Below are 56,159 nucleotides of genomic sequence, written 5' to 3'. Positions count from 1 at the left end.
ATGTCGTTGCCAATACAAAGAAACTGGTGGAAACCGACGGTGTCACGGCGCTGATCGGCTACACCAGCGGGGCCGGGGTCGAAGCCACACTCGGTTATATCGACGGCACCGGCGTGCCCATGCTGTCGCCCGCAACGGGCAACATGGGCATACGTGCCAGCTTCCACAAATCGCTGTTCCACACGCGCGCCGGCTATGACGACGAAATGAAGAAGATGGTGAGCCACCTGGCGCTCACCGGCGTCAAGCGCTTCGCCATCGCCTACCTCGACGATGTGGGGCCGGCCAACCCCCAAGCCATGCACGACGCGCTGACGGCCAACAAGCTCAAAGCCGTCGTCGCCGTTCCTTTGAACCGCAACGCCACCGACTTCAATGCCCAGGTCATCACGCTGCTCGAAGCCAAGCCAGAGGTGGTGCTGTTCATCAGCAACGGCACACCCGTTGTGAAAATCATCGAAGGCATGCGCGCCAATGGGTATGGCGGGCAGTTCGCCACCAGTTCGTTCTCAGGCCTGAAGGTGATTGATGACCTCAAAGCCCTGTCCACCGGCCTGATCATGAGCCAGGTGCTGCCTCCGACCAGCCGCACCCACCTCAAGCTGATCAAGGACTACCAGCAGCATCTGCAGGCCTTTGCGCCCGGTGCCAAACCCAACTCCACCAGCCTGGAAGGCTATATCGCGGCACGCGTGCTGGTGGAGGCGATGCAACGCAGCGGCAGCAGCTTGGGCGCCGGCCGCCTGATCGCCGCGCTTGAGAACATCCGCCAGCTTGACCTGGGTGGCTACGAGGTCAAGTTCTCGCCGACAAACCACGACGGATCCCGCCGCGTGGACACCGGCGTGGTGGGTCGGGACGGTTCACTGAGGTTCTGACAGCCATCGCTGGACCGGCGCCTGCGGGGGCCGGTGTCCACGCGCCGGAGCGTGTTCAACCCGAAGCGCTGCCCTTTGCAGGCCTCAGGGTTTGAGGCCAGATGTGCTCCTGTATTGATAGCTGCTGGCGCGCGCTGCGTGTGGGCGCGGTGCTTGTTGGGCTCAAGGTTTTCGCAGCCGCGCCGGCGACAGCATGGCTTCGGTCAGGCCGAAGCCGGCAATGCGTTCCGGCAGCGGCAGCCCGCGCGCCAGCGCGGCACACGCCTCGCCCATCGCGGCCGAGGTCTGGATGCCGTAACCGCCTTGCGCCGCGACCCAGAAGAAACCCGGCGCCCCGGTGTCGAAGCCACCCACCAGATCGCCGTCGGCCACAAAGGAGCGCAGCCCGGCCCAGGTGCGCGTCGGCCGGCGGATGGTGAGCGTGGTCATTTCCTCAATGCGGTGAATCGCCATGGCGATGTCGAGTTCTTCGGGCTGGATGTCCTGCGGCGCCACCGGGTCGGCATTGGCCGGGGAACCCAGCAACATGCCCGCATCTGGCTTGAAGTACCAGCCCTCGTCGATGCTGGCTGTCAAGGGCCAAGCGCTGCTGTTCATGCCCTCGGGCGGTGCGAAGATAAAAGCCGAGCGGCGGCGAGGCTCCAGCCCGACAGGCGACACGCCGGCCAGCGCCGCCACCACATCGGACCAAGCGCCGGCGGCGTTGATGACCACGGGCGCTTCATAGGTTTGCCCGCCCGCCTGAACCTGCCAGGCGTCGCCCTTGCGCGTCAGCGCCGTCACTTCGGCATGGCAGATCACCTGGCCGCCGGCCCGCCGCATCCCGCGCAGAAAGCCCTGGTGAATGGCATCGACATCCATGTCGGCGGCATCAGGCTCCAGCACCGCGCCCAGCACTTTCTCAGGTCGCAGCACCGGCACCAGCGCGCAGGCCTCGGCACCGGTCAGCAGCCGCGCATGCGGCGTGACGCTGCGGAAAACGTCCCACTGCGCGGCCAGCAGCGCATCCTCGCCATGCGTGGCGACCATCATCGCGCCGCGCGGCGAGATCAGTGGGTGGTCGCTGAAACCTTCGGGCGGGTGTTGAAAAAACGCCCGGCTCGCCATCGTCAATGCCCGCACCTGGGGCGTGCCGTAACTTTCCATGAACAGCGCGGCCGAGCGCCCGGTGGAGTGGTAACCCGGCTGCGACTCGCGCTCCAGCACCACCACCCGCCCATGGGGCGCCAGCCAGTAGCCGACCGACGCTGCGGCGATGCCGCCGCCAATGATGATGAAGTCGGCTTGTTCAGCCATGGCAGTCCTTCATGATGGGAGTGTGGCGGACTCGAACGCTCTTGTTTTGATAGCTGTTACCGCTTGCTGGACAGGGGCTGGAGGTCGATTTGATACATCAACCGCACCGGATGGCGACTCAGTCCTTGTAGCCGGCGTCGATCCTGTCCAGCTTGCGCAGCAGCGCTGGCCACATGAAAGTGCCGCCTATGCCGCCGGCGCGCACATAGGCGCCTGAGCTGTCGTCGGCGTTCCAGATCTCGGGGCCGAAGTGGATCAGTTCACCGCCCGCCTGCGCGCTGAGCTGGATCTGGCAGGTGCTTTCAAACCGGTACATGCTGGCAAAGGCGTCAGCAACTGTCTTGCCGACCACCAGCAGGCCATGGTTGCGCAACACCAGGTGCGTGGCAGTCCCCAGGTCTTTTTGCAGGCGCGGCTTCTCGTCATCGCGAAAGGCCACACCTTCGTAGTCGTGGTAGCCGAGTGAGGCCAGCACAAAAGCCGACTGCTGCGAGATCGGCAAAATGCCGCCCTTTTGCGCACTGACCGCCACACCGGCCCGCGTGTGTGTGTGCATCACACACACCATGTCGTGCCGCGCCTCATGCACCGCGCTGTGAATCACAAAGCCCGCCGGATTCACCGGGTAGGGCGAATCAATCACCTTGTTGCACTGCGCGTCAATCTTGACCAGCGAAGACGCCGTGATCTCGTCAAACATCAGGCCATAGGGATTGATCAGAAAGTGGTGCTCAGGCCCCGGCACCCGCGCACTGATGTGCGTGAACACCAGGTCACTCCAGCCATACAGCGCCACCAGCCGGTAACAGGCAGCCAGGTCCACACGCAGTTGCCATTCTTCCGCGCTGACAACTTCTTTGAGGGAAGCGATATTCATGGAATGCTTTCAGGAAGACGACAAAGCCTGACTTTAAACCGGAGCGGCGTGGCGGGGTCAAGGTGTGCCCGCTGAAACCTTCCGGCGGTGTCAGGGAAGAAAAGTCCGGCTTGCCGCTCTGATTTTGATAGCTGGTGGCGCCCACTTAGCGCGGGTTAGAGGCCGATTTGATGCATAAACCTGCCCCGCCCGGACTATTCTTCCTTGAGCCGGCGGCGCTCAACCGCGCGCCTTTTGCGCTGCCCGTCCAGAAACCAGGCCAGGAAAGGCAGCAAAACCATGGAGCCCGGAATCGCCCAGATAAACAGGTAAGGGCTGACCGAGGAGGCCGAACGCACCATCGCCTTGAGCTGGACTTTGTCCTCCGGCGTCCAGGTGTCGCCCTTGCGCTGCTTCATCAGCAGCGGCCACGCCCCCTTGATATGCGCCAGCTCTTCGCGGAAGCGGTGCTTCTCGCGGTGGTTGCTGGCCACAATAGAGACGAACCAGACCGGCGCCCGGCTCATCTTGGCCTGAAAGTGTGCGGTGCTGTTGGGGTCGAACACCTGCTGCGTCTCGACCACCGTGACCTCAACAACCGTCATCGTCGTCACTGTTGCCACCGTCGTGTCGGGCTCGTCCGGAAGAACGATGTCGGGGGTGGTGGCGGCAGTCGGCGGCATCTGGGTCATGACCCAATTATCGGACCAGGGCTTGGCGGGACTTGTGGGAGAAACGCTTGACGCGTCAGGGGGACGACTAGTCTCACGTCAGCCACAAACGCGGCCTGATCGCGCGTTCTTGTGATTTATTTACCCTAGGGTTTCACCTCGCAATCGTTGATTCGCCACCTCATTGGGCAGTAGCCCCGTAGCCCTTACGGCCAGAAGCAGCGATGATCGTTGTCACAAATTGTTAGCAGGTGGTGACTTCGGATGGCGGTACTTATTCCCTCGATGGGCAGTTGCGTCTCGCGCATGACCGGCGGCGAGCGCCGACTCGCGGAACGGCTGGAGCAAAAGCTCGATGACGACTACCTGCTTTGGTACGACGTGCCAGTAGGCCCCAAACAGTCTCACCCCGACTTTGTGCTGATACACCCACGGCACGGCCTGTTGATTCTTGAAACCAAAGACTGGCGGCTAGACACCATCAAGAGTGCTACCCGACAGGCGTGGGAGATCATTCCCGACGGGCAGCTCAAAGTGGTCATCAATCCGCTGGCGCAAGCGCGGCATTGCGCCATTCAGGTGGTGAACGCGCTGGAGCGTGACGCCCAGCTAGTGCAAGACAGCGGACCGCATCAGGGCAAGTTGGCCTTCCCGTGGAGCCACGGTGTCGTATTCACCCGCATCACACGCAAGCAGTTTGACGCGGCTGGTTTAGGCGAGGCTATTGCGCCTCACTATGTGATTTGCCAGGACGAAATGCTGGAGACTGCCGACCCCGAGGCTTTTCAGCAGCGGCTGTGGAATATGTTTCCCCACTCCTTCGGCGGCGTCATGTCGCTGCCGCAACTGGACCGGGTGCGCTGGATCATGTTCCCGGAAGTACGGGTGCAGACACAGGGCGCGCTGTTCGACGACAGCAATGAAGAGGCCGAGTTACCGAGCATCATGCGCGTGATGGACATCCAGCAGGAACAACTTGCGCGCAGCCTGGGCGACGGCCATCGCGTAATTCATGGGGTAGCGGGCTCCGGCAAGACAATGATCCTCGGATACCGCGCCGAGTATCTGGCGCAGGCCAGCACCGCCAGCAGCAAGCCCATCCTCATCCTGTGTTTTAACGAGCTGCTGGGCGTGAAGCTGCACAGCGTGATGACCGCCAAAGACTTGAGCGGCAAAGTGCATGTGCGGCATTTTCACAAATGGTGTCGCGACCAGCTGGTGGCCTTTGGGCAAACCTTGCCGGCGAACAGCATGCCCGTAGAAGCCAAAATGGAAGACATGGTTTTGCGCATCATTCATGGTGTTGACCGCAACCACATCCCCAGTGGTCAGTACCAGGCGGTGCTGATCGACGAAGGCCACGACTTTGCGCCCGAGTGGCTCAAGCTCGTCACGCAAATGGTAGACCCGACCACCAACAGCCTGCTGCTTCTCTATGACGATGCACAAAGCATTTACGAACGCAGCCGCAGCAAACAGTTCAGCTTCAAAAGCGTGGGCGTTCAGGCGCAGGGCCGCACGACCATCTTGAAAATCAACTACCGCAACACCAGGCAGATCCTGCAAACCGCCAACCTGATTGCAGCCGACCTACTGACCGCGGACGATAAAGACGACGATGGCATACCGCTGGTCAAGCCCATCAGCTGCGGGCGCGACGGGCAAGCGCCCATCATCATCAAACTGCCCAGCCTGCGCGAAGAAGCCTTTGCCATTGCCGACCAGTTGTGCAGCGCCCACAAAGAGGGCCACGCCTGGGGCGACATGGCCATCCTGTGCGCCGACTGGAAAACCATGGACCTGTGCGCCGACGCCCTGCATCAGCGCAAGCTGCCGTTCAAGGTGCGCAAACGATCCGGCGACTACAACCCTGCAGCGGACGCCATTCAAATCATGACCATGAAGGTCAGCAAGGGTTTGGAGTTTCCTGTGGTCGCGTTGCCGGGTGTGGGGCATATGCCTGCGGCGGGAGAGGATGAGCAGGAAGCGGCGCGGGTGTTTTATGTGGCGGCGACGCGGGCTACGCAGAGGTTGGTGATGGGGGTGGGTGGGGATGGGAGATTTGGGAGTACGTTAAGTGAGAGCTTGTCAGCAAAATGAAAATTGAACCGATAAGCAACCTGCTGGTTGCAAATAATCTTAAGTATCCAACTCTCGCGATACTTCAACCGACAATGACGCCTTACACAGCGCTACTTGTACAACCAGAAGCCACTATTCAGGTGCGTGACGATTTCATCCGCAATGCCGATCGTATGAACGCACAAAATTTGTTCACTGCAATTGCGCAAGAAGCTAGTGCACGTTCAGTTGAATTACTGGTCACGCCCGAGTACAGCTTCCCATGGATCGCAATAGAAGAGCTCCTTTCTAACGGTACTACCCCGAGAACGGGCCAGCTCTGGGTATTAGGTTGTGAAAGTTTGCCAATTGCGGAACTTGGTGGTCTTCAGGCTCGATTCTCAGAATGGGCGACAGTGATCCACGAGCCAATAATTCGACCACAAGGGGCGACCACCCGCTACCTCAACCCGATGGTTTACATTTTTCGAACTGAAAAGATTGATACGAATGAACCAAAAGTCGTCATGGTCGTCCAGTTCAAGACAGCGCCGTCTGGCGACCCTCAGAACATAGAAGCAACTCGCATGGCGTTAGGAAATGCCGTGTATCTTTTTGAACACGGAAATGAAGTTCGGCTAATCACGCTGATTTGTTCAGACGCCTTAGCATTCAGCAAAAAGGACATCGACGAGAACTACGAGCATCTCCTTCTGTTGCACATCCAGTTAAACGATAAGCCCAGGCATGAAACCTATATGCGCTATCGGCGACAACTCTATGAATTAGAAGGTGACAGGACTGAAGTGATTTGTTTGAACTGGGCAGAAAACATTACGTTTGACTTGCATGATGGAAGCGCACCAGTCAAAAAAGCAAACATCAGCGCATCCGCGTGGCACTCGAAATCCGCCAAACTCGCAACTGACGATGTCCGTGTGGAAAAGAACCACCTTAGCGGGTTGTATTACACGCATGATGACGAACAGCACAGTCATATGCTTCATTTCAGCTACAAGCCGGCAGCATTTCTTCTACAAGCTTCAAAGGTTCGTCATCACGCTGTCCCGGCCGCGTTGTCCCGACGTCTTGGTCCAGAAGTGACGAAGGTTCTTGAGTGGGAAGCAAAAACTGTAACGTGGACTGAGGCGATGCAACCGCTAGACGACGGCTTCAATGAGATGACCAAGGCCTATGGTGCTCCAGTTACTGATTTAAATAGTTGTCATTTAGTTAGTCCACTGGCCATCGAACGCGTTTCCTGTATCGCAAGCGGCGACTTTGGGCCAAGGCAGGATTGGTTCAAAGCTAGTAATTTGTCTACTACACGTCTTGAGCCTAGGACCGAGGTCGTTCGACGTGTTTCCGTTGCCCTAGACCCCGACGGCAAAACCTTCAGGGATGAGCGCGTACGAACCATTCGAGCCCTTGCAAGTATTCCGTACGCATCGCTACCGCTACCTGCGCGAATGTTGGATCTGCAGTCAGGTTACCGATTCAATTGGAGTGCAACCTCTCCGAATTGCAATGTACGGTCGATTGATGCTGACAAGCCTGCGACGCTTGTATACGTGGGCGAAGGTCCGCTGCGAGAAGATCTTTCAAAGTTTCTCGCAAAAATTAGGGCGACAACATCCCACACTCTGTTTGCTGACCGGTTTTGCCTTCTCTACCGGGATGGTCAAGACGTGAAGCGATTTGACCCACCACTGGACCGATCAATCACTAGTACTGACGTGCACCCAGGGAAAAACTTCATGGAGCCAGAAAAATGATTACTGCGGATATCCTTGGCAATCAGGTGGGAGCAAGACTTGCCAATGTGAAGCATGTCTCAAAGGGAGTTGTGCGAGGCGAGCGCACGGACTCGACGGGTCGCCCCTATGCCATCTACTATTTTTCGTTATCAACTGACTTGAAGGACTGGTTTGAGCACCTAGAACAACGACAAGACGAGCTAATGGGCTCTAGCTATTTCGAAACGTCGGGCGACTTGCGCTGGAACCACTATCTCTATCTGTTGGTTGACAATGCTGAAGTAGCCGGTGATTCATTTTCCGCGTACAAGCGGCAAATTGAAAGTGACAGAAGCTATGCTCGTAAGCTTGTCTTGAATCAAGAAGAACTGTCAACAGCGCTCAGTGAATTGGAGTTTTCGCAAGCTAGGCCGAATGATGCTCTCAAACCTGATGTTTCCGAAAGATGGACGAATCGACTTCTAAAAGCAAACCTTGGAATCGTGCTGGATCAGTTACCTCTTGCCGAGACCGTGCGTGCAATATCAAACGGGCTACCGGGTAAGCGCCTTCTAAATGCCGACCGTGATCGCCAACAAAAAAGCTTGCAGCCTCTTGCGACCAAATTCATTGACGCAATCGATCTGGTTCGATTTCGACATTGGCCTCAAATGCAATCGTTTGACTCGCTAGGTACTGTAAATCTGCTTGTCGGAAGCAACGGGGCAGGGAAGACTTCGATGTTGGAAGCCATTGAGTTCTTCTATTGTCAAGACAACGCTAGAACTACGGCCCCAGGTTCAGCTCACGTAAGAATAAGACTTCAAGACTCAGCGAAGTGGCTAGATACCAGGGTCCCGACCAATTCGGCAGAGGCCAAACAACGAAATTTGGATTGGTACGGGCAACGGGATTTGAAGGGGAGCACTCTCAAAAATAGTTTCGCACGCTTTAACTTTTTAGCTACTGACGAAGCTGCCATGCTCGGGCAGAAAGACGCAAAAATTAGTTTCGAGGAAATGCTGTCCAGGCTTGTAGCGGGCCCGCAAACGGCTGAGCTTTGGGATCACATATCACGCATCCAACAGCCGGTCGCCGCAGAGCTGGCGCGCATACAAACTGGCCTTCATGAGGCGACCAAAAGAAAAGAAAACATAGCGACACTAATCAAGACTGCAGAAGCGGCTCCGCGCGCCTCCGATTCCGATTTTTCTGCTTTAACAGAGGATCTTGCGCGACTTCGCTGGATAGAAGAACCGGCGAGAACTACTATTGCTTCGACTTTTGTGCCGGCGTTGACGAGGGCATCATCAATTATTCGGGAACTTTTGACCGAAGAACTTGGATTGCAACTGGTGTCGCCCGCAACCGTCTCCAATGCATTCCAGACGGTGGATTCAGCATTGGCGACTGCTGATGAGATGTTTAGAGAGATCGCTGAAGTTGATTTAAAAGCACGTACTGGACGTGCTTTAGAGGCCAAATTGAAGCGAGAGATAGAGACTTTCAAATCGATACAACAGGCGCAACAATTGGGAGCCTTTAACCTGACCCAAGATCTTGACCGCTTGAATCAGCAGCAAAACTCGTTAAAGGCAATCGTTGGTGTGGAAGCAATTCCCATCGAGCCTCCTACGTGGTTTGATACTGCGGCTGGCTCGCTTGACGAGGAATTTACTTCTGTCATATCGCAGAGCAACACACTTAAAAGTCAAATTTCGAGACTTAACGAAGAGCTATTAGCTGCGCGTGCAACACAAGAAGCAACCACGTCATTGGTCGCCGAGTTGCGTACGTTAGCTAATCACTTTTTGGAGAGCAGCCCAAGTCATAAGGATTGCCCAGTTTGTGCAACCTCCTTCGATCCAGGCCAGCTCCTCCAGCGACTAAAGGCGGTGTCGTTTGAGGCATCAGCGGAAAAGACAACACCCATCCTGAACGCTCTTGAGACGGCAAAACAAGCCTATGGACTTGCCGAATCCAGACGACTCACCCTCTGCTACTTACTAGCCTACGCGAAACGAACAGAGCTTTCGGTCGGGAGCACGACTACGCACGAGGTTCATTCGAACTACTTAATGCAGCGCCAGAGATTTGAGGAAACCCAACGAATACTTTCTGAAGTTGCCCAACGGCTATCCGACCTGACGAGTGCTGGAATAGCCCTAGGTGGAATTGCGCAACTTCTGCAGCTTGCCCAAGACACGGGGATAGACGCGTTCGCATCCAATAGCGCTGACCAAGAATTGCTGAATAAGGGTGAAGAACTCCGAACCGTCATCAATTTGCTTCATGAATATGCGGCCGATGAAGCGCGCTTGGTGTCGTCAATCCGCCTAACTCTATTCGCGGACGGCGAGACAACTCTCGGGCTTGATCACATTCTGAAAGAATCGCGTGATCGCCGCAAGCTACTGCAGAAGGCGAACGGATTGATTGAGGAATTAAGAGCATTCGTGATGTTGGAGGAATCAAGTGACGCCACATCGATTGCTGCGAGAATCGAAAGCGCAAAAATCGCAGCAGAGCGATTTGCCGCAGCGCTCGTCACCGAAAATTCCTCCAGAGCGGCCGAGACGACTGCGAGAGCGCAACTTAGAGAGATTGAAGGTGAGATAGCCGAATATGAGGAAACCGCAAAGCGGCTCAAACTCGCGTCGACTGAACTTGCGGCACTTAAAAGTGATGATTCCCTAACCGATGCGACCAACATTGAGCTAGTCGGTGTGCAGGCAACGACTGACGCGGTATTTCGGAGAATCCATTCCCCCCACGAATATGGTGTGCAACGAGATGCCCACGCGCCCCTATTCCGCCTTGACGATCCGAACAAATCGGTAACGCTTCGCGACATAAGCACAGGACAACGCGCCGCGTTTGTGCTGTCTGTCTTCATGGCAATGAATTCAAAACTTCAGACGGCACCACCAGTACTGCTGTTCGACGATCCCATTGCCCATGTCGACGACTTCAACTCACTTTCATTTCTGGATCACCTTAGAGATGTCGCGCTCATGGGAAACCGCCAAATTTTCTACGCAACTGCGGACGCGAGGCTTGCGGGGCTTTTTGAACATAAGTTCTCTTTTATGGGGAATAAATTTCGGCGGTTTGATTTAGTTAGGTAAGGCTTCATCGACACCGGATTGCTGCTCCATGAGCGGTCGCTTGGCCCCGCATGAGGGCCGATATGCTCAGGCAGATACCAGTCCAACAAAAAAGAAGAGGTCCCGTCGCCATGCATGAAATCATCTGTCCACACTGCAGCAAAGCCTTCAAGATCGACGAAGCGGGGTACGCCGACATCCTCAAGCAGGTGCGCGATGGCGATTTTGACAAACAGTTGCACGGGCGGCTGGAGCTGGCCGAGCAGGACAAGCGGAATGCTGTCGAGCTCGCCCAGGCCAAGGCGGCCAGCGAAATGCAGAAGTCTGCTGTAGCCAAGGATGCCGAAATCCAAGACCTGAAGGCCAAGCTCGACGCTGGTGAGGTCGCACGCAAGCTAGCCGTGACCGAGGCTTTAAGTGCTGTTCAAACGCAGCGTGACGCACTCGCGAACGAGCTTGAGCAGGCAAAACGCGACAAGCAGGCCGCTTTTGAGCTAGCCGAGGCGAAGCTCTTTCACGGGTTACAAAATGCCGCTGCGACTAAAGACGCGGAGATCCAAGGTCTGAAGGCCAAACTAGACGCCACTGAGGTCATCCAAAAACTTGCGATCACCGAGGCTGTTGGTGTGGTCGAGAGGGAAAGAGACGGGCTGAAGGGTGGCCTTGCCCGGGCGGAGCTAGAAAAGCAACTCGCAGAGCAGGCGCTCAAAGACAAGTACGAAACACAAATTAAGGATCGCGATGATGCGATTGAACGTCTTCGCGATTTGAAGGCTCGTTTATCAACCAAGATGGTTGGCGAGACCCTCGAACAACACTGCGAGACTGAGTTCAACCGCATTCGCGCGACAGCGTTTCCAAGAGCATATTTCGAGAAAGACAACGACGCGCGGACTGGAAGCAAGGGGGACTACATTTTTCGCGACCTGGACGAGTCAGGAACCGAGATCGTCTCCATCATGTTCGAAATGAAAAATGAAAACGACCGTACTTCTACAAAAAACAAGAACGAAGACTTTCTGAAGGAACTTGACAAGGATCGCCTTGAGAAGGGGTGCGAGTATGCCGTGCTGGTCTCACTGATTGAGCCTGATAGCGAGCTTTACAACACCGGGATCGTGGATGTGTTCCACCGATACCCCAAGATGTACGTTGTTCGCCCACAGTTCTTTCTGCCCATCATCACGCTGCTGCGCAATGCGGCGATGAACTCGCTGAAATACAAATCGGAGCTTGCGTTAGTGAAGGCTCAGAACATCGATATCACGAACTTCGAAACCAACCTCGAGACATTCAAGACCGCATTCGCGCGGAACTACGACCTCGCGTCCAATAGCTTCAAAAAGGCCATCGATGAGATCGATAAATCTATCGACCACCTGCAGAAAACCAAGGACGCGCTGCTTGGCACAGATCGAAACCTACGTCTTGCGAACGATAAGGCGCAAGACGTCACGATCAAGAAGCTGACGCGAGGCAACCCAACGATGGCAGCCAAGTTCGCCGAGCTCAAGAGTCCTGATCACTCCGACCCGGAATGATTCGGGTCATTGATGTGTTCAGGGGAAATTGATAACGTTGATTTGCGAACGCTGGGGCAGGCTTCGCAATCAAGCACACCCACGCATCCGGTGCCTAGAAAATTTTCCAAGCAGGTGAGAGTTGCTTTGTCAGACAACTATTTTGATCAACGTTTTCATCAACTGATTGCCAAACACTTGTCGCCCTTCTTGTCTCCATCACCCAGCGGTCACCTAAGTGCGTCGGTCTCAGCAAGACGCGTGGCAGCACGAAACCACCACACTGCGCAAAGCGGGCCAGCAACTGCAGCGCAAGGTGCCTGTCGTGCAACTGGCGCTGGCAAATGACCCCAAGTTGGCGTGGCAACTGGCGCTGGAAACTGGCGAGCCCGTCACCCATATCTGCGGCTGGATTGTGGACACCAGCATCGAGTGCGACCACCAGCGGTTTGGCGGCTTTCTGAAAGTCTCGTTGGAAGAGCTGCTGATTGCGCTGCGTGATGACCGGCATTTGCGGCATGACCCCAACGGGATGTTTACGCAGGTTATGCCTGCTGCCGCCGCAGAGCCCCAAAGCCTTTACCCGCATGGGTTCAGCGCTGGGCGTTTCATGGAAGTGGTGGAGACGCAGGCTGTGTGGGACGGTATTTGAAGTCCCGTGCGCTCCGGTTTTGATAGCTGCTTGCGCATATGCCATCTGGGCTATCGGTCAATTTGATCGCATGAAAATCCCACACTAGCTGGTATTACTTCTTGGTGACTCTGGGTGCCATACCCGCCTCGGGCGCCAGGTAGTTCTGCCCCGACACCACCGACTTGCCGGTTTGGCTCTCCAGTTGTTTGCGCGCCTGCTTGGCAATGCCGCCGCCAGCTTTGGCTGAGGTGGTGTTTTCGGGCAAGCCGCTGGCGTTCATCGTTTCAGCGATCTGGCGGGTAGACAGCTCGGCCAGTGCGGTAAAAATCAGTTCGGCCTCGGTCATGTGGTCGCGCAGGTTGTGGCTGCTCAGGCCTTTGACGGCCTTGTGGTCTTTGACGCTGACGCCGCTCCACTCGGTGTGGATGATGTTGGTGAGAATGGCAAACTCATGCCCGGCCTTGATGTCGTGTTCGCGCCAGTAGTCGGTGAGTTTGTTGCGGGTTTCCTGCCCGGTCATGCGCTGGGCAATCCACTTGTCGCTGCGGCCATGCTGCTGCCAGGTCTGGCGGGCGCGGTTGAGCGAGAGGGCGGGGTCGGCCATTTCCTGCATGCGCTCATAGCCCACCTTGGCAAGCCAGAGTTTGATGGGTTCGGCTTTGGGGCTGGGGATGGATTGGACGAGCCTGAGCAGGGTTTCGGCGGTGGCTACATCGGTGAGTCGTTGTTTGCCATCTGCGGCGGGCATTTTCAACTGGTGACAACTTGTCACCAGTTGACTTCCCTCTTTATCCAAGCGACGTTTGAGCTGGTTCCAGTACTTGCGAGCGGTCAGGTCATCTGGCTGTTGCGTCAGCACCTGCACCACGTCAATCACCGAGAACCACCAGGTCTCGGTGGCTTCGTCAAACACACGGCGAATGGACTGGCCGTCAAAGCTGGCAGGAAAAACTTTCATGGCGACCCCCTGAAGAGCAGCAACCGTGCTGCGCGCTGAGTACTGTATTTTTACACAGTGCATCGACGCCATCCACAAAAACCTGCATCACGTTGTTTTAAGGCGGCCCACCCCCACCGGGCGGCAGCGCCACGACTCAAGTACCATCCAGTTCTAATTTTTGCCCGCTTCAGGGCACCCCACGGAGACAACCCAATGTTCAGTCATGTCATGGTCGGCGTTAACGACCTCGAAGCCTCAAAGAAGTTTTACGACGCGCTGCTCGGCACGCTGGGCATTGCCCCCGGCACTGCCAACAACAACCGCTATTTCTACCGCAGCAAGACGGGCACCTTCGCGATCAGCACGGCCATCAATGGCGAGCCGGCTTGCCACGGCAACGGCAGCACCATCGGGTTCAAGGCAGAGTCGTCGGAGCAGGCGGACGCCTGGCATGCGGCAGGCATCGCCAGCGGCGGCACGACGTGTGAAGAGCCACCGGGCTTTCGTGACGGCGCTGTGGGCAAGCTCTACCTGGCCTACCTGCGCGATCCGGACGGCAACAAGCTTTGCGTGCTGCACCGGCCTGCGGCCTGATCCGTCAGCGTCATCAAACCCCGGCAACTGCCCGGTCCAGCCGCTCCTGAAAATTGCAGTTCGGGTACAAAACCGTCATGGCCTGAAAACCCTCTTTCAGGCGCCGGCGCCAACCGGGGCCCCGTGCCATCACGTCCTGCCACATCGCGGCAACTTCAGTGGCGTCGTGCACCAGCAAATAGTCCAGCAAGGCAGCAGCCTGCGCGACATCCTTGCGCGCCTTGGTTCTCTGGATTTGTGGCCGCTCACCGTACACCAGCAGCTTGTGCAGGGCATATCGCTGCGGCCGCGGAAGATTGACCACGATCGGGCCGGCGCGGGCAATCAATGTGCTTCGCACCGGATCTTGCAGCGACAGCTCCATGAAGCGCAAAGGCTGCATGGTCAGGTTCAGCCGTTCCACGTTGACCGGTGCATCGCCAGCCCGGCCGCGTGAAGTCAAGAAGTCGAGGTCGAAATCCGGTTCGTCCGCCTTTTTGAAGGACGTGTGTTTCTGGTTCGGTATAAATCCCATTTCCAGCGACTCTATGGTTGCTGTCGTGTCCAGCTTCAGGTTCTCAGGTAGCGCCAAAGAGACGTTGCGGCCGGCGTGGGCAAAGTCGAGGTCCAGCGTAGCGGTGCCAGCGCTCCAGCGCACACCAAAGATGTTTTGGTAGGCCAGAAAAGCATGTGTTCCAACAAGAATGGCACCGGCAGAAAACAAACCGCTGTCTGCAAGGCGTTCGATCACGCGCGCATGTTTGGCTGGAATGTCCGCACAGCCCAGCTCGATCGCGGCTCGGGTGATGCGCACCATCTGCTGTTTGGCAAGCTTTGCTGCCGGGTCGGCGTGGCGCTCGATCAAGCCGCGGGTGGCGTCGTCGTCCGGACCCACATAAGACTGGCGCAATTCGCCGTCCGGCATCTTGACCTGGTAATACCAGTAGGCGCGCCCAGACACATTTTTTTTGGCAAATCCGCCTGGCAAATCAGCAATGCTGCGCTTCAAGTCTGCCTGACGCGCGGCATCATCCACACCGGCAAAAGCGGTCTGGGCAGCAGCGGAAAGCTCTTGATAAAGTGGCATATACTACCTTTACTATTTTGGTAGTATAGTACACCGAGCCTGCAGCACTGGGCACAAGCATTCCCCGACCCGACCAACCCGCGCCCCAAGCTCCGCATGCCCCAAGCCCCTCCAGCCTTTCACGCGCTACCGCATGCGGTCAGCCGCCTGCGCGCCTCGCGCCTGGCGCGCAGCTCAAAACCATTTCTGGCGCGTGGCGGCCCGCGCGGGGAGCGCTGCACCGGTTGCCGGCTGCTGCCCAGCCACTGCCTGTGTGCGCTGCGCCCGCTGCTGCCTGTGCGTGCAGGTGTGTGCCTGCTCATGGCCGACATCGAGCCGCTCAAACCCAGCAACACGGGCTGGCTGGTGGCCGATGTGGTGGCCGACACCTTTGCCTTTGGCTGGGCGCGCACCGAAGTCGATCCGGCGCTTTTGAGCCTGCTGGCAGACCCGCAGTGGCAGCCTTACCTGGTGTTTCCTGGTGAGTTTGTCGACAGCGCGCGGGTGGTGACCGATGTGCAGCCCCGTGAGGGCAACACCGGCAGACGCCCGCTGTTTGTGTTGCTTGACGCGACCTGGCCCGAGGCGCGCAAGATGTTTCGCAAAAGCCCCTACCTCGACAAGCTGCCGGTGCTGAGCCTGCAGAGTGAGCAGCTCTCCAGCTACAAGCTGCGCCGCTCCCAGCGCGACGAACACTTCTGCACCTCGGAAGTGGCGGCGCTGTGTCTAGCGCTGGCCGGTGAGGCGCAGGCGGCGCAGGTCCTGGAGGCGTATCTCGACGTGTTCACCGACCACTACCTGAAGGCCAAGCAGCAGCAGCCAGTGGATGCGGACGACGCGGCGCACCAGCGGCTGCGCGGTTTGCGCCTGGGTTGAGGTGACGCGGCATGAATTGCGGGTCAGGCCCGCAATGACAAGCAAGGCCAAGTTGCTCCTATTTTGATAGCTGCTAGCGCCTGTCTGGCATGAGCTGGAGGCCGATTTTGCTTGTATTTTGGACATCAGGACAGCTCCCGCCCGCCGGTATGACGCGTGGCATGGATTGCGGGTCGAGCCCGCAATGACAAGCAGGCGGCCAAGGCGCGACAATGGAGGCCATCACGCCAAGCCCGTAACGGACCCGCGTCACCCCACTTCAAGAGCCCCACCATGACCGACGACATCAACCGCCAGAACGAACTCAAAAAGATGGCGCTGTGCGACGCGTGCGCCGGCATCCAGCGCAACTGGCGCAAGGCACCCGGCCACCCGGAGCTGGTTCAGGGCAACAACCGCCAGGAACGGCGCGGCGGCGCGCTGGTCACCGTGACCAAGTACCAGTGCGACCGCTGTGGCACCGCCTGGGAGTACGAGAACGACAAGGCCAACCTCAAGGCCGGCTGGTCGGTCGTCGGACGCGCGCGCAACTAGGGCGCTGTCCGCGGCAGCGCGAAGTGAAACACCGCGCCTTGGCCAACCCGCCCTTCAGCCCAGATCCGGCCGCCGTGCTGCGTGACGATGCGATGCACGATAGGCAAGCCCACGCCGGTGCCTTCAAACTCCTGGTCGGTGTGCAGACGCTGGAAAACCTCGAACAGCTTGTCATAGTCGGCCATGTCGAAACCGGCGCCGTTATCGCGCACGCTGTAGATCACTTCAGCGCCCTCGATGCGCCCGCTGATGTCGACCAGCGGGCTGCGGGCGCCGCGGCTGTACTTGACGGCATTGGAAAGCAGGTTGATCCAGACCTGGCGCAGCAGGCCGATGTCGGCGAGCGTGGGGGGCAGCGAGCCGAGCTGGAAGGTGGTTGCGGAGCTGCTGCCGGGCTGCAGCTCTTCCAGTACCGCGGCAACCAGCACCTGCACGTCCACCTCGGTTCTGCGGATGCTGCGGTGGCCCAGCCTGGCAAAAGCCAGCAGGTCGTTGATCAGCTGGGCCATGCTTTTGGCCCGCCCGGCAATCAGCGAGAGGTAGCCCCGGCCATTGTCATCGAGCAGCGCGCCATACTTCTTCTGCAGCAGACCGGCGTAACCAGCGATCACGCCCAGCGGTGAACGCAGGTCGTGCGTGGCGGCGGCGGTAAAAACTTCCAGGCTTTTATTGGTGGCCTCGAGGTCGAGGGCCTTAGCCTGTAAAACGGCGTTCAGCTCCTGGACCTCCTGTTGCAGGGCTTTTTGCTGTGTCACGTCTTCGGCGATGCCCAAGATGTGGGTGAGCTCACCCCGCGCATCACTCACCGCCACCTTGCGCGTGTGCAGCACGCGCTGCCCGCGCCGGGACGAAATCACCTGGTCCACCGCATCAAACGCCGGGTTGCTCATGCTGACCTGGCGGTCCTGCTCTTCCAGCACCCGGGCCTGGTCGCGGCTAAACAGCTCGCCGGCGTTTTTTCCAATGACATCTCCCCGGTCCATCCCCATCATGTCCTCGGCCGCGCGGTTGATGCGCACATAACGGAGGTCACGCACGTCCTTGATGTACACCGCCGACGGGATGTGTTCGATCATGGAGTCAAGGAAATGGTTGGCCGAGCGGAGTTCCGCCGAACGTTGGTCCAGCAGGCCCTGGCTCTCACGCAGCAGCCGGTTGCGCTGACTGGTGGCCAGCAGTGCCATCACCACCTGCGACAGCTGCGACAGCGCACGCTGCTGCGCGGCCGTCAGGCGCCGCGGCTGCACGTCCATCACGCACAACATGCCGAGGTTGGCGCCGCTGGCGGTGGTGAGCTGGCTGCCGCCGTAGAAACGGATCTTCACCTCGCCATTGAGGGTCGGGTTGTCGGCAAAACGCGCGTCGCGAGCGACGTCTGACACCTCAAAAAACTCGTCCTGGATGATCGCGTGGGCGCACAGGCTCTGCTCGCGGGGGATGTTGCATTGCCCCACACCCATGCCATGCTCGGCCTTGAACCACTGTCGCTCGCGATCAATCAGGGAAATGGCGCCGAAGGCGGTGCCGCACACCGTGGCAGCGAGTTCGGCCACACCGTCGAACAGGCTGTCGGCCGGGGTGTCCAGGATCTCGCTGGCATACAGGGCCTGCAGGCGCGCCTCTTCGTTGGCGGGAATGTGGGGTATTTGCATGCGGCTCCGGTGAATTTGCAGGTGAGACGCGGTCGGCCGGACGGCCGGGTGCGCATGCCAGAGGCTTGATGCGGCTGCGGATACGCCAGCGTACTCCACAAACAGGCGGCGTGGGCCACCACCCGCCATGCGGCATCCGTCGGACGCCGCGCCAGACCGGCGAGGGCCTTTAGTCGGCCGGCGTATAGTCGAAGCGCGGCGCAGCGCGCGTGAGCAGGCGCGCTTTTGACGCGGAGGCCGGCCAGGCGAGAGCCACCTCTTGCATCAGCGCGGCCAGCAAGGTGCGTATGTCTTCGTGGGCGGACTCATGCAGGGCTTCGGCCACGATCATCACGCTGTGGGTGCCGGCGCTGACGGCCGACAGGCTGCTTTGCCGGTTGGTCCAGCGCCGCGCATGGGCATTGCCGCCCTGGTCGGTGTAAATCACTTCCTGCGGTTCGGGGTGTTCGAGCTGGCCCGAAGAATTGTGATACGACTCGCTGCCGGTGGCGTGGCGCACTTGCATGTCACCGGTGACTTTGGACAAGTCGAACACCGCAATCGGGATCGCGAAGGCGGCCGAGATGGCGTTGCATAAATCGACCAGCGGATGCAGGCGCGGCAGGGCGTTTTCCTTGCGCAAGCGGCGCAGCAGCGCCTCGGACGCGCAGCGGTACTTGGTCGGCTGCAGCCCCATCTTCGCAAACACGCGGCGCCAGGCCTGGACCTCGGGCAGCGCACTTTCAATGCCGCCGTTCATGCGCGCCTCGGCTGTGGCGCTGAAACGCGCCAACTGGGCGCTGACCGAGGCCCGCGTGTTGATGCCGCGCGCAAACAAAACCCCGGCGACCAGTTCGGGGCACTGGGTCCAGATGTCGTCGGAATGACTGAAAACCATGGTCTGCCTCTTGTTGCTTGCCCATGATGCGCCACCGCGCGGCTGCGCACGCTCAGGATGGTTTGCCGCTGCGAATCTGTGTATCGCAAGCGGTGCGCAGTTGCTGCAGCCTGGCTTTGGCGGCCTGGAAGTCGGGCTCGCTCGCCGCGCGAACGGCCTTGCTTGCGGACAGGGCGGCCAGCTTCGAGGCCTGCTGCAAAGCCGCCTGGCAGATGCGCAGCGGCGCCCATGCATCGGTGTCGGCCGCCAGCGCAGGCCAGCGCCGGTACTGCGCGTCGAGCGCGGCCTGCGTCAGGCGCAAACGCTGGGCGTACTTCATGGCCTCTGGCTCCATGGCGCCAATGGCATATTCATTGAGGACTTTTTGTGAGGCGACAGCCAGACCTAGCGCTTCCTGCAGGCCTTTGGGTTCAGGCGTTTGCGCGCTGGCCAGCGTGGCGGTGGTGAGCAGCAGCAGGGAGAGAACAAATCGCATGCACCGACCTTACAGGAGTTGGGCGTTGCGGCGCAGCCATGGTCATGCAGCGCCAAAAAAAAGACAGGCCGAAGCCTGTCTTTCAAAAAAGGCGTCGCAGGACGCGCCTGCAACCCCCTTGGAGCAATTACTTGCTGCCGGCAGCTTTCACGTCGGCCTTGGCTGCGGCCTTGGCGCCTGCGGTTTCTGCGCTGGCGGTGGCCTTGTCGCCTGCGGCCTTGACGCGCACGGTGTCAACCTTGGTGTCGGCCTTGATCACGGCCTTGTCGGCTTTGAGGTCAGCCTTGGCATCGGTCTTGTCGGCTTTGGCCATGGCGGCAGCCTTGTCTTCAGGGGCGGCCTTGGCGGCTTTGGTGTCGGCCTTGGCTTTGGTGGTGGCGGACTTGGTCAGGGCCTCGGTTTTCTTTTCGGCGGCTTTGGCTTCAGCCTTGCCAACCTTGGCATCGGCCTTGGCGTCAACCTTGGCTTCGCTTTTCACGGCGGCAGCGACAGACTTCTCGGCCTTGGCCTCTGCCTTGACGACAGCAGGCGTGGCAGGAACCGCGGGCGCTGCGGGTGCGGCGGCTTGCGCGAAGGCGGCGCCGGCGATCAGGGTGGTCATCAGTGCGGCGAGCAATTTGTTCATGGAAAGTCCTTTGAATGCGGTTGTGTCATCAGGTTGCGGTCACTTGACCACATATTCAACGGCGCAGTCTTTCAGCCTGTTGACCGGGTTGACATTTTTTTTCACTTGCATGCGCCAGCTTTACAAACAAGCCGGCCCGGCTTGATGTGCATCAATGCCGGTCCGCAAAGTGCTTGACTCAGTGGTGATGCCGGCCGGGCCTGTGCAGGTGCGGGCGCGGTGGCGCGTGCGAATGCACAGGCGGGTGGCTGTAGCCGCGCTGGTGACCGAAGTGCGGCGCCCCGCCTATGAACACCGGCGCCGGCATCACATACACGGGGGTGGGTCCATATACCGGTGCGGGCTCGTACGCCGTGCCGTAGGGCGCGGCGGGGTACACCGCGCAACCTGTCAGGCCTGCTGCGGCCAGAACCAGAAGTGCTGTCTTGATCATTGGGTGTCTCCTGCGGGAAACCGGCCGGACTGGCCGCATCTACCTATTAAGTGGGCAGCGAGCAAGGCACGTGTGTCGCGATGTGCGCGGCAGGTGTCCGTGCGTTACCAGATGTGGGCTGCATCAAGACGGGAAGAATCACCACACGCGCGCAGGGAACGATGCGGCACAGTTTTGTTCTGACAAGATGGACCATTGAAGGAAGACGATGAAACGCAGACAGTGGCTCACGTTTTTACCGCTGGCGTTTGCCGCAGCAAGCGCGCACGCACAGCCGAGCTATACCGTGACCAGCGCGCAACTGCAGCAGGCTGTTGCCGAGAAGTTTCCGATGCGCTACCCGGTGGGCGGGCTGCTGGAGCTGACGCTGCAGCCGCCGCGCCTGCGCCTGCTGCCCGAGCAGAACCGGCTGGGCACCGTGATGGTGGTCGATGCCGCCGGTCCGGCGCTGTCACGCAGCGGGAGCGGCAACTTCGACGTGGACTTTGCGCTGCGTTACGAGGCCAGCGACCAGTCGATACGCGCGCACCAACTGAAGGTGAACACTTTGAGTCTGTCCGGCTTGCCGCCGGGGCCGGCCGCGCTGCTGCAAGCCTACGGGCCGGCGCTGGCCCAGCAGTCCCTGCTCGAAGTGGTGCTGCACAAGCTGCAGCCGAAAGACCTGATGCTGGCTGACGGCCTGGGCATGGAGCCCGGTGCCATCACCGTCACGGCCCGGGGCTTGATGATTGGGTTTGTGCCTAAGAAGCGGCTGTAAAAGACCCGCTCACCCGAACGGGATGCTCCTGATTTGATAGCTGTCAGCCCAAGATACATATGGGCGGGTGGTCGATTTTGCATAAAACTGCGGCTACAGCCCTTTTTCCACCATGTCCAGCAGGCGCTGACCAATCTGCGGTAGCTGCGGCGCAATCACGGCGAGCGGGCCATCGATCACCAACATGGCCAGGCCGTGCACCGCCGACCAAGCCAGAAACTCGGCGCCCGGCCGGCGCTCGGGCGGCATCACACCTGCCGCCACGAGCTTGTCCAGCGCGGCGCCCAACAACTCGAAGGGGTTGAGCCCGCTGGCGCCGGCTGTGGGCAACTCTGGCGTGGCCTGAATCAACACGTCGGAGCGGGCAAAGGCGGTGCGAAACAGCCCGGTTTCAGCCTGAGCAAACCGCAGGTAACCGGCACCAACGGCACGCACGCTGGCGCGCGCGAAGTCGGCCGGCGGCAGATTGGAGGGCAGGGTGGCCAGCTCGGCCTCCATCGCGGCGGCCACCGCCGACAGGGCGGCGGCGCGCACCGCCTGCAGCAAGGCGTCGCGGCCGGCGAAGTGGCGGTAGGCGGCGTTGGGCGCGACACCGGCGCGGCGCGTGGCTTCGCGCAGCACCACGGCGTGGGGCCCGCCAGCGCGCGCCAGCTCGATGCCGGCCTCCAGCAGCACACGGCGCAGGTCACCGTGGCGGTAGGTGCTACGGACGGCGGGTGCCGGTAGCTCGGACGGGCTGGTCATGGCTTGTTACTTTTTAATGTGGACAGTGTCCATTATGTTTGTTATTCTTTTGTGTACGGCGTCCACAACAGGGTGTCCGAGTTAAGAGATGTCTTGCCCCACCTACCCCAAAGGAAGCTCAACATGCAAGTTCAAGCCTATTTAAGTTTTGCCGGCCGCTGCGAGGAGGCGCTGGACTACTACAAAAAGCACGTCGGCGCCGAGGTGACCACCTTGATGCGCTGGAGCGACAGCCCCGACCCCGAGATGAAAGCAGCACCTGGCCATGAACAAAAGATCATGCATGCAGCTTTCACCGTCGGTAAAAGCGCGCTCATGGCCGACGACGGCATGGGCGTGCCAGGGAAAGCCGAGTTCAAAGGCATCACGCTGGCACTGAGTGCCGCCAGCGACGCGGAGACAAAACGCCTGTTTGGCGCGCTGTCGGACGGTGGGTCGGTGCAGATGCCATTGGCGAAAACTTTCTGGACCTCCTCTTTCGGAATGTTGACTGACCGGTTCGGCGTGCCCTGGATGGTCATGACGGAATCGGCTTAGTTCTTGGGGGCGCCGCGATGATTAAGACCCGGGACGGGAGTTGCCACTGCGGCGCGGTCAAGTTCTCGTGCGACATCGATCTGGCGCCAGCAGGCCAACGTTCACCTCAAATTCGGCCCGGCCTCTGGTTCGCCTAGACGCTGCGCTGCAACTGCAACTGCTCGTTTTGCAGCAAGACCCGAATATGGAAGAACCACGTCCCGTACGAGGCCTTCCGCCTGCTTCAAGGCGCAGAGAATCTGAGCCACTACCGCTTCGGGGAAGGCTCGATTGATCACACCTTTTGCAAGACCTGCGGCGTCTACGCTTTCGTCAGTGCCACCGGGCCTGCCATGGGCGGCGACTTTTTTTGCGTGAATGTGGCGTGCCTGGACGACGCCCCGCCCCATGAACTGGCTGCCGCTCCGATTCGTTACGAAGACGGCGCACACGACGACTGGGCCAACCCGCGCCCAACAACCGGCTACCTGTGAGCCGCCGGAACCTTCAACAAGAACGTGCATAAAAAGGAGCGAATGACATGGAAACCAAAGCGCAACGAGAACACATCTGGCTGCAACAACTGCTGGGCGACTGGACCCTGACCGGCGAATGCGACATGGGGCCCGCCCAGCCGGCCAGCCAGACCACGGGCACCGAGCACGTGCGCGGCCTGGGCGAGTTGTGGGTGGTATGCGAGGGCCAGGGTGAGATGCCGGGCAACGCCGGCACGGGCAACATGCTGATGACGCTGGGTTATGACACCGACAAAAAGAAGTTTGTCGGAAGCTGGGCCGGCTCCATGATGCCCGGCATGTTTTTCTACGATGGCCAGCTCGACGCCGCCAGGAAAGTGCTGACGCTGGACACCGAAGGTCCCAGTTTCACCGGCGACGGCACGACGGCGAAGTACCAGGACGTGATCACCATCAAAAGCAAGGACGAACGCACGCTGCATTCGCAGACCCTGCAGCCGGACGGCGGCTGGAAACGTTTCATGACGGCGACTTACCGGCGCGTGAAATAAAGCAACGGCGCGCCGCATCAAGAAAATCTTTCAGGGGAGCTACCACTGCGGCGCGGTCCGCTTCGAAGCCGATCGGGATTTGAGCGCCAGCACCTACCGCTGCAACTGCTCGATCTGCGCGCGTAACCGTTTCTGGCCGGCCATCGCCGCGGCGGAAGATTTTCGCCTGCTGTCGGGCCAGGCGGACCTGACGAAGTACCTGTTCAACACGCTGCGCAACGAGCACCATTTTGCAACCACTGCGGCGTGCGCCCTTTCGGCATGGGCACAACACCCGACGGCCACACCATCTATGGCGTGAACCTGGGCTGCCTGGAGAATGTCACGCCCGAAGAACTGGCCGCAGCCCCCATCACCTATGTGGACGGCAGCCACGACAACTGGTCGGAAGCGCCTGCCATCACCAGCTAGCTCTGGGGCCTGTTCACACTATTTATGCAAGTGCGATCAGGCCCTCGCCCCGGCGCCAGCAGCCTTCACACGATCCAGTTACAGTGGCGCAGTCCGGCGCAGCTTCATCGCGTCAGCACCAACCGGAACCCGATTTGCCACACATCATTTCCATTGAAAAGCTCAGCAAGGTTTATGCCTCGGGCTTCGAAGCCCTCAGGTCGGTGGACCTCAGCATCCAGCGTGGCGAAATTTTCGCACTCCTGGGCCCCAATGGCGCGGGCAAAACCACGCTGATCAACATCGTCTGTGGCATCGTCCGGCCCAGCTCTGGCCGTGTCATGGCCGACGGACACGACATCGTGCGCGACTACCGTGCGGCGCGCGCCAAGATCGGCCTGGTGCCGCAAGAGCTGTCAACCGATGCGTTTGAAACCGTCTGGTCCACCGTGAGTTTCAGCCGCGGCTTGTTCGGCAAACCACCCAGTCCGGCCCACATAGAAAAGGTGCTGCGCGACCTGTCGCTGTGGGACAAGAAGGACAGCAAGATCATGACGCTGTCGGGCGGCATGAAGCGCCGGGTGCTGATTGCCAAGGCGCTGTCGCACGAGCCGCAAATCCTGTTTCTCGACGAGCCGACCGCCGGCGTCGATGTCGAATTGCGCCAAGGCATGTGGGAAATGGTGCGCAAGCTGCGCGAAAACGGTGTCACCATCATCCTGACCACGCACTACATTGAAGAAGCCGAGAAAATGGCCGACCGCATCGGCGTCATCAGCAAGGGTCAGTTGATCGTGGTGGAAGACAAGGCGGTGCTGATGCGCAAACTCGGCAAAAAGCAGCTCACACTGCAACTGCGTGCGCCGCTGCAGGCTGTGCCCGAGGCGCTGGCCGGCTTGCCGCTGGAGCTGACAGACGGCGGCCACGCGCTGGTCTACACCTTCGACACGCAGCAGGAGGAAACCGGCATCGGCGAGTTGCTCAAACGGCTGGCCGCGCTGGGCATCGACTTCAAGGACCTGCATTCGAGCGAGAGTTCGCTGGAAGATATTTTCGTGAGCCTGGTTCATGCCGGCGACCGGGTCGGCAACATGCCCAAGGAGGCCGCATGAATTGGTACGCCGTCCGCGCCATCTACCGCTTTGAGATGGCGCGCACCTTCCGCACCTTGACGCAGTCGATAGCCTCGCCGGTGATCTCGACTTCGCTGTATTTCGTGGTGTTCGGCGCGGCCATCGGCTCGCGCATGGGCGACATTGACGGCATCAGCTACGGCGCTTTCATCATTCCGGGCCTGATCATGCTGTCGCTGCTCAACGAAAGCATTTCCAATTCCGCCTTCGGCATCTACATGCCGAAATGGTCGGGAACAATTTACGAGCTGCTGTCTGCGCCGGTGTCCTCGCTTGAGGTGGTGATGGGATATGTGGGCGCGGCCGCTAGCAAGTCGGTGCTGCTGGGCCTCTTGATCCTGGCAACGGCGCGGCTCTTCGTGCCCTACAGCATTGCGCACCCGTTCTGGATGCTCTGCTTTTTGCTGTTGACCGCACTGACCTTCAGCCTGTTCGGCTTCATCATCGGGCTCTGGGCCGACAACTTCCAGAAGCTGCAAATCGTGCCGCTGATGGTAGTCACGCCGCTGACTTTTCTGGGCGGCGCGTTTTACTCGATCAACATGCTGCCGCCGCTGTGGCAGAAGATCGCGCTGTTCAACCCGGTGGTGTACCTGATCAGCGGCTTTCGCTGGAGTTTTTACGGCGTGGCCGACGTCAATGTCGGCATCAGCGTGGCCGCCATCCTCGGCTTCCTGGCACTGTGCCTGGGCGCGGTCTGGTGGATTTTCCGGACGGGCTGGAAACTCAAAACCTGAACACGCACCGCGTGCACGACAAAAGCAAAAGGCGCCCCTCACGCAAGCAAGGGGCGCCTTTGAGCATCCGGCACCATCGGGAGATGGCGCCAGGGCAGATCTTTACTTGGCCGGCACAACAATTACGGTATCACCGGTGGCACCAGTCGCGCCCGTGGCACCCGTAGAACCCGTGGCACCAGTCGCGCCCGTGGCACCGGTCGCGCCGCCGCTAGAGCCCGTTGCGCCCGTCGCGCCCGTAGCACCGGTGTAACCTGTCGAACCTGTCGAACCGGTTGAACCTGTCGAACCTGTCGAACCTGTCGAACCGGTTGAACCTGTCGAGCCGGTGGCACCCGTCGCACCGGCCGGGCCGGGCACCGTGACCACTGCGGGCGTCGGTGTGACAACGGTACGTTCGCAGGCGGTCAGGCCCAAGGTGGCAATCAGTGCTGCAAGGAGGATGGAATATTTCATGGGAGTCCTTAGGAAAGTGAGCGAAAAATGCGCGCGAAATCGTGCGCAGACAGTTTTTGCTGTCTCGGCCATGAACTGCCTAAAAGGATTTCTGGGTAGACACAGGACGAACTCTTAAGATAAGTCTTGCGTTGCACGCCAGCTGTAGGACGGGCGCACCGCTGTGTGTCCGGAATCGGCAACAGCGCAGCCAGGTTGACCCTTGAAAACGGGGCAGGCAAGCCCATTTGTGAGCATCGAGCCCCACACGCCCCAGAAAGGCCCTCCATCATGTCTTCCAACGCCGCCAACACCCCTGTGCTCCAGGTCAAGTCGCTTGGTTTTCCGTGGGAAACCCTGGACCCGTTTTTGTTCTGCGCCTACCACGACGATGCTTACCCGCAGGCCAATGCCGACATGGGGCCGGCGGCCTCACTGGCCGGCCGCACCATCGGCCAGGATTTCAGCCGCAAGGACGGTTGGAGCATGTACCACGGCGAGAAAGTGCCGGGCTTTCCGCCGCATCCGCATCGCGGTTTTGAGACCGTCACCATTGTGCGCAAGGGCCTGATCGACCATTCCGACTCGCTGGGCGCGACTGCGCGTTTCGGCGGCGGGGACGTGCAATGGTTGACGGCCGGCAAAGGCATCGTACATGCCGAGATGTTTCCGCTGCTCGACGAAAAGAACGACAACCCCCTGGAGCTGTTCCAGATCTGGTTGAACCTGCCGGCGGCAGCCAAGATGAGCGAGCCTCACTTCACGATGTTCTGGTCGCATGACATTCCGCGCGTGACAGCCACTGACGACCAGGGCCGCAGCACCGAGGTCGCGGTGATCGCCGGGCGGCTGCAGGATGCCGGCGCGGCGATGAACCCGCTTGCGCCGCCGCCCGATTCCTGGGCTGCACGGCCCGATGCTGACGTGGCGATCTGGACCCTCCGCATGGCGCCTGGCGCGCGCTGGGCCTTACCGGCCGCCGTCAGCGCCGGCACGCGGCGCCAACTCTATTTCTTCAAGGGCGACTCGGTGCAGATTGCTGGCCAGGCAATTAGCAGCCCGTCGGCCATCGAGATACGCGCCGACGCGGCGGTGGAACTCATCAACGGCGAAGTAGAAGGCGAATTTTTGCTGCTGCAAGGCAAACCGATTGCCGAACCGGTGGCGCAGTACGGCCCGTTCGTGATGAACACGCAGGCCGAGATCGCGCAAGCCATGGCCGACTACAGGCGCACGCAGTTCGGTGGCTGGTCGTTTGACAGCGAGACGCCGGTGCACGGGCGCGACCCGGCTCGTTTTGCGGTGCATCCGGGCGGGCGCGAGGAGCGGCCGGCAGAAATGCCGGCATCTTCCCGCGCCTGAGACAAGGCCTGCTTGCGGCGCTGCCGGTGCAATGATGCGTGCAAGTAAACTGGATGCGCCCCTGCGGGCGGGCGGCGATGGCGATCACCGGCGCCACATTTCACAAGAGGTGGTTTATGGCAATTGGCTGGCTGGCGGTGTTGCAAATGGTTCCCTGGTCGGACGTGATCAAGAACGCGCCCAGGGTCGCCGATGGCGCTAAAAAACTCTGGCACACTGTCGCCAAGAAGCCATCGCTGGTCCCGCCAGCAGACACCGTCATCAGCGTGCAGCAGTCGCCGGAAGGGCAGGCCATAGCCGCGCTACGGGCGCATGTGCTGGCGCTGGAAAGCGCCACCCACGACCTGCACGAGCAGATGCTTGCATCGTCGGAGCTGATCAAGGCGCTGGCCGAGCAGAACACGCAGCTGATCCGGCGCGCCGAGACCAACCGCATACGCCTGCTGGCGCTGGCCGGTTTGACGGCGCTGGTGGCTGTCATCGCCGTGGTTGCCCTGACGTTGGCACTGGCGCGCTGAGCCGAGAACAAGCCTTGACTATGGAAGCACTCTCGCTGTCCGGCGCGCATATCCGGCTCGATCCCCTGACTTTGGCCCATGCTCCGGCATTGTCGCGGGCCGGCTTGCATCCGGAACTCTGGCGGCTGCAGCCGGCGGCCATCCTGACTGAAGCTGACATGCATGCTTATTGTGGTACAGGCGCTAGCCGATCAGCAGCTTGGCCTGAGCCTGCCCTTCGCCAACATTCGGCAGAGCGACGGTGAGGTAATCGGCAGCACCCGCTACATGGACATCGCGATGGCGCACCGCCGGCTGGAAATCGGCGCGACCTGGCTGTCGCCCGCCTGTCAGCGCAGCGGCGCCAACACCGAAACCAAGCTGTTGCTGCTCACGCACGCGTTTGAACGCCTGAAGCTGATCCGGGTGGTCTTCAAGACCGAGGTACTCAACCAGCAGTCGCGCCAGGCACTGGCACGCATCGGTGCGGTCGGGGAAGGCATCTTTCGCCAGCACCTGATTGCCACCTCAGGACGCAGGCGCGATATGGTTTATTTTTCCATCCTTGACACCGAGTGGCCGGCGATCAGGGCCACGCTGGCGGACCGTCTACGTGACAGCGGGCGCCTCAGCAAGGCCGTCTGACAGCAACGCGCCAGCCTGCTTGCCGGAAACCGGACCCGCCGGACCCCGCAGCCACCAGGTGGACAGCGTGCCGCCGCCCTCGATCTCCAGGGGCCCGCGCGCGCTGAACTCAAACTGCCCGCGGGTTTGCAGGTACACGGCTTCTGTCACATGAATGGCACCGGTCGCGCCCGTGCTTTCCATGCGGCTGGCCACGTTGACGGTGTCACCCCAGACATCATAGAGAAAGCGTTTCACACCGATGACACCGGCGACCGCGGGACCGGCGTGAATCCCGATGCGCATGCCCAGCCGGGTTCCGTTGCCGCGGTTGTAGCGCTCCAGCGCATCCCCCATGTCCAGTGCAAGCTGCGCCAGGCTGTCCAGTCGCTGGTCCGACACCACCATGTAGGCATCACCGATGGTTTTGATTTTCTCCAGCGCGTGCCGTTCCACGAGTTCATCGAAGGCAGAGAAGATGTCGTTGAGCACCAGCACCAGCGCATCGGGCGGCAAGGCCCGCGAGAAGCTGGTGAAGCCGGCAATGTCCGCGAACAACACGCCCATGTTTTCGAATTTGACCGCCTTGACCTTGCCATCGCGCTTGAGTTCCTCGGCAATGGGGGCGGGGAGCACGTTGTACAGCACCCGGTCGGCGCGGGCGCGTTCGGTCTCGGCGCGGCGCGTCTCGGTGAAGAGTTCCAGATTGCGCGCGTAACTGAACTTGTCCAGTTCCATGCACAGAACAACCACGCAAAAAGGGTTGACAAGCGTGGCCAGCACACGGGCCGCATCGCCGTGCCGCCAGACCGCGGCCAGCCCCAGCACGGCAAAACTGAGCAGGTACATGGGGCGGCGCACAGGGCGCGGTGTGCACATCACGGTAGCCACAAAGGTCAGGCCGGCGGCGTAAATCGACAGGTCACCGCGCCGCCAGGCCGCTGCAGCACCTATCCAGGTCGCCAGCGCCACCGCACCGATGCAGGCCAGGTGGAGCGGAATTTCGCGGCTGTGCGATGGCGGCAACAGGCGGTCAGCGGCAACAATGCCAAGAAAAAAAAGTTCGGCGGTGAGCTGCCAACCCAGCAACCACAAGGAGGCCGCCGGCAACGCTTCCCAGCCTCCGGCGATGGACGGCGCATGGACGGCCAGGGCTGCGGGCGGCAACAGGCAGGCCACGACCTTGCTGTAACGCACCCCCTGCGCCCAGCTTTTGCTGACCAACCATTCCCGAAACGCCGGATCCTGCATGACGCTCCCCCCGCGCCGCGCTGCATGGGCCCGGCATCGGGCAACCATACGTGCGGCGCCGCGAGCCGTCAATACATCAGGGGCCTGCCTGTTGTACGCAGGAGTCGCCGGGGGCTTGCCGGTTGCCCAAAAATAAAGCGCCCGAAGGCGCTTTATTTCTTAAGCCAGCAGGGGCCGCGGGTCCGGCTCTGCCGGCCCGCAGGCGCAGCGGCCCCCCGGGGGCAGGGAGCTACGCGAAGCGAGCGACCGTGGGGCCTTATTTATTGACCACGCGCACCATCTCCAGGCACTTGTTGGAGTAACCCCATTCGTTGTCGTACCAGGCCACCACCTTGATGAAGGTGCTGTCGAGCGCGATGCTGGCGTCGGCGTCAAACACGCTGGTGCAGGTCTCGCCGCGGAAGTCGGTGGCCACCACCTTGTCTTCGGTGTAGCCGAGGATGCCCTTGAGCGCACCTTCACTTTGCGCCTTCATCTCGGCGCAGATTTCTTTCAGCGTGGCTTCCTTGTTGAGCTCGCAGGTCAGGTCCACCACCGACACGTCGGAGGTCGGCACACGGAAGGACATGCCGGTGAGCTTCTTGTTCAGCTCGGGAATCACCACGCCGACCGCCTTGGCCGCGCCGGTGCTCGATGGAATGATGTTTTCCAGGATGCCGCGGCCGCCGCGCCAGTCCTTGTTACTCGGGCCGTCCACAGTTTTTTGGGTGGCCGTGGTCGCGTGCACGGTGGTCATCAGGCCGCGCTTGATGCCCCATTTGTCGTTGAGCACCTTGGCAATCGGGGCCAGGCAATTGGTGGTGCAGCTGGCGTTGGAAATGATGGCCTGGCCGGCATAGGTCTTGTCGTTGACGCCATAGACGAACATCGGCGTGTCGTCTTTCGACGGGGCCGAGAAGATGACTTTTTTGGCGCCGGCGGCCAGGTGTTTCTCACCGGAGGCCTTGTCGAGGAACAGGCCGGTGGCTTCGAGCACGATGTCGGCGCCGATTTCGTTCCACTTGAGCGCAGCCGGGTCGCGTTCCTGGGTCAGGCGGATTTTCTTGCCATTGACGATCAGGGTATTGCCTTCGACCGAGACCTCGCCCTTGAACCGGCCATGCACCGAGTCGTACTGCAACATGTACTTCAGGTAGTCAGGTTCGAGCAGGTCGTTGATGCCGACGATCTCGATGTCGCTGAAGTTTTGAACGGCGGCGCGCAACACGTTGCGCCCGATGCGGCCGAAGCCGTTGATACCAAGTTTGATCGTCATCTGCTTTTGCTCCTGGAAGTTGAAATTCTCTGGATCGTCATTGCGGACCTGATCCGCAATCCATGCATCGGGAACATGGATCCCGGGTCAAGCCCGGGATGACAGCTTTGTCTCTGCGTCTATTTCTTCAATACCTTGCGCACGGTGTCGGCCACGTTTTCAGGCGTGAAGCCGAAATGCTTGAACAACACGGGCGCCGGCGCCGATTCACCGTAGCTGTCGATGCCGACGACCGCAGCGCAGCCGTATTTCCACCAACCGTCGGTGACGCCCATCTCGACCGCGATCCGCGGAATGCCTTCGGGCAGCACTTCGGATTTGTAGACGGCCTTCTGTTTGTCGAAGGTAGTGGTGCTGGGCATCGAGACCACACGCACCGCGATCTTGTGCGCCGCCAGCAACTCCTGCGCCTTGAGCGCGAGCTGTACTTCGGAGCCGGTCGCGATGATCACCGCCTGGGCTTTTTTGTTCAGACCGACTTCGGCCGGCTCAGCCAGCACGTAAGCGCCTTTGCTGATTTCGCCAAGATCGTTTTTGGGTGCATACGGCAGGTTCTGACGGCTCAGCAGCAGGGCCGTCGGCTTGTTTTTGTTCTGCAGCGCCACGGCCCAGGCCACGGCGGTCTCAGCCGTATCGCCCGGACGCCAGACGTCCAGGTTGGGGATCAGCCGCAAGCTGGCCGCGTGCTCGATTGACTGATGCGTCGGGCCGTCTTCGCCGAGGCCGATGGAGTCGTGCGTGAACACATGCACCACGCGAATTTTCATCAGCGCGGCCATGCGAATTGCATTGCGGCTGTAGTCGCTGAAGGTCAGGAAGGTGCCGCCGTAGGGGATGTAGCCGCCATGCAGCGCGATGCCGTTCATGATGGCGGCCATGCCGAATTCGCGCACGCCATAGTTGATGTGGCGGCCGATGACCTTGCCGCCGTCGGCTGCGTCGCTTTTCACCACATCGCCGGCCAGGTCGAAACGCAATGCCGGCGTGCTTTTGGTGTTGGTCAGGTTGGAGCCGGTCAGGTCGGCCGAGCCGCCCAGCATTTCAGGCAGACCTGCGGTGAAGGCTTCCAGTGCGATCTGCGAGGCCTTGCGCGACGCGACGGTTTCTGCCTTGGTGTGGGCGCCCACCACGCTATCGACGGCGATCTGGGAAAACGCGCGCGGCAGCTCGCCCTTCATACGGCGCGTGAACTCTGCCGCCAGCTCGGGGTGCGCCACCTTGTAGGCGGTGAATTTGGCGTCCCAGGCGGCTTCGAGCGCCAGGCCTTTGGCCTTGGCGTCCCAGGCCTCATGGGCTTCCTTGGGCATCTCAAAAGGCGCGTGGGTCCAGCCCAGCGCTTCGCGTGTGAGCTTGATTTCCTCGGCACCCAAAGGCTCGCCGTGGGCCTTGGCGGTGTTGGCGCGATTCGGCGAACCCTTGCCGATGTGGGTCTTGCAGACAATCAGCGTCGGTTTGTCAGCGCTGTTTTTGGCGTCGCTTAATGCACGGTCCACCGCGTCGGCATCATGGCCGTCAATCGGGCCGATCACGTTCCAGCCATAGGCCGCAAAACGCACAGGGGTGTTGTCGATAAACCAGGGCAAGACCTGGCCATCAATGGAGATGCCGTTGTCGTCGTACAGCGCGATCAGCTTGTTGAGCTTCCAGGCGCCGGCAAGCGCGCAGGCCTCATGGCTGATGCCTTCCATCAGGCAACCGTCGCCCATGAAGACATAAGTGTGGTGGTCGACGATGCTGTGGTCGGCCTGGTTGAACTCGGCCGCCATCAACTTTTCGGCCAGCGCCATGCCGACCGCGTTGCTCAGGCCTTGGCCCAGCGGGCCAGTGGTGGTTTCCACACCGGCGGTATAGCCAAACTCCGGATGGCCAGGCGTCTTGCTGTGCAACTGGCGAAAGTTCTTCAGTTCCTTGATCGGCAGCGCGTAGCCGGTCAGGTGCAGCAACGCATAAATCAGCATGGAGCCGTGGCCGTTGGACAGCACAAAACGGTCGCGGTCGAACCAGCCGGGGTTGTGCGGGCTGTGCTTGAGGTGACGGCCCCACAGTGCCACCGCCATGTCGGCCATGCCCATGGGCGCGCCGGGGTGACCGGAGTTGGCCTGCTGCACGGCGTCCATCGCCAGGGCGCGGATGGCATTGGCCATGAGGGAAGATGAGGTGTCAGCCATTTGCTTGGGGTCCAGGTGAGTGAGGCGTGGGGCAGCTCCCGCGTCCGGCTGACGATGGATTAATGCCGGCGAACACGGGAAAACCCCAGATTTTACGGGATGCGCCCCGCAGCAACCGCCAGTCTGCCGCTACGCGCCGGGCATTTCTTGCACGCTATGAATTCAATAGCTGCTTGCGCCCGTAACGCATGGGCCAGAGGCCGATTTGATGCATAAAAGGAGATAATCCACAGCACCATGACCCTCCAAGCCCTGATTCTGGCCGCCGGCCGCGGCGACCGCATGCGCCCGCTGACCGACGCCACACCCAAACCCCTGCTGCAGGTGCGGGGCAAGCCGCTGATCGCCTGGCACCTCGAAAAACTTGCCGCCACCGGCGTGAAAGAGGTGGTGATCAACACCGCCTGGCTGGAAGCGCAGTTTCCGGCCGCGCTGGGTGACGGCAGCGCCTTCGGCCTGCGCATTCGTTACTCGCATGAGGGCGCACAGTTCGGTGGCGCGCTGGAAACTGCTGGCGGCATCGCGACGGCCCTGCCGTTGCTGGAGGACGCGCCGTTCTGGCTGGTGGCTGGCGATGTTTTCATGCCGGAGTTCGGCTTTCCGGTGTCCGACGCGCACCGCTTTGCCGCCTCCAGCGCGCTGGCCCATATCTACATGGTGCCGAATCCGCCGCACAACCCCAACGGCGACTTCGGCATCAGCGAAGGCGGCCTGGCACTGTCACGCGCGACCGAACAATTCACCTACAGCACGGTAGGCCTGTACCACCCGGCGCTGTTCAGGAACACGCCGGCCGGGCAAAAAGCCGCACTGGCACCTCTGCTGCGCCGGGCCATGCAGGACGGCCAGGTCACGGCGGCGCTATATTCAGGCCCATGGACCGATGTGGGCACCCCCGAACGTCTGGCCGAACTGAACACAACACGCTAAACACCCATCCATGACCATTTACGAAAAACGCCGCGCCGCCGTCGCACGCGCCCTGAAGACAGCCGGTGGGGGCATCGCCCTGCTGCCGACCGCCCCCGAACTCGCGCGCAACCGGGACAGCGATTTTGCCTACCGGCACGACAGCTATTTCTACTACCTGACCGGCTTCAGCGAGCCCGGCGCCTGGCTGGTGATCACCGCCGACGGCCGCAGCACGCTGTTTTGCCGGCCCAAGGACCTGGAACGCGAGATCTGGGACGGCATCCGGCTCGGCCCCAAGGCCGCGCCGGGCGCGCTGGGTGTGGACGGCGCCTTCAGCGTCGACACGCTGGAAGAAAAAATGCCGCTGTTGCTGCAGAACCAGAAAGCTGTCTGGTACCCGTTTGCCACCCATACCGGCCTGGAAACGCAAGTCGATGGCTGGCTGGGCAAGGTGCGCGCGCGCATCCGCTTTGGCGCTGAATGCCCGCAAAGCCAGCACGACCTGTGCCGCGTGCTGGACGAGATGCGCCTGTTCAAGGATGCGCATGAAGTCGCCATTCTCAAGCGCGCCGGGAAGATTTCGGCCGGCGCCCACGTGCGCGCGATGCAGACCTCGGCGGCCATGCTGCGCAAGCCGGTCCCCGGTGGCCTGCGCGAGTACCACCTGGAAGCCGAGTTGCTGCACGAGTTCCGCCGCCACGGCTCGCAGTGGCCGGCCTACACCAGCATCGTCGCAGCTGGCGCCAATGCCTGCGTGCTGCATTACCGTGCGGGCGACGCCGAACTCAAGGATGGCGACCTCTGCCTGATCGACGCCGGCTGCGAGCTTGATGGTTACGCCAGCGACATCACGCGAACCTTTCCGGCCAATGGCAAGTTCACGCCGGCCCAGCGCACGCTCTACGACATCGTGCTTGCCGCGCAGGACGCAGCGGTCAAGGTCACAAAACCCGGCAAGCGTTTCATGGACCCGCACGATGCGGCGACGCGGGTGCTGGCCCAGGGCATGCTGGACACCGGCTTGCTCGACAAGAAAAAACACGGCAAGGTCGACGACGTGCTGGCATCCGGCGCCTACCGCCAGTTCTATATGCACCGCACCGGCCACTGGATGGGCATGGACGTGCACGACTGCGGCGACTACACCGAGCCCGGCAGCCGCCCGCGCGAAGAGCGCGATGCACTGGGCCAGACCGTGATGCGCAAGCCCTCGCGCATTCTGCGGCCCGGAATGGTAACCACCATCGAGCCCGGCATCTATGTGCGTCCAGCCAAGGGGGTGCCGAAAGAGTTCTGGAATATCGGCATCCGCATCGAAGACGACGCGCTGGTCACCGCCAAGGGTTGTGAGCGGTTGACGCGTGATGTGCCGGTAAAAGCCGATGAAATTGAGGCGCTGATGCGGGCATAGGCTTCAGCCGTCCTCCTTCAAGCCCAACACCGTTTGGGCCCAACGCGGCGGGTGATCGGCGAAAGTGGTCACCTTTGCTCCCTCGCACATCGCGACCATAAACGGTCCGTCGTCCTCCAGATCTCGCCCTTCATAGAGATACGCAACCGTCGCCAGACTGACTGCGTGGGACAGATTGCTGAAGGTGCGGGGATAACGCGCGAGAATTTTGTCAGGCGGCACATAACGCCCGCCTTCCTGCACACCGCGCTGTACCCGCGCCAGCAGGCGCTGGAGGTCGTCCAGTGCCACGACATACAGCGCCACTACGTAGCCTTGCGCAAGCGCCTCGCCGATCAGGGCTAGCTTGGACACATGGGAAAACCGTTTCGCTGACAAACGACTCGCCACCCGCAAGATTGATCGCGCGTTGCGCGTCGGCCAGTGCCTCGCGCGTTGTGAACGCTGCACAGCATCGACGATGTGTTGCAGCTATTCGCGCTCAAAAAGGTCGGCGTTGATAAACGCCGGCTCGGCGCTGAGGACGCCATCGGGCACAAAGGCACGGTAAAGCGTGGACCTGCCCGCGCCATTGGGACACGGCAGCAAATGGAAAACCGGCATGCAACTAGCTGGCGAGTTCGCGTTTTCCTCCACCACTTCCCGCACCCGTTGTGCCAGCGAGCCGCTGACTTCAGCCGCCAGCAAGCGGCTGGTCAGGTCTGCGACGGCGCGCGTTTGTTGCGCCTTGCGCGCTGCGGCTTCATAAGCCTCGATCGCCGCCTGCGCCTCCTCGACCGTCAAGCCAGAATGCTCGACCACGCGGCCCAAGGTGGCCCAGTATTCGATCTGGCCTGCCGCTGATCGGCGAAGGGGCTGAGCCGCTTCCCGCGCCTGTTCGACCAGGCTCAACGGAAGTTCGGTAAGGCCCTTTTTAACAAACATTCATGCTATCGTTTTTATAGCTACTTACGCCTGTTGTATACGGGCTGCAGTCTTTTTTTATGCATAAAAATGCATGCTCAACCCAAAATCCACCATCAACACACGCAGCCCTTGCGATGTGAAAAAGTCCAAAGTGCTCCACCTGTTTGCGTAAATCCACGTACTAGGGTTTTCCCATGCAACGGCCTACAATCGCAGACTTTACAAAAATGACGGCCTTCCCGGCCGCCGCTCAGGAGACAACTTGATGCCCGCAGCCGTGCCCGCCACCCTTGATGACAGCCAGGAAAGACGTGACGAGTTGCGTCGTGCGGCACTGGAATACCACGAGTTCCCGACCCCCGGCAAGATAGCGGTTACCGCCACCAAGCAACTGACCAACCAGCGCGACCTGGGCCTGGCCTACACCCCTGGCGTGGCTGCACCGTGCGAGGAAATCGTCAAGGACCCGAACGCCGCCTTCAAGTACACCAGCCGCGGTAATCTGGTCGCGGTCATCACCAACGGTACGGCCGTGCTTGGGCTGGGCAACATCGGCCCACTGGCGGCCAAACCGGTGATGGAGGGCAAGGGCGTTCTGTTCAAGAAGTTCGCCGGCATCGACGTCTTCGACATCGAGATCAACGAAACCGACCCGGCCAAACTGGTGGACATCATTGCTTCACTGGAGCCCACATTTGGCGCCATCAACCTCGAAGACATCCGTGCACCCGACTGTTTTTATGTCGAGCGCGAATTGCGCAAACGCATGAAAATCCCGGTGTTCCATGACGACCAGCACGGCACGGCAATCACGGTAGGCGCGGCCATTCTGAATGCCCTGAAGGTGGCGGACAAGGATCCGAAAAAGGTCAAACTGGTGACCTCGGGCGCTGGCGCGGCCGCGCTCGCCTGCCTGAACCTGCTGCTCAAACTCGGCATTCCGCGTGAAAACATTTACGTCACCGACCTGGCCGGCGTGGTGTACGAGGGGCGCACCGAACTGATGGACGAAGACAAGATCCAGTTCGCTCAGAAAACTTCCGCCCGCACGCTGGGCGACATCATCGAAGGCGCCGACATTTTTCTGGGCCTGTCCGCTGGCGGGGTACTCAAGAAGGACATGGTCAAACGGATGGCCGACCGGCCCATCATTTTTGCCTTGGCCAACCCGAACCCCGAAATCACACCGGAAGACGTCAAGACCGTGCGTGATGACGCCATCATGGCCACCGGCCGCAGCGACTACCCCAACCAGGTCAACAATGTCCTGTGTTTCCCCTACATCTTTAGGGGGGCGCTGGATGCTGGCGCCTCCACCATCACCATCGAGATGGAAATTGCAGCGGTACACGCTATTGCCGAACTGGCCCAAGCCGAACAAAGCGAGGTGGTCGCCGCCGCCTACATGGGAGCGCAACTCGCATTTGGCCCGGACTACCTGATCCCCAAGCCCTTCGATCCACGCCTGATGATCAAGATTGCATCGGCGGTGGCGCAAGCTGCGGTCGACAGCGGTGTGGCGCTGCGTCCGATCGCCGACATGGACGCCTACCGCGACAAGCTCCAGAGCTTCGTTTACGCATCGGGCACCACCATGAAGCCGATTTTTGCAGCCGCCAAAAAGGCCACCAAGAAACGCGTGGCTTACGCCGAAGGCGAGGAAGAACGCGTGCTTCGCGCCTGCCAGATCGTCGTCGATGAAGGCCTGGCACGCCCCACCTTGATAGGCCGGCCGGCGATTATTGCCCAGCGCATTGAGAAGTTCGGACTGCGGCTCAAGGAAGAACTCGATTACGACGTTGTCAACGTTGAGCAGGACCACCGCTACCGCGATTTCTGGCAAACCTACCACCGGCTGATGGAGCGCCGCGGCGTCACGGTACAAATCGCCAAAATCGAGATGCGCCGCCGGCTGACCCTGATCGCCGGCATGTTGCTGCACAAGGGCGACGTGGACGGCTTGATCTGCGGCACCTGGGGCACCACCGCCCACCATCTGGACTATCTGGATCAGGTGATTGGCAAACGTCCGGGCGTTTGCACATACGCCTGCATGAATGGGCTACTGTTGCCCGACCGCCAGATTTTCCTGGTCGATACCCACGTCAACTACGATCCCACCGCGGAACAACTGGCGGAGATAACCACCCTGGCGGCCGAGGAAATGATGCGTTTTGGCATCAAGCCCAAGGCGGCACTGCTGTCGCACTCCAACTTCGGCACCTCCAAGATGCCCAGCGCCTTGAAAATGCGTCAGACGCTCGAATTGCTGCGTGAGCAGGCGCCCTGGCTGGAAGTTGATGGAGAAATGCACGGCGACGTGGCGCTCGACGCCGCGGCCCGCGCGGCGGTGATGCCCAACAGCACCTTGGCCGGAGAGGCCAATCTTTTGGTGCTGCCCAATATTGACGCGGCCAATATCGCCTACAACCTGCTCAAAACCGCAGCGGGCGGCAACATCGCGATCGGCCCGGTACTGTTAGGCGCCAGCAAGCCGATGCACATCCTGACAGCCAGCACCACGGTGCGCCGGATCGTCAATATGACAGCATTGACTGTGGCAGACGCGAACGCTTCCCGATAAGCCGGTTATAGACAGCTAGTACTAACTTATGCTCCGCAAAATCTTATGCCCGGGTGCCTAATCTTTGAGCAGGGACTTGCATTTTTTGGCCGGATACGTCAAACTCTGACACTGGAAATTTAGGGGTTAACCCGGCCGTCTTAAAAAGCTTGGGTGGCTCGCCAGGGTCGAGAAAGACATTTCTTCATGTTGCGAAAAGGTTGGGCGGGTTGGCCACTGGTCGTGGCGGTCACTTTGACTGCTTTGGGCACAGGGTTCAGCCCCGATATGGTGCAGGCTAGGAAGGCCAATTCCGATACCGGAATCAGCACCGTCGTGATCGCGGAACTGCCCGTGCAGGGACGCAACATGGTGAAGCTGATTTATCAAGGCGGGCCGTTCAAGTACGACAAGGACGGCTCGATGTTTGGCAACCGGGAAAGACTTCTTCCCGCCAACCATCGCAGTTATTACCGCGAGTACACCGTTCAGACACCCGGTGAGCGCAGCCGGGGTGCCCGGCGCATTGTTTGTGGCGGTTGGGTGCCGACGGTGCCCGACACTTGTTATTACACCGATGATCACTACGCAAGTTTTCGCAGAATTGTTCAATAAGTTCTGCAGTGATCGTCAACTTTGAGTTTTTGACTTAAGAAAGAGAAGCGGAGATGGACATGCCACTTCGTACTGTTAGACCCAACATCGTGCAATCCATACGCGCCTTCCGCGTACAGGATTTGCAGGACGCCGCCACGCAATTGAACCAGCACTTTTTGTATGCCAATCTGGGTAACGCCCAGAGCAAACAAGACGTACTGGACATGATCGCGGCGCAGTACACATTCCCCGCGCATTTTGGGAAAAATTTCGATGCGCTTTACGACTGCATGACGGACATGGTTCACAAGTCCGGCCCGCAGCCTGGTTTTATCGTGGTGCTTGAGCAGATTCCTGCCCATGCCAAGTTCGACAAGGAAGCGCGTGAGCAACTGCTGGACATCTTCCGGGATGCCGCAGACTACTGGGCGGATCGAAAGATACCGTTCAGATGTTTTTATTCTTTTCTGTAGCCCGCTCCCCAGACATTGGCCAAGGGGATCGGGCGAATGAGGCCCAGCAAGCAAGCGTCGCAGACGGTGAAGAGCCGATGCCGACCGACAAACTTCTCGATGTGTCGCCACTGGCGCTGCGCATGAGCAGCCCGTTCAACGCGGGATACTGGCTGGCGGCGGCGTAAGGCGCTGCTGCATAAAAAAAGCCCGTCATTGACGGGCTTTTTGCTTTTCAGGAGCGGGGCAGGGCGCATCTCCCGCTTCCAGCGCCTGGGTCAGGGCTACGTACTCGGCCACAGGGACCTCCTCAGCCCGGCGCTGGAGGTCAAACGGCTGGACATACTGCTTTTGCTCCAGCCATTTGCCCAGTGAATGACGCAACAACTTGCGGCGCTGACTGAAAGCCACGCGCACCACCTCGCTCAAGAGCGCGACGTCCAGTTGCGCCGGCGAGACACGCGGAACCATGCGCACAATGGCGCTGTCCACTCGGGGCGGCGGATCAAAACTCTGCGGCGGTACAAACAGCACGTTCTCCATGGCATAACGCCATTGCAGCATCACGCTGAGCCGGCCATAGTCGCTGGTCGCGGGCAGGGCCACCATGCGGTCGATCACTTCCTTTTGCAGCATGAAGTGCTGGTCCTCGATGACATTGACTGCATCAAGCAGATGAAACAGGATGGGTGTGGAAATGTTGTAGGGGAGGTTGCCAACGACACGGATTTTCCCCGCAAGCCCCGCATGTTCGGATGCAAGCTGGACAAAGTCGACCTTCAGCACATCGGCCTGGATCACTTGAAGCTGCGGATATGACCGCAACTGCTGCGCCAGGTCCCGATCGAGCTCGATCACCGTCAGCCTGCCCAAGCGTTCCGCCAGAGGTTGGGTCAGCGCCGCCAGGCCGGGGCCAATTTCCACCATCGCCTGACCCGCCACCGGTGCAATCGCATCTACGATGGCATCAATGATGCTGCGATCGGTCAGGAAATGCTGGCCAAATCGCTTGCGCGGGATATGTTTCACGCTAGCCTAGAGTCGCGGGTTGGACGATCCCAGGCGTCTCTTTCAAGCAGGGGCCGCGGGTCCGGCTCTGCCGGCCCGCAGGCGCAGCGGCCCCCTCGGGGGGCAGGGAGCGACACGCAGTGCGCGACCGTGGGGGCAACATCACTGCGGCGGCTCCCGGTATTCCACATAGGCGCGGCCGCGCACCTCCTGTGCCCAGGCGGTGTAAGCCTCCTCGAGTTTTTTCTCGCGCAGCATGCCGCGCACGACTTCACGCTGCTCGCGCGGCGACAGTGCGGTGTTGCGCCGCTCCTGCACCTGGATCAAATGGACGCCGAATCGCGACACCAGGGGGTCGCCCACCTGTCCCGGCGCCAGGCCGTTCATGCGCTCTTCAAATTCCGGCACAAACATGCCGGCGGCGGCCCAACCCAGGTCGCCACCGTCCTTGGCCGATGCGTCCTGGCTGAACTCGCGGGCCAATGCCGCAAAATCGGCTTGCCCGGCGGCTATGCGCCTTTTAAACTCCAGCAGCCGCGTTACCGCCGCAGCCTCGCTGAGTTGCGGGCTGGAGCGCAAAAGAATATGCCGGGCCCGTGTTTCGGCAACGGTGGCGGCAGGCGTGCCAGCGCGTTTTTTCTCGATCACCTTGAGCACATGAAAACCCGCACCGCTGCGCAGCGGGCCGGCCACGCCGCCGACCGGCAGGTTTTGTGTTGCGTTGATGAAGAGTTCCGGGTAACGATCCGGCGCGCGCAAACCCATTTGCCCGTCACCGCTGCCGCTAGGCGAATTGGAAAACTCTTTGACCAGCGCGGCGAAGTCGATGCCGTTGCGCGCCCGTTCAGCCACCAATTGCGCTCGAGCCTGAAGCCCGGCCTGCTGTTCAGTGCTGGCGCTTTCTGGAACGGCCACCAGGATCTGCGCGAGGTTGACCTCCATGGCGGCCTGCTGACCGCCGCCACTTTCCTGCTCACGGAGATATTGCTCGACCTCCTGGTCGCTGACTTTCGCACGTGACTCCAGTTCACGATCACGCACGCGATTGAGCAACAACTCATTGCGAAGGTCGGCCCGAAACTGGGAAAACGGCAGGCCTTCGGCCTCCAGGCGCCGGCGCAGCTCTTCCGCGGACATCTGGTTTTGCCTGGCCACATTGGCGACGGCATCGTCCGTCATGGCGTCACTGATCTGCACGCCTGTCTCCTTGGCCAACTGTAGCTGGGTTCGCTCGCTGATGATGCGCTCAAGCATCTGCCGCGCCAGTTCAATTCTGCCCGGAACTTGCGCGCCTTGCTGCCGCATTTGTTGTTCGATGCGTAGCATGCGCGAGCGCACCTCGTTGTTTGTGACCGGCTCGGAGTTGACCACGGCGACGATGTAGTCGGCCTGTCGCTGTTGCGTGCTGGCGCCCGCATCCAAGCCGAGACTCAAAGCACCCAAAGCAGGGACGCGTTGCTGACCCGGCAGCCTGAGTGTCTGGGCCTGCAACAGCGGCAGGGCCAATACCACAGCCAACGCAGCAATGACTGACGGGCGAAGGCAAGGACGTTGAGCGAGGCTGTATTTAGTCATAGTTGGTAAAGCGGCTTGGTGTCGTACTTTGCTCACGCAGGTACTGGTAACGCGGAATATTGGCTTTCAGTGTTTTCAGAGGATTGTTACCAATGCGGGAAAAACCAACAAATTCGAGCTGGAACAGGATACGTGTACTGTTCGAGGAGCCGGTACCGGCCCGCGCGATTGTGCCCAGCTGGGTGCGCTCCAGCACCACTCGGGCTATCCAGCAACAGCCGTCATATTCCAGCCCCACAACCACGTCAACAAGTTTTTTGTCCGGAACGCTGTAATTGAGGCGCCCGACGCTGTACAAGCGCCCCGGGCCCTGACCACGTCCTGCGCCCAAATCCTTGCCCTGGTCTCCCCACAGATCGTTGATGGGCCATTGCCAGCCCACCTCATACTGTTCGCTGACATTGCGCTGGTGACGGTAGGCGGCACTGACCACCCGATAATTGCTCGGACTGTACCGCCCGCCAACCGTCGCGCGTTCGGAGATGTTGGTTTTCGGGTTGTACTGCACCGTGGTATCCAGCGACCAGGCCGGCGTCAGATTGACGGTGGCACCGAACAACAGGTCACTCAGGCGTTCAGACACCGGCACTTCCCCGGGCAGGCGGACCTGCCGATCCTTGAACCGCACCCGCTGCGCAATGCCAACCCGCAAGGATTCGGCGCCGGTGTCCGGATCGAGCAGACGGGAGGTAAGCCCTGTGGTCAGCACATTGGAGTCCGATATCCGGTCATTGCCGACAAATTCGTTTTCCGTGAACAAGGTGGCGAAGTTAAAAGCGTTCAGCCCCGAGTCGTAGTTGGGCAATGCGGCCTGGTTACGGTAAGGCGTGTTCACATAAAAAGCGCGCGGCTCCAGCGTCTGCGTGAACGCCTGACCGAAAAAGCTGGCGTTGCGCTCGAAAACCAGCCCACTGTCCAGGCTGAAGGTCGGCACGGTACGCGAAGCCGAGCGCGCACCGTTGATCAGCGGCCCGTCAAACTGGTAGGCGGTCGAATTCAGCATCAACTTGGGCGAAATGTAACCAGCAGGCCGTATCCAGGGTCGACTGATCTGGGCGAGTGCAAAAGTACGGTGGGCGTTGGGCTGCCGGGTCAACAAGCGATCCGACTCAAAACGTGTGTAGTCGGTGTTGATTGAGTAGTCCAGGCCACCGATTCCAGCCAAAGGGGCATTGATGCGTTTGTAAATCGCTGTGAGTTGCGGAAACCGGTCATAAGGCGGAACAATCGGCGAATTTACATCCTGTAGCGTCTGGTGCTTGAGGGCGCGCACCGTCGTGGAGAAATATTCCCTGCCCCAGCTAACGCTGGCGTCGTTGGCCAACAGGCGCTGGGAAAGCCCGTTGGTGCCGCCGCTTAGAACCGTGGAAGGGAAGTCACGCCAATAATTGTCGTCGCTGACGCGGTTCAGGTTGAGGATAAAACCCAGACCGCCCACCGCACTCAGGCCGGTGTTGAAGACACCGCTGGACAGGTAGTTGTAAGACCAGCGCGTTTTGTCGCGCAAGCTGTCGTTGGGCAGCAAGCTGGCGCGCAACTCCCCACGGTAGTTGCGCTCCAGATAACGGAACTCGCCCGCCAGATCTACGCCGCGCTTGCTCATGATCGTCGGCGAAAAGGTGGCGTCGCGTTGCGGCGCGATGTCGAAATAGTAGGGGACCGTTAGCGAGGTCCCGTTGACACTGCTCAGGCCAACGGTTGGCGGCAGCAAACCGGATTTGCGCTTGTCGCTGAGCGGAAAGGTGAAAGTGGGCGCAGCCAGGATAGGCACACTCATGAAACGCAGCACGCCGCCCGAAGCCTCGCCCACATCGGCTTCTTTGTCGAACTTGATGCTGCTGGCATTGACGATCCAGGCCGGCATCCAGCTCGGTCCTTCGCCGCGCTGGCAAGTGGTGAAGTTCGCGTCGTAGGCCACCAGGCGCTTGTCATCAATGAAGTCCACCCGGCGGGCCACCCCGTAACCGCTGTTCTGCAGGAAGCGGTAGTCGGGCCGCGTGAAAAATCCCTCGAAAGTATCGAGTTTGATCTCCAGCTCCGGCCCGTTGTACAGGTTGCCAGCACTGTTGACGCGGACATTGCCACGCGCCTTGACCACATCGCTGGGCTGGTCCCACTGCAGCCAGTCGGCGCGTATCGACGAGCCGCCGCGGCGCAATTCGGCATTGCCGTCGATGACGGTTTCCAGCTCGGGACGCCCCGACAGGCGGTCCCCATAAATAAAGGTCGGCAATTCAATGCCCGGCCCGCCGGGTGGCTGCTCGGCCAGCATGGAGGTGCTTTTGAGCTGGCCCGCCAAGGCATCGCGGCGCGGGATGGCGCCAGGCACTGAGGTAGCGGGCGGCGGCGCCGGATCCTGCGACGCCGCCGGCGCCTGGGCATGCGCGATGCTCCCATGCCCCAGGCCCAGCACGGTGCAGGACACGAGGCTGAAGACGGCATGAGCCACCGGGGAGACAATAAAACGCGAGCGGGATGCGCGATGCATCGGAAGTATGAGATAAACCCGTTTATAAAAACAGGCCCGATTATCCTATGCCCACCAGCCCCTTTTCCCATCTTTTGGTGCTTACCCGCCAGGCAGGCCAAAACAATACATGACCGACGCTTCCATTGCCTGGACGGATTCCGCCCGCGCCCGAGCATTTTCCGTCTGGTTGCAGCTCGTGACGCCTGCTCATGGCCTGTTGCCCGACACAGTCCGGCCGGCATCGGCCGACGCCAGCTTCCGCCGCTATTTCCGGGTCGGTACGGCGGGCAGCGGCAGCTGCATCATCATGGACGCGCCGCCCGCACAGGAAGACTGCCGGCCCTTCGTCAAGGTCGCCGGACTGATGGCCGACGCGGGGCTGCAGGCACCACGTGTGCTGGCCTGGGACGAGCCGCAGGGCTTCATGCTGCTCACTGACCTGGGCGCACAAACCATGCTTGAAGTGATTGACCAGCACAGCGAGGCCGACAGGCCGCAGCGCGCCTATGTGCTGTACCGCGAAGCGGTGGATGCGCTGGTGCGCTGGCAACTTGCGTCCAGGCCAGATGTGCTGCCCGCCTACGACGACGCCCTGCTGTCGCGCGAGCTGGCGCTGTTTCCCGACTGGTATGTGGAAAAGCATCGCGGCATCGCCATCGACAGCACATTGCGCAGCAAACTCGACGCCCTGTTTGCGCAGATCAAGGACAGCAACCTGAACGCGCTGAGTGGCGCACGGGTGTACGTGCACCGCGACTTTATGCCGCGCAACCTGATGGTCATGGACACCAGCAACGTGGAAGGCGCGCAATTTTCCGACGGGCCTCCACTGGGAAAATTAGCCCCCATTCGTGATGAAAGGGGCAGCGCAACGCCGAAGGCACACGCAGTGACAAGCGTAGGGGCACTTGGCGTGCTCGACTTCCAGGACGCGGTCTACGGCCCCATCAGCTATGACATCGCCAGCCTGATGCGTGATGCCTTCATTAGCTGGCCGGAAGATTTCGTGCTTGAGATCACTGTGCGTTACTGGGAGCAGGCGCGCAAGGCCGGCCTGCCGGTCGGTGACGACTTCGGCGAGTTCTACCGCGCAGTTGAGTGGATGGGCCTGCAGCGTCACCTGAAAATTCTCGGCATTTTTGCGCGCCTGACGCTGCGCGACGGCAAGCCCAAATACCTGGCCGACACGCCACGTTTCATCGCTTACGCACGCGCCACTTGCGCGCGTTACCGCCAGCTCGGCCCGCTGATGGTGCTGCTTGACGAAATCGAAGGCAACGAGACCCGTGTGGGCTACACATTTTGAGCCCCGTCTCAATCGTCAATTCACGCCCCAGCCCATGTCCAACAGGCACAGTTTGCTATTTATTTAATAGCAAATTGCCTGACTCCGAAAGCCTGCGACCATGACGGCCCGCTTTTACGCCGACCTGCCTCTTGCCATCGGCGACGCCCTGGGCCTGCCGGAGCGCGCGGCGCGCCATGTGCAGGTCTTGCGCCTGCAACCGGAGGACAGCATCACACTGTTCAACAGTCGCGGCGGCGAGTTCGAAGCGCGCATCACGCGTATGGGCCGCAGCGATGTGCAGGTCGTCATAACCGCGCACGACCCGATCGAACGCGAAGCCGGCCGCGCGGTGCATCTGGCCATCGGCATGCCCGCCAACGAACGCATGGACTGGCTGGTCGAAAAAGCCAGCGAACTTGGAGCCGCCAGCGTCACGCCGCTGATGGCCGAACGTTCGGTACTGCGCCTCAAGGGTGAGCGTGCCGACAAAAAGGTCGCGCACTGGCAGGGCGTGGCGGTTGCCGCCTGTGAACAGTGCGGGCGCAACCGGCTGCCCCCGGTGCATGAAGTTGCCACGCTTGGCGACTGGCTGGCGGCATTGCCGCCCGCGTCGCCCGCCGCGCCGCGGCTGCTGCTGTCGCTGCGCGCCGGAACACAGCCGCTGGCCAGCGCACTGGCCTTGTCCCCCGCCCCATCGCCGATCACATTGTTAAGCGGCCCTGAAGGCGGTTTGAGCCGCGCCGAAGAAGACGCTGCCATGCTGCGCGGGTTTGTTCCGGTGTCGCTCGGCGACCGCGTCCTGCGCGCAGAGACAGCGCCTCTGGCCTGCCTGGTCCTGTTGACATTGGAATAGGGCCTGTTCATGCTATTTTTACAAGATGCGTTGGGAGTCAAAAAGGCCGTGAGCAAGGCGCGAAATGAAGCTGGGGTCAGCCCCAGCGAGGCTTCGCAACGCCGCGCACGGTCTTTTTGGCCGCAACCCGAAGGGAAAGGGGTTAAAACAGCGCCACTCGGCGTTGCGCTCCTAACCCAGACACCCGGTCTGGGCGTCGTCGCGCGCCTTGACTAGCACTGTTTTAACCGCTTTCGCACTTGTAAAAATAGCATGAGCAGGCCCGAACCATGAACCGCAACCTGTGGCTGCTGGCGATTTGCCAGGGCCTGTTCCTCACCAACAACGTGACCTTCATCGCCATCAACGGCCTGGTCGGCCTGGCGTTGGCGCCACTGGGCTGGATGGCGACGCTGCCGGTTATGGGTTATGTGGTGGGCGGTGCGCTGTCGACCGGCATCGTCGCGCGTACGCAAAAGCGTTTCGGCCGCAAGACCTCGTTCCAGTTGGGCTTGCTGGTGGCGGTGCTGTCGGCGCTGCTGTGCTGTTATGCGGCCTACAGCCGAAACTTCTGGCTGCTGGTGACCGCCACGGTCGTCGCCGGTTATTACAACGCCAATGCCCAGCTCTACCGCTTTGCCGCAGCCGAACTGGCCTTGCCGGCTTTTCGCGAAAAAGCCGTCTCGCTGGTGATGGCCGGCGGGTTGATCGGCGCAATTGCCGGCCCCAACCTGGCAGCGGGCACGCGGACCCTGACCGCCGTTCCGTTTGCCGGCGCCTATCTCGCGCTGGCCGGTGTGGCGCTGCTCGCCATGGCCCTGCTCGCCTTCATGCAGTTCCCGCCCGCGCCCCCCCAACACGCGACCAGTGGTGGTCGTCCGCTGCGCGAGATCATGCGTCAGCCGGTGTTCATCGTGGCGGCCGCAGCCGGCGCATTGGGCTTTGGCGTGATGAACCTCCTGATGGCGGCCACGCCGATTGCCATGCAGGTCTGCGGCCTGCCGTTTTCCGACGCCGCGCTGGTGCTCGAATGGCATGTGATCGGCATGTTTGCGCCCGGTTTTTTCACCGGTCACCTGATCAAGCGTTTCGGCACACTGTCCATCATGGCGATCGGGCTGGCGCTCAATGTGACCTGCGTGGTGATCGCGCTGTCGGGGGTCGAGCTGCACCAGTTTCTGGCGGCACTGTTTCTGCTCGGCGTGGGCTGGAACTTTCTGTTCACCGGCGCCACCACGCTGGCGCTGACAGCCTACCGCCCCGAAGAGAAGGACAAAGCCCAGGGCGCGCTCAACTTCTGCGTGTTTGCGGTGCTGGCGCTGTCATCGCTGGCCTCCGGCGTGCTGGTCACGACCCAGGGCTGGACCCTGCTGAACCTCGGTTCGCTGCTGCCGCTGGGCCTGACCGGCGTGGCACTGGCCTGGCTGGCGCTGCGGGGACGGCGCCGGATTACAGCTTAAATTGCTATTGATTTAATAGCTGCGTGTACCCACTAGACATGGGCCACAGGCCTAATTTGCTTAAAACCGAGCGTCCAGCCAGGCTTTCAGGGTGGCAAACACCGGCGCCGCATCCAGCTCGTTGAAAAGCTCGTGGTACATATCGTCAAAGCACCGGGCGGTGACCACGCCTGCAGCACCGTTGCTTGCAGCCGCGTCGGCAAAGGCGAGGCTGCCAGCCGGGTTGACCAGCTTGTCCGCGCCGGCATACATCAGCAGGGTTGGCGTGCGCCAAGTGCTGGCGGCCGCTATCGTCGCAGGGCCGGCGGTTGCAATAAATTTGGCCAACCGGGCGGAAATCCTGGCATGCACCAGCGGATCGGCCAGGTATTTCTTCACGACCCGCGTGTCGTGAGAGATGTATTCAGGCTTCAAGCCGTTGTTGATGCGCAGATTGGGCGCAATCACCGGCAATGTGGCCAGTAAAAATTTCTGGATCACATTGAGCCCCGGATCGAACGCCGGCGAGGACAGCACCACGCCATCGACTGGCCGCACCTTGAGCGATACAAAACGCCCCACCACCAGGCCGCCCAGGCTGTGACCCAGCAAGATCAGCGGCAAGGGACGGTCATCGTTGCCCTTTCCGGCTGCCCGCGGCAGACGCAGCGCACGCTGGCGGGTGTCGTCCACCACTTCAGCCAGGTCTTCCAGCAACAAGGATTCGCCGCTCAGGCCACCCCGCGCACCGCCAGACTCCCCATGACCACGCTGGTCATACGCGCGCACCGCAAAGCCCCAGTCGAGCAGTTTCTGCGCCACATGGCCGTAACGACTGGCGTGTTCACCCAGGCCGTGGACGATCAGCACAACGGCGCGCGGAGGCAGCGCCTCGTCGGACTGCCAAGCGTCCATCGGCCACTCGTAGAGCGCCAGGTTTTCGCCATCACGCGCGGTGAACGGCGCCAGCGTCGGTTTGTCCATCAGGCGATCGACTCCTTCAGGGCATGCTGGCGATCACATGCGCCACGGCCGCAGTGATCTTCTTGGCATACGGCACATGCAGGAACTCGTTGGGGCCGTGCGCATTGCTCCTGGGGCCCAGCACGCCACAGACCATCATTTGCGCCTTCGGGAAGCCCCGACTCAGCATGTTCATCAGCGGAATCGTGCCGCCCTGCCCGATGGTGCCGCAAGGTGCGCCGTAATGGGCCTGCGAGGCATCGTCCAGCGCTTTCTGGAACCACGGCGAGGTGGACGGCGCGTTCCAGCCGGTCGCGCCGCCGGCGCTTTCGAAGGTGACCTTGGCCTGGTAGGGCGCATTGTCTTCAAGCAGGGTTTTAAGCTCCTGCACCGCACTGCCGGCATCCACCAGCGGCGGCAGGCGCAGCGACAACTTGAACGCGGTATAGGGTCGCAGCACATTGCCAGCATTGCCCATCTCGGGAAAGCCGTCTGCGCCAGTCACGCTCAGCGTCGGTTTCCAGGTGCGGTTGAGCAAGGCCTCGACCGGATCGGTGGTGGTGGGCAGCGCAAAGGTCGTGGCCCCGCCGCAATCGTAGTGCGCCCACGGAAAACGTTTGTAAATCTGGTCGCCCAGGATTTGCGCCGTGGCTTTGGCCTGCACCAGCCGCTCCACGGGAATCTCGCAGTGAAAACTTTGTGGCAACAGCGTACCCGTCTTGCTGTCCTCAAGCCGGTCCAGCACCTGCCGCATGATGCGAAAGCTCGATGGCACCAGGCCGCTGGCATCTCCCGAATGCACACCTTCGGTGAGAATTTCCACCTTCAGCACACCGCTGGCCATACCGCGCAAGGAGGTCGTCAGCCAGAGCTGGTCGTAGTTACCGGCGCCCGAGTCCAGGCAGATCACCAAGCCCACGTCCCCGAGCCGCGTGCGCAAGGCATCGACATAAGGCAACAAGTCGTAAGAGCCGCTTTCCTCGCAGGTTTCGACCAGCCCGATGATGCGCGGATGCGGCACGTTTTGCGCCTTGAGTGCCTGGATGGCGGCAACACTGGCGTACACCGCGTAACCGTCGTCAGCGCCGCCGCGGCCAAACAGCTTGCCATCTTCATATTTGGGCGTCCAAGGGCCAAGGTCATTGCGCCAGCCGGTGAACTCGGGCTGCTTGTCGAGGTGGCCGTACATCAGGACCGTTTCGGTCGATCCCGCTTTAGTTGCAGGCACTTCGAAAAACAGCACAGGCGTGCGGCCTTCGAGGCGCACGATCTCGAGCTTCAGGCCCCCGACCTTCTGCGCCTGGACCCAGGCGGCGGCATTGCGCATCACGGTGTCGATGTGGCCGTGGCCGGCCCAGTCGGCATCAAAGGACGGCGACTTCGCAGGGATGGTGATGTAGTCGGTGATCTGCTTGACAATGTCGCCGTCCCATTGGGCGCTGACATCAGACAGGGCCTGCGCGTCATTGAGCAGGCCGGCAGGGATTTCGCGGTGCAGGGGGGCGTTCATGGCAACTCCGGAAAATGGTGCATAAGACCGACTGTACCCGCGCCTGACCGGACGTGCCAGCCCGGTTTTTCGGAGGGCGCTTGGCGCGCTGGGTCATTTTCTGCAACCATGAGGCTAGTCAGCGCATCGATGAAGGGTCACCATGAAAAAATCGTCGTCTTCCGCTTCCGGCATCCGCGTCGGCATCGGCGGCTGGACCTACGCGCCCTGGCGCGACAATTTTTACCCGGCCAAGCTGCCGCACAGCCAGGAACTGGGCTACGCCAGCCGCCAGCTCAGCGCCATCGAGGTCAACGGCACCTACTACAGCAGCTTCAAGCCGCCGACTTTTGCCAAGTGGCGCGACGAGACGCCCGATGACTTTGTGTTGTCACTCAAGGCCATCCGTTTCACCACGAATCGCCGCGTGCTCGCTGAAGCCGGCGAGTCGATCCAGCGCTTTGTGGACAGCGGTATCAGCGAGCTCGGTCATAAGCTCGGCCCCATCGTCTGGCAATTCATGCCGGCCAAGGTGTTTGATGCGGAGGATTTCGGGGCCTTTCTGGCGCTGCTTCCGAAGACGACGGACGGTCTCACACTGCGCCATGTGCTCGATGTGCGGCATCCCAGCTTCATGACGCCGGACTTCCTGAAGCTGGCGCGCAAATATCAGTGCGCGACCGTGTTTACCGACTCGCCGGACTTTCCTTCCTTTGCCGATCTCACCTCGGATTTTGTCTACGCACGGCTGATGCGCAGCGACGCCAAGCTCAAGACCGGTTATGCCCCCAAGGCCCTGGACGCCTGGGCGGCGGCGGCCCAAAGCTGGGCCCAGGGCAGCGAGCCGGAAAACCTGCCGCGGCTGGAGCCTGCAAAAGCCAAGGTCCCGCCCAGAGACGTGTTTGTGTTTTTCATCAACGGCGCCAAGGAAAAGGCGCCTGCCGCCGCCATGGCCCTGCTGCAACGGCTGGGCTTCAAACCGCCGGAATAGCCGGCACGGGGGAGTCCACGACATCCGGCCCGGGCACGCTGCGGCATTCTTCAAAAATGCGGGCCGTGCATTGCCGGCATATTTGAGGGTCCAGCCGCGTGAAAATCGTCGCGATCGCGCTGCGCTTGTCCGGGAACTGGTGCGCGGGTCCGAGCAAGCGGGTGAAGCCGGTGGTCTGCCACATCTGGATCACTTCCGGGCGCGGCCGGTGAAAGTACAGATCACCGCCCATGGCGCGGCGCGCATTAAGTTCAGCCTCCCAGAGCTGCGCGCCCGACAGGTCGATGAAGTTCATGCTCTTGCCCATCACCAGCAGATGTTTTTGCGGCTGCGGCGCGTGGCGCAAGGCGTGCAGGGTATCGGCCACATGCGGGGTCGCGCCAAAATAGACCTCGCCTTCCATGCGCAGCAGCTTCAGCTGAGGGCATTCCTCCAGCGGCGTTGCAGCATCGGCCAGCACCACAAACTGCCGGTCCGGCGCCCGGCTGTCGAAACCCATGGTGCGCATCGCCGGCTTCGAAGTGCGGTACAGAAAGGACATCAGCGACAGCAGCGTGCCCAGCAAAATCGCCATCTCCAGCCGGATGCTGACGGTCGCCATCAGCGTGGCGAATGCGACACCAAATTCGGTGCGGTTCAGCGCAAACAACTGCTTCCAGCGTTGGATGTCCAGCAGCGACACGGCCACCAGCAGCAGCAGTGCGGCCAGCGCAGCCATAGGGATCTGCGCCAGCAGGGAAGCACTTAGCGCCACCAGCGCAAGCAGCAGCACTGCCGAGAACACCGCCGCCAGCGGTGTACGTGCGCCAGCCTCCAGATTCGGCATGGAACGGTTCAGCGAACCGCAGGACACATAAGACGAAAAGAAACCGCCGACGATATTGGACAGGCCCTGGCCACGGAATTCGCGGTTGGCGTCGATGCGCTGACCCGAGCGCGCGGCCACCGCCTTGGCAATCGAGATCGACTGACCCAGCGCCACGATGGTCAGCGCAAACGCCAGCCCCAGCAACTCGGACAGCGCCGACCAGCTGACCGTGGGCACCGCAAATTTGGGCCACGGCGTTTGAATCTGACCGACGGTGCGCAGCGGCAACGGCGATGCGCTGACATAGGTAGACCAGGCCCAGCTCAGCAGTGTCGCCGTCACTAGCCCGGCGAGCATGGACGGCCAACTCGGACGCCAGCGCCGCACCAGCAAAGCAACGGCCAGCGTCAAACCGGCCACCGTCAGCGCCGCCGGTTGCACGGCGCGCAGTTGAGCGACCACATGCAGCAACACTGCCGCTGCGCCGTGTTCTGCGGCCGCCGCCAGGCCCAGCAAGTCCGGCAACGCGTACACGCCAATCAGCAGCGCTGCACCCGAGGTAAAGCCGAACAACGCGGCGGGCGAGATGAAATTGGCCAAGCTGCCCAGCCGCAGCGCACCGATCAGCCATTGCATGATGCCGACCAGCACCGTGACTACCAACACCATCTGGATATAAGCCGGGCTGAAGGCCATGGCCAACGGCGACAACATCGCAAACAGCGCAAGGGAATTCGCATTGGTCGGGCCCGACATCACATGCCAGCTCGAGCCAAACAACGCGGCAATGATGCAGGGCACGATGGCGGTGTACAGGCCGTATTCGGGCGGCAGGCCGGCCAGCGTGGCAAAGGCAATGCCCTGCGGCAGCACCAGCACCGCGCCCAGCAGGGCAGCCATCAGGTCATGGCGCAGGGTGATCGGCGTGACCGCGTGAACCCAGCTGCCGAACAGGCGCTCAGGTAATGTGTGCGCTGGCGCAGAGGCCATGTTTTCCGAAGAACCGTGCATGGTCATGAGCATAACGCGGGCTGCCCTGCCCCCGGCGAAAACTACTGCCGGCGGTCACGCCAGGCCGGACAGGCGCAGCAGCAAGCCAATCAGTGCGCAGGCGGCGATGACGGGAATCACGCCGGCCTTGTAACGCAGCAACGCCAGGCCGGCCGCCAGCATGATCGCCACGGCGGGCCATTCCACGCTCGAAGAAAATCCGGCGGTCACGCTCTCAGGAAATGCAACGTGCGCTGCAAAAAACAACGCGAGGCTGGCAATCACCCCGACCACTGCCGCCGTGATGGCCGCCAGCGGCGCGGTGAAATGTATCTTGCCGTGGGTGGACTCCACCAGCGGCCCGCCAGCCAGGATGAAGATGAAGGACGGTAAAAAGGTGAACCAGGTCACCAGCAGCGCCGCAAGCGTTGCGCCCTGAAACAGGGCGTCCGGGCCCAGCACCTCTTTGGTCCAGCCGCCGACAAAGGCCACAAAGGCCACCACCATGATCAGGGGGCCCGGCGTGGTCTCACCCAGCGCCAGGCCGTCGATCATCTGCGGGCCGGTGAGCCAGCCAAACTGTTCGACCGCCCCCTGGTAAACGTAGGGCAGTACCGCATACGCTCCGCCAAAGGTCAGCAGCGCCGCCTTGGTGAAAAACCAGCTCATCTGGGTCAGGGCGCCATGCCAGCCCTGCCAGGCCAGCAACGCGCCCATGGGCAGCAGCCAGAGCACGGCGCCGGTGGCCAGCACCGCCGCCAGGCGCGATTTTTTGAAGCGCGCGTGTTCGGGCGTGGGCGTGTCGTCGTCAATCAGCGCGGGGCCACGCGCCGCTTGCGCCGACCCGTGACCCCCGCCCAGCACAAACTGGCCGGGCGCAAACCGCGCACACAGCCAGCCTGTCAGCGCGGCTCCCAGCACCACCCATGGAAAGGGCACATGCAGCACCGCAATTGCTATGAAACTGATAGCTGCAATTGCCCATGGGACAGGAGCTAACAGCGGGTTTCGCAATGATTTGCCGCCGATCCGGAAGACCGCCTGCAGCACAATCGCGGCCACCGCCGGTTTGATGCCGTAAAAAATTCCGGCCACCAGCGGAACATCGCCGAAGGCGACGTAAACCCAGCTCAGCGCGATCAGGATGAACAGCGAAGGCAGTACAAACAATGCGCCGGCCACCACCCCGCCCCAGGTCCGGTGCATCAACCAGCCGATGTAGGTCGCGAGTTGCTGGGCCTCCGGTCCGGGCAGGAGCATGCAGTAGTTGAGCGCGTGCAAAAACCGCTTCTCGGAAATCCAGCGTTTTTGCTCGACCAGTTCGCGGTGCATGATCGCGATCTGCCCGGCCGGCCCGCCGAAGCTAATAAAGCCAAGCTTGAGCCAAAAGCGGAAGGCCTCGCGGAAACTGACCCCATCGGGCAGGTTGGTGGTCGGCATCACGCGACCGCGCCTGCAAGGGTTTCCGGCCTCCAGTCATGCCACTCTGGTGACTTTCCCTGCCACACAGCGTGTGCTTCGCTGGCGCACCAGGCGTAGAGCGCGTCGTACAGCGGCATCGCGGCTTCCAGCATGCTGTGGTCATCCTTATGCAAGCGGGACAAACCCAGCGAGAAGACCAGCAACCCGGCGCACTGCGGCTCCAGCGCCAGCCGGCCGGTGTCGGCCCCGCGCACGATGCGGGCCAGGCGGTCCACCGCCGGGTCTTCAATCTCGAAGGCGCGAAGCAAACCATCAAAGCTGCACCATTCCCCTTCGT

Annotated in this window: 53 protein-coding genes and 1 pseudogene (2 of these 54 cut by a window edge); 29 read left to right on the top strand and 25 right to left on the bottom strand. The window is 61.2% G+C overall.

The window, feature by feature from the left end:
• Positions 1–878: the 3' portion of an ABC transporter substrate-binding protein gene (locus IEX16_RS04335; RefSeq protein WP_188706950.1), read on the top strand. Its footprint begins 256 nt before the window's first position; the window shows 878 of its 1,134 coding nt (coding positions 257–1,134); its start codon lies beyond the left edge, outside the window; its stop codon occupies positions 876–878.
• 162 nt (positions 879–1,040) lie between these two features.
• On the opposite strand, the gene IEX16_RS04330 is transcribed toward IEX16_RS04335, so the two are convergent.
• The 3 genes from IEX16_RS04330 to IEX16_RS04320 form a co-directional block, all read right to left on the bottom strand.
• Complete coding sequence (locus tag IEX16_RS04330) at positions 1,041–2,174, bottom strand: NAD(P)/FAD-dependent oxidoreductase (RefSeq protein WP_188706948.1); 1,134 nt, start codon at positions 2,172–2,174, stop codon at positions 1,041–1,043.
• 118 nt (positions 2,175–2,292) lie between these two features.
• On the bottom strand, positions 2,293–3,051 hold the full coding sequence (locus tag IEX16_RS04325) for a class II aldolase/adducin family protein (RefSeq protein ID WP_188706946.1): 759 nt from the start codon (positions 3,049–3,051) through the stop codon (positions 2,293–2,295).
• A 194-nt stretch (positions 3,052–3,245) separates the two neighbouring features.
• A complete protein-coding gene (locus IEX16_RS04320) occupies positions 3,246–3,722 on the bottom strand; it encodes a hypothetical protein (protein WP_229676163.1) in 477 nt (158 codons plus the stop codon).
• Between the two features lie 243 nt (positions 3,723–3,965).
• On the opposite strand from IEX16_RS04320, the gene IEX16_RS04315 reads away from it, so the two are divergent.
• From IEX16_RS04315 to IEX16_RS04295, 5 genes are all read left to right on the top strand, one after another.
• Complete coding sequence (locus IEX16_RS04315) at positions 3,966–5,801, top strand: DEAD/DEAH box helicase (protein WP_188706943.1); 1,836 nt, start codon at positions 3,966–3,968, stop codon at positions 5,799–5,801.
• Entirely contained in the window at positions 5,798–7,537 is a 1,740-nt protein-coding gene (locus IEX16_RS04310; RefSeq protein WP_188706941.1) for a hypothetical protein, read from the top strand. Before IEX16_RS04315 ends, IEX16_RS04310 begins: the two co-directional genes overlap by 4 nt.
• Positions 7,534–10,626: a DNA replication/repair protein RecF gene (locus tag IEX16_RS04305; RefSeq protein WP_188706939.1), complete on the top strand. Its 3,093-nt coding sequence runs from the start codon at positions 7,534–7,536 to the stop codon at positions 10,624–10,626. Before IEX16_RS04310 ends, IEX16_RS04305 begins: the two co-directional genes overlap by 4 nt.
• A 110-nt stretch (positions 10,627–10,736) precedes the next feature.
• Positions 10,737–12,146 carry a DUF2130 domain-containing protein gene (locus tag IEX16_RS04300; RefSeq protein ID WP_188706936.1) on the top strand — a complete coding sequence of 470 codons (1,410 nt, stop codon included), beginning with the start codon at positions 10,737–10,739 and terminating at the stop codon, positions 12,144–12,146.
• A gap of 217 nt (positions 12,147–12,363) precedes the next feature.
• Positions 12,364–12,777: a hypothetical protein gene (locus IEX16_RS04295; protein WP_188706934.1), complete on the top strand. Its 414-nt coding sequence runs from the start codon at positions 12,364–12,366 to the stop codon at positions 12,775–12,777.
• Positions 12,778–12,871: 94 nt separating this feature from the next.
• Here IEX16_RS04295 and IEX16_RS04290 read toward each other — a convergent pair whose 3' ends face one another.
• Positions 12,872–13,717, bottom strand: a complete 846-nt coding sequence (locus IEX16_RS04290) for a BRO family protein (protein ID WP_188706932.1) — start codon at positions 13,715–13,717, stop codon at positions 12,872–12,874.
• Between the two features lie 195 nt (positions 13,718–13,912).
• On the opposite strand from IEX16_RS04290, the gene IEX16_RS04285 reads away from it, so the two are divergent.
• The gene (locus IEX16_RS04285) at positions 13,913–14,293 is read left to right on the top strand and encodes a VOC family protein (protein WP_188706930.1); all 381 of its coding nucleotides are present in this window, start codon (positions 13,913–13,915) and stop codon (positions 14,291–14,293) included.
• 13 nt (positions 14,294–14,306) lie between these two features.
• Here IEX16_RS04285 and IEX16_RS04280 read toward each other — a convergent pair whose 3' ends face one another.
• Entirely contained in the window at positions 14,307–15,359 is a 1,053-nt protein-coding gene (locus IEX16_RS04280) for a GSU2403 family nucleotidyltransferase fold protein (protein WP_188706928.1), read from the bottom strand.
• Positions 15,360–15,455: 96 nt separating this feature from the next.
• Here IEX16_RS04280 and IEX16_RS04275 point away from each other — a divergent pair, with 96 nt between their 5' ends.
• Together IEX16_RS04275 and IEX16_RS04270 are read left to right on the top strand one after the other, a co-directional pair.
• Entirely contained in the window at positions 15,456–16,214 is a 759-nt protein-coding gene (locus IEX16_RS04275; protein WP_188706926.1) for a tRNA-uridine aminocarboxypropyltransferase, read from the top strand.
• Positions 16,215–16,487: 273 nt separating this feature from the next.
• Positions 16,488–16,748 (top strand): hypothetical protein, encoded by a 261-nt coding sequence (locus tag IEX16_RS04270; protein WP_188706924.1) that lies wholly within the window; start codon positions 16,488–16,490, stop codon positions 16,746–16,748.
• Here the strand turns inward: IEX16_RS04270 and IEX16_RS04265 are convergent.
• The 5 genes from IEX16_RS04265 to IEX16_RS04245 form a co-directional block, all read right to left on the bottom strand.
• On the bottom strand, positions 16,745–18,400 hold the full coding sequence (locus tag IEX16_RS04265; RefSeq protein WP_188706922.1) for a sensor histidine kinase: 1,656 nt from the start codon (positions 18,398–18,400) through the stop codon (positions 16,745–16,747). The two genes, IEX16_RS04270 and IEX16_RS04265, sit on opposite strands and share 4 nt — an antisense overlap.
• 169 nt (positions 18,401–18,569) lie before the next feature.
• Entirely contained in the window at positions 18,570–19,277 is a 708-nt protein-coding gene (locus IEX16_RS04260; RefSeq protein WP_188706920.1) for a B3/B4 domain-containing protein, read from the bottom strand.
• 52 nt (positions 19,278–19,329) lie between these two features.
• Positions 19,330–19,752, bottom strand: a complete 423-nt coding sequence (locus IEX16_RS04255; RefSeq protein ID WP_188706918.1) for a hypothetical protein — start codon at positions 19,750–19,752, stop codon at positions 19,330–19,332.
• A 127-nt stretch (positions 19,753–19,879) separates the two neighbouring features.
• Positions 19,880–20,377 carry a hypothetical protein gene (locus IEX16_RS04250; protein WP_188706916.1) on the bottom strand — a complete coding sequence of 166 codons (498 nt, stop codon included), beginning with the start codon at positions 20,375–20,377 and terminating at the stop codon, positions 19,880–19,882.
• A gap of 178 nt (positions 20,378–20,555) precedes the next feature.
• Complete coding sequence (locus IEX16_RS04245) at positions 20,556–20,810, bottom strand: hypothetical protein (protein WP_188706914.1); 255 nt, start codon at positions 20,808–20,810, stop codon at positions 20,556–20,558.
• A 208-nt stretch (positions 20,811–21,018) separates the two neighbouring features.
• Between IEX16_RS04245 and IEX16_RS04240 the strand changes: the two genes are divergently transcribed.
• Positions 21,019–21,567, top strand: a complete 549-nt coding sequence (locus tag IEX16_RS04240; RefSeq protein WP_188706912.1) for a DUF1439 domain-containing protein — start codon at positions 21,019–21,021, stop codon at positions 21,565–21,567.
• A 93-nt stretch (positions 21,568–21,660) separates the two neighbouring features.
• On the opposite strand, the gene IEX16_RS04235 is transcribed toward IEX16_RS04240, so the two are convergent.
• Complete coding sequence (locus tag IEX16_RS04235; RefSeq protein ID WP_188706911.1) at positions 21,661–22,311, bottom strand: TetR/AcrR family transcriptional regulator; 651 nt, start codon at positions 22,309–22,311, stop codon at positions 21,661–21,663.
• Positions 22,312–22,434: 123 nt separating this feature from the next.
• On the opposite strand from IEX16_RS04235, the gene IEX16_RS04230 reads away from it, so the two are divergent.
• The 7 genes from IEX16_RS04230 (at position 22,435) to IEX16_RS04205 (ending at position 26,114) form a co-directional block, all read left to right on the top strand.
• Complete coding sequence (locus IEX16_RS04230; protein WP_188706909.1) at positions 22,435–22,848, top strand: VOC family protein; 414 nt, start codon at positions 22,435–22,437, stop codon at positions 22,846–22,848.
• A gap of 140 nt (positions 22,849–22,988) precedes the next feature.
• Positions 22,989–23,321: a GFA family protein gene (locus IEX16_RS19875; protein ID WP_268236597.1), complete on the top strand. Its 333-nt coding sequence runs from the start codon at positions 22,989–22,991 to the stop codon at positions 23,319–23,321.
• A 47-nt stretch (positions 23,322–23,368) separates the two neighbouring features.
• Entirely contained in the window at positions 23,369–23,854 is a 486-nt protein-coding gene (locus tag IEX16_RS04220; RefSeq protein WP_188706907.1) for a DUF1579 domain-containing protein, read from the top strand.
• 79 nt (positions 23,855–23,933) lie between these two features.
• Positions 23,934–24,155 carry a GFA family protein gene (locus IEX16_RS20420; RefSeq protein ID WP_444543967.1) on the top strand — a complete coding sequence of 74 codons (222 nt, stop codon included), beginning with the start codon at positions 23,934–23,936 and terminating at the stop codon, positions 24,153–24,155.
• Positions 24,116–24,265, top strand: coding sequence for a hypothetical protein (locus IEX16_RS20285; protein ID WP_308421323.1), 150 nt, complete (start codon positions 24,116–24,118; stop codon positions 24,263–24,265). The genes IEX16_RS20420 and IEX16_RS20285 overlap by 40 nt, the downstream gene beginning before the upstream one ends.
• A gap of 134 nt (positions 24,266–24,399) precedes the next feature.
• Complete coding sequence (locus tag IEX16_RS04210; protein ID WP_188706905.1) at positions 24,400–25,356, top strand: ABC transporter ATP-binding protein; 957 nt, start codon at positions 24,400–24,402, stop codon at positions 25,354–25,356.
• Complete coding sequence (locus tag IEX16_RS04205) at positions 25,353–26,114, top strand: ABC transporter permease (protein ID WP_188706903.1); 762 nt, start codon at positions 25,353–25,355, stop codon at positions 26,112–26,114. Before IEX16_RS04210 ends, IEX16_RS04205 begins: the two co-directional genes overlap by 4 nt.
• Positions 26,115–26,216: 102 nt before the next feature.
• On the opposite strand, the gene IEX16_RS04200 is transcribed toward IEX16_RS04205, so the two are convergent.
• A complete protein-coding gene (locus tag IEX16_RS04200; protein WP_188706900.1) occupies positions 26,217–26,570 on the bottom strand; it encodes a collagen-like protein in 354 nt (117 codons plus the stop codon).
• 270 nt (positions 26,571–26,840) lie between these two features.
• On the opposite strand from IEX16_RS04200, the gene IEX16_RS04195 reads away from it, so the two are divergent.
• The 3 genes from IEX16_RS04195 (at position 26,841) to IEX16_RS04185 (ending at position 29,053) form a co-directional block, all read left to right on the top strand.
• The gene (locus tag IEX16_RS04195; RefSeq protein ID WP_188706898.1) at positions 26,841–27,911 is read left to right on the top strand and encodes a pirin family protein; all 1,071 of its coding nucleotides are present in this window, start codon (positions 26,841–26,843) and stop codon (positions 27,909–27,911) included.
• A 116-nt stretch (positions 27,912–28,027) separates the two neighbouring features.
• A complete protein-coding gene (locus IEX16_RS04190) occupies positions 28,028–28,429 on the top strand; it encodes a hypothetical protein (RefSeq protein WP_188706896.1) in 402 nt (133 codons plus the stop codon).
• A 162-nt stretch (positions 28,430–28,591) separates the two neighbouring features.
• Positions 28,592–29,053: a GNAT family N-acetyltransferase gene (locus IEX16_RS04185; protein ID WP_229676162.1), complete on the top strand. Its 462-nt coding sequence runs from the start codon at positions 28,592–28,594 to the stop codon at positions 29,051–29,053.
• On the opposite strand, the gene IEX16_RS04180 is transcribed toward IEX16_RS04185, so the two are convergent.
• From IEX16_RS04180 to tkt, 3 genes are all read right to left on the bottom strand, one after another.
• On the bottom strand, positions 29,018–30,283 hold the full coding sequence (locus IEX16_RS04180; RefSeq protein WP_188706894.1) for an adenylate/guanylate cyclase domain-containing protein: 1,266 nt from the start codon (positions 30,281–30,283) through the stop codon (positions 29,018–29,020). The genes IEX16_RS04185 and IEX16_RS04180 overlap by 36 nt on opposite strands.
• A 256-nt stretch (positions 30,284–30,539) precedes the next feature.
• The gene (gene gap / locus IEX16_RS04175) at positions 30,540–31,538 is read right to left on the bottom strand and encodes a type I glyceraldehyde-3-phosphate dehydrogenase (protein WP_188706892.1); all 999 of its coding nucleotides are present in this window, start codon (positions 31,536–31,538) and stop codon (positions 30,540–30,542) included.
• A 119-nt stretch (positions 31,539–31,657) separates the two neighbouring features.
• A complete protein-coding gene (tkt, locus tag IEX16_RS04170; protein ID WP_188706891.1) occupies positions 31,658–33,706 on the bottom strand; it encodes a transketolase in 2,049 nt (682 codons plus the stop codon).
• A gap of 237 nt (positions 33,707–33,943) precedes the next feature.
• Between tkt and murU the strand changes: the two genes are divergently transcribed.
• A complete protein-coding gene (gene murU, locus IEX16_RS04165; RefSeq protein ID WP_188706889.1) occupies positions 33,944–34,636 on the top strand; it encodes an N-acetylmuramate alpha-1-phosphate uridylyltransferase MurU in 693 nt (230 codons plus the stop codon).
• Positions 34,637–34,646: 10 nt separating this feature from the next.
• Positions 34,647–36,029 (top strand): aminopeptidase P N-terminal domain-containing protein, encoded by a 1,383-nt coding sequence (locus IEX16_RS04160; protein WP_188706887.1) that lies wholly within the window; start codon positions 34,647–34,649, stop codon positions 36,027–36,029.
• A gap of 3 nt (positions 36,030–36,032) precedes the next feature.
• Here IEX16_RS04160 and IEX16_RS19870 read toward each other — a convergent pair whose 3' ends face one another.
• Together IEX16_RS19870 and IEX16_RS04150 are read right to left on the bottom strand one after the other, a co-directional pair.
• Positions 36,033–36,383, bottom strand: coding sequence for a hypothetical protein (locus tag IEX16_RS19870; RefSeq protein WP_229676161.1), 351 nt, complete (start codon positions 36,381–36,383; stop codon positions 36,033–36,035).
• A gap of 270 nt (positions 36,384–36,653) precedes the next feature.
• Positions 36,654–36,953, bottom strand: a pseudogene (locus IEX16_RS04150) (TA system antitoxin ParD family protein); the annotation flags it as partial.
• A gap of 247 nt (positions 36,954–37,200) precedes the next feature.
• Here IEX16_RS04150 and IEX16_RS04145 point away from each other — a divergent pair.
• From IEX16_RS04145 to IEX16_RS04135, 3 genes are all read left to right on the top strand, one after another.
• Positions 37,201–39,519, top strand: a complete 2,319-nt coding sequence (locus tag IEX16_RS04145) for an NADP-dependent malic enzyme (RefSeq protein WP_188706885.1) — start codon at positions 37,201–37,203, stop codon at positions 39,517–39,519.
• Between the two features lie 186 nt (positions 39,520–39,705).
• Positions 39,706–40,113 (top strand): guanyl-specific ribonuclease, encoded by a 408-nt coding sequence (locus IEX16_RS04140; RefSeq protein WP_188706883.1) that lies wholly within the window; start codon positions 39,706–39,708, stop codon positions 40,111–40,113.
• Between the two features lie 53 nt (positions 40,114–40,166).
• Positions 40,167–40,568, top strand: a complete 402-nt coding sequence (locus tag IEX16_RS04135; protein ID WP_188706881.1) for a barstar family protein — start codon at positions 40,167–40,169, stop codon at positions 40,566–40,568.
• Positions 40,569–40,760: 192 nt separating this feature from the next.
• Here the strand turns inward: IEX16_RS04135 and rsmA are convergent, their stop codons facing one another.
• The 3 genes from rsmA to IEX16_RS04115 all read right to left on the bottom strand — a co-directional run bounded on the left by rsmA (position 40,761) and on the right by IEX16_RS04115 (position 45,618).
• Positions 40,761–41,576, bottom strand: a complete 816-nt coding sequence (gene rsmA / locus IEX16_RS04125) for a 16S rRNA (adenine(1518)-N(6)/adenine(1519)-N(6))-dimethyltransferase RsmA (RefSeq protein WP_188706877.1) — start codon at positions 41,574–41,576, stop codon at positions 40,761–40,763.
• 141 nt (positions 41,577–41,717) lie between these two features.
• Entirely contained in the window at positions 41,718–43,130 is a 1,413-nt protein-coding gene (locus IEX16_RS04120) for a peptidylprolyl isomerase (protein WP_188706875.1), read from the bottom strand.
• Positions 43,123–45,618: an LPS-assembly protein LptD gene (locus tag IEX16_RS04115; RefSeq protein WP_188706873.1), complete on the bottom strand. Its 2,496-nt coding sequence runs from the start codon at positions 45,616–45,618 to the stop codon at positions 43,123–43,125. The genes IEX16_RS04120 and IEX16_RS04115 overlap by 8 nt, the downstream gene beginning before the upstream one ends.
• 109 nt (positions 45,619–45,727) lie before the next feature.
• Here IEX16_RS04115 and IEX16_RS04110 point away from each other — a divergent pair, with 109 nt between their 5' ends.
• The 3 genes from IEX16_RS04110 (at position 45,728) to IEX16_RS04100 (ending at position 49,180) form a co-directional block, all read left to right on the top strand.
• Positions 45,728–46,906: an aminoglycoside phosphotransferase family protein gene (locus IEX16_RS04110; RefSeq protein ID WP_188706871.1), complete on the top strand. Its 1,179-nt coding sequence runs from the start codon at positions 45,728–45,730 to the stop codon at positions 46,904–46,906.
• A 100-nt stretch (positions 46,907–47,006) separates the two neighbouring features.
• Positions 47,007–47,741: a 16S rRNA (uracil(1498)-N(3))-methyltransferase gene (locus tag IEX16_RS04105; RefSeq protein ID WP_188706869.1), complete on the top strand. Its 735-nt coding sequence runs from the start codon at positions 47,007–47,009 to the stop codon at positions 47,739–47,741.
• 269 nt (positions 47,742–48,010) lie between these two features.
• Positions 48,011–49,180, top strand: coding sequence for an MFS transporter (locus IEX16_RS04100; protein WP_188706867.1), 1,170 nt, complete (start codon positions 48,011–48,013; stop codon positions 49,178–49,180).
• A gap of 60 nt (positions 49,181–49,240) precedes the next feature.
• Here the strand turns inward: IEX16_RS04100 and IEX16_RS04095 are convergent, their stop codons facing one another.
• Together IEX16_RS04095 and IEX16_RS04090 are read right to left on the bottom strand one after the other, a co-directional pair.
• Positions 49,241–50,143, bottom strand: coding sequence for an alpha/beta hydrolase (locus IEX16_RS04095; protein WP_188706865.1), 903 nt, complete (start codon positions 50,141–50,143; stop codon positions 49,241–49,243).
• 16 nt (positions 50,144–50,159) lie between these two features.
• A complete protein-coding gene (locus IEX16_RS04090; RefSeq protein ID WP_188706863.1) occupies positions 50,160–51,632 on the bottom strand; it encodes a M20 family metallopeptidase in 1,473 nt (490 codons plus the stop codon).
• 142 nt (positions 51,633–51,774) lie between these two features.
• On the opposite strand from IEX16_RS04090, the gene IEX16_RS04085 reads away from it, so the two are divergent.
• The gene (locus tag IEX16_RS04085; RefSeq protein ID WP_188706861.1) at positions 51,775–52,602 is read left to right on the top strand and encodes a DUF72 domain-containing protein; all 828 of its coding nucleotides are present in this window, start codon (positions 51,775–51,777) and stop codon (positions 52,600–52,602) included.
• Here IEX16_RS04085 and IEX16_RS04080 read toward each other — a convergent pair.
• The 3 genes in view from IEX16_RS04080 to IEX16_RS04070 are tightly spaced (at most 54 nt apart) and all read right to left on the bottom strand, a layout consistent with a single transcriptional unit that may run on beyond the window.
• Positions 52,586–54,421, bottom strand: a complete 1,836-nt coding sequence (locus IEX16_RS04080) for a SulP family inorganic anion transporter (protein WP_229676158.1) — start codon at positions 54,419–54,421, stop codon at positions 52,586–52,588. The genes IEX16_RS04085 and IEX16_RS04080 overlap by 17 nt on opposite strands.
• Before the next feature lie 54 nt (positions 54,422–54,475).
• The gene (gene chrA, locus IEX16_RS04075; protein ID WP_188706857.1) at positions 54,476–55,840 is read right to left on the bottom strand and encodes a chromate efflux transporter; all 1,365 of its coding nucleotides are present in this window, start codon (positions 55,838–55,840) and stop codon (positions 54,476–54,478) included.
• Positions 55,840–56,159, bottom strand: partial view of a chromate resistance protein ChrB domain-containing protein gene (locus IEX16_RS04070; RefSeq protein WP_188706854.1) — the final stretch only. The gene runs 583 nt beyond the window's last position; the window shows 320 of its 903 coding nt (coding positions 584–903); its start codon lies off the right edge, out of view; the stop codon is at positions 55,840–55,842. The genes chrA and IEX16_RS04070 overlap by 1 nt, the downstream gene beginning before the upstream one ends.

Source organism: Polaromonas eurypsychrophila (assembly GCF_014641715.1).
Lineage (GTDB): Bacteria > Pseudomonadota > Gammaproteobacteria > Burkholderiales > Burkholderiaceae_C > Polaromonas > Polaromonas eurypsychrophila.
Note: the sequence above shows the minus strand (reverse complement) of the source record. Positions and strands in the feature narration are given on the sequence as shown.

Excerpts from the sequence above, each read along its gene's own strand:
- IEX16_RS04330 (WP_188706948.1), bottom strand. The coding sequence starts at position 2,174 with ATGGCTGAACAAGCCGACTTCATCATCATTGGCGGCGGCATCGCCGCA.
- IEX16_RS04325 (WP_188706946.1), bottom strand. The coding sequence starts at position 3,051 with ATGAATATCGCTTCCCTCAAAGAAGTTGTCAGCGCGGAAGAATGGCAA.
- IEX16_RS04320 (WP_229676163.1), bottom strand. The coding sequence starts at position 3,722 with ATGACCCAGATGCCGCCGACTGCCGCCACCACCCCCGACATCGTTCTT.
- IEX16_RS04315 (WP_188706943.1), top strand. The coding sequence starts at position 3,966 with ATGGCGGTACTTATTCCCTCGATGGGCAGTTGCGTCTCGCGCATGACC.
- IEX16_RS04310 (WP_188706941.1), top strand. The coding sequence starts at position 5,798 with ATGAAAATTGAACCGATAAGCAACCTGCTGGTTGCAAATAATCTTAAG.
- IEX16_RS04305 (WP_188706939.1), top strand. The coding sequence starts at position 7,534 with ATGATTACTGCGGATATCCTTGGCAATCAGGTGGGAGCAAGACTTGCC.
- IEX16_RS04300 (WP_188706936.1), top strand. The coding sequence starts at position 10,737 with ATGCATGAAATCATCTGTCCACACTGCAGCAAAGCCTTCAAGATCGAC.
- IEX16_RS04290 (WP_188706932.1), bottom strand. The coding sequence starts at position 13,717 with ATGAAAGTTTTTCCTGCCAGCTTTGACGGCCAGTCCATTCGCCGTGTG.
- IEX16_RS04285 (WP_188706930.1), top strand. The coding sequence starts at position 13,913 with ATGTTCAGTCATGTCATGGTCGGCGTTAACGACCTCGAAGCCTCAAAG.
- IEX16_RS04280 (WP_188706928.1), bottom strand. The coding sequence starts at position 15,359 with ATGCCACTTTATCAAGAGCTTTCCGCTGCTGCCCAGACCGCTTTTGCC.
- IEX16_RS04275 (WP_188706926.1), top strand. The coding sequence starts at position 15,456 with ATGCCCCAAGCCCCTCCAGCCTTTCACGCGCTACCGCATGCGGTCAGC.
- IEX16_RS04270 (WP_188706924.1), top strand. The coding sequence starts at position 16,488 with ATGACCGACGACATCAACCGCCAGAACGAACTCAAAAAGATGGCGCTG.
- IEX16_RS04265 (WP_188706922.1), bottom strand. The coding sequence starts at position 18,400 with ATGCAAATACCCCACATTCCCGCCAACGAAGAGGCGCGCCTGCAGGCC.
- IEX16_RS04260 (WP_188706920.1), bottom strand. The coding sequence starts at position 19,277 with ATGGTTTTCAGTCATTCCGACGACATCTGGACCCAGTGCCCCGAACTG.
- IEX16_RS04255 (WP_188706918.1), bottom strand. The coding sequence starts at position 19,752 with ATGCGATTTGTTCTCTCCCTGCTGCTGCTCACCACCGCCACGCTGGCC.
- IEX16_RS04250 (WP_188706916.1), bottom strand. The coding sequence starts at position 20,377 with ATGAACAAATTGCTCGCCGCACTGATGACCACCCTGATCGCCGGCGCC.
- IEX16_RS04245 (WP_188706914.1), bottom strand. The coding sequence starts at position 20,810 with ATGATCAAGACAGCACTTCTGGTTCTGGCCGCAGCAGGCCTGACAGGT.
- IEX16_RS04240 (WP_188706912.1), top strand. The coding sequence starts at position 21,019 with ATGAAACGCAGACAGTGGCTCACGTTTTTACCGCTGGCGTTTGCCGCA.
- IEX16_RS04235 (WP_188706911.1), bottom strand. The coding sequence starts at position 22,311 with ATGACCAGCCCGTCCGAGCTACCGGCACCCGCCGTCCGTAGCACCTAC.
- IEX16_RS04230 (WP_188706909.1), top strand. The coding sequence starts at position 22,435 with ATGCAAGTTCAAGCCTATTTAAGTTTTGCCGGCCGCTGCGAGGAGGCG.
- IEX16_RS04220 (WP_188706907.1), top strand. The coding sequence starts at position 23,369 with ATGGAAACCAAAGCGCAACGAGAACACATCTGGCTGCAACAACTGCTG.
- IEX16_RS20285 (WP_308421323.1), top strand. The coding sequence starts at position 24,116 with ATGGGCACAACACCCGACGGCCACACCATCTATGGCGTGAACCTGGGC.
- IEX16_RS04205 (WP_188706903.1), top strand. The coding sequence starts at position 25,353 with ATGAATTGGTACGCCGTCCGCGCCATCTACCGCTTTGAGATGGCGCGC.
- IEX16_RS04200 (WP_188706900.1), bottom strand. The coding sequence starts at position 26,570 with ATGAAATATTCCATCCTCCTTGCAGCACTGATTGCCACCTTGGGCCTG.
- IEX16_RS04195 (WP_188706898.1), top strand. The coding sequence starts at position 26,841 with ATGTCTTCCAACGCCGCCAACACCCCTGTGCTCCAGGTCAAGTCGCTT.
- IEX16_RS04190 (WP_188706896.1), top strand. The coding sequence starts at position 28,028 with ATGGCAATTGGCTGGCTGGCGGTGTTGCAAATGGTTCCCTGGTCGGAC.
- IEX16_RS04185 (WP_229676162.1), top strand. The coding sequence starts at position 28,592 with ATGCTTATTGTGGTACAGGCGCTAGCCGATCAGCAGCTTGGCCTGAGC.
- IEX16_RS04180 (WP_188706894.1), bottom strand. The coding sequence starts at position 30,283 with ATGCAGGATCCGGCGTTTCGGGAATGGTTGGTCAGCAAAAGCTGGGCG.
- gap (WP_188706892.1), bottom strand. The coding sequence starts at position 31,538 with ATGACGATCAAACTTGGTATCAACGGCTTCGGCCGCATCGGGCGCAAC.
- tkt (WP_188706891.1), bottom strand. The coding sequence starts at position 33,706 with ATGGCTGACACCTCATCTTCCCTCATGGCCAATGCCATCCGCGCCCTG.
- murU (WP_188706889.1), top strand. The coding sequence starts at position 33,944 with ATGACCCTCCAAGCCCTGATTCTGGCCGCCGGCCGCGGCGACCGCATG.
- IEX16_RS04160 (WP_188706887.1), top strand. The coding sequence starts at position 34,647 with ATGACCATTTACGAAAAACGCCGCGCCGCCGTCGCACGCGCCCTGAAG.
- IEX16_RS04145 (WP_188706885.1), top strand. The coding sequence starts at position 37,201 with ATGCCCGCAGCCGTGCCCGCCACCCTTGATGACAGCCAGGAAAGACGT.
- IEX16_RS04140 (WP_188706883.1), top strand. The coding sequence starts at position 39,706 with ATGTTGCGAAAAGGTTGGGCGGGTTGGCCACTGGTCGTGGCGGTCACT.
- IEX16_RS04135 (WP_188706881.1), top strand. The coding sequence starts at position 40,167 with ATGGACATGCCACTTCGTACTGTTAGACCCAACATCGTGCAATCCATA.
- IEX16_RS04120 (WP_188706875.1), bottom strand. The coding sequence starts at position 43,130 with ATGACTAAATACAGCCTCGCTCAACGTCCTTGCCTTCGCCCGTCAGTC.
- IEX16_RS04115 (WP_188706873.1), bottom strand. The coding sequence starts at position 45,618 with ATGCATCGCGCATCCCGCTCGCGTTTTATTGTCTCCCCGGTGGCTCAT.
- IEX16_RS04110 (WP_188706871.1), top strand. The coding sequence starts at position 45,728 with ATGACCGACGCTTCCATTGCCTGGACGGATTCCGCCCGCGCCCGAGCA.
- IEX16_RS04105 (WP_188706869.1), top strand. The coding sequence starts at position 47,007 with ATGACGGCCCGCTTTTACGCCGACCTGCCTCTTGCCATCGGCGACGCC.
- IEX16_RS04100 (WP_188706867.1), top strand. The coding sequence starts at position 48,011 with ATGAACCGCAACCTGTGGCTGCTGGCGATTTGCCAGGGCCTGTTCCTC.
- IEX16_RS04095 (WP_188706865.1), bottom strand. The coding sequence starts at position 50,143 with ATGGACAAACCGACGCTGGCGCCGTTCACCGCGCGTGATGGCGAAAAC.
- IEX16_RS04090 (WP_188706863.1), bottom strand. The coding sequence starts at position 51,632 with ATGAACGCCCCCCTGCACCGCGAAATCCCTGCCGGCCTGCTCAATGAC.
- IEX16_RS04085 (WP_188706861.1), top strand. The coding sequence starts at position 51,775 with ATGAAAAAATCGTCGTCTTCCGCTTCCGGCATCCGCGTCGGCATCGGC.
- IEX16_RS04080 (WP_229676158.1), bottom strand. The coding sequence starts at position 54,421 with ATGCACGGTTCTTCGGAAAACATGGCCTCTGCGCCAGCGCACACATTA.
- chrA (WP_188706857.1), bottom strand. The coding sequence starts at position 55,840 with ATGCCGACCACCAACCTGCCCGATGGGGTCAGTTTCCGCGAGGCCTTC.